The organism is Mycobacteriales bacterium, from assembly GCA_035550055.1.
Lineage (GTDB): Bacteria > Actinomycetota > Actinomycetes > JAFAQI01 > JAFAQI01 > DASZTV01.
This window is the reverse complement of the sequence record DASZRO010000120.1, coordinates 1-56,441: the sequence shown is the minus strand read 5'-3', so window position 1 is coordinate 56,441 and position 56,441 is coordinate 1. Positions and strand designations below refer to the sequence as shown.

Annotated in this window: 62 protein-coding genes and 2 tRNA genes (1 of these 64 running past the window's edge); 16 read left to right on the top strand and 48 right to left on the bottom strand. The window is 70.3% G+C overall.

The window, feature by feature from the left end:
• The 9 genes from lepB to VG899_17325 all read right to left on the bottom strand — a co-directional run.
• On the bottom strand, window positions 1–513 hold the 5' portion of the coding sequence (gene lepB / locus VG899_17365; GenBank protein HWA68134.1) for a signal peptidase I. The gene continues 351 nt to the left of window position 1, outside the view; only the first 513 of its 864 coding nucleotides appear in the window; it begins with the start codon at window positions 511–513; its stop codon lies off the left edge, out of view.
• Between the two features lie 11 nt (window positions 514–524).
• Window positions 525–884, bottom strand: a complete 360-nt coding sequence (gene rplS, locus VG899_17360; GenBank protein ID HWA68133.1) for a 50S ribosomal protein L19 — start codon at window positions 882–884, stop codon at window positions 525–527.
• Between the two features lie 114 nt (window positions 885–998).
• Complete coding sequence (gene trmD / locus VG899_17355) at window positions 999–1,709, bottom strand: tRNA (guanosine(37)-N1)-methyltransferase TrmD (GenBank protein ID HWA68132.1); 711 nt, start codon at window positions 1,707–1,709, stop codon at window positions 999–1,001.
• A complete protein-coding gene (gene rimM, locus VG899_17350) occupies window positions 1,709–2,218 on the bottom strand; it encodes a ribosome maturation factor RimM (protein HWA68131.1) in 510 nt (169 codons plus the stop codon). The genes trmD and rimM overlap by 1 nt, the downstream gene beginning before the upstream one ends.
• A 20-nt stretch (window positions 2,219–2,238) precedes the next feature.
• The gene (locus tag VG899_17345) at window positions 2,239–2,463 is read right to left on the bottom strand and encodes an RNA-binding protein (protein HWA68130.1); all 225 of its coding nucleotides are present in this window, start codon (window positions 2,461–2,463) and stop codon (window positions 2,239–2,241) included.
• Window positions 2,463–3,062: a 30S ribosomal protein S16 gene (rpsP, locus tag VG899_17340; protein ID HWA68129.1), complete on the bottom strand. Its 600-nt coding sequence runs from the start codon at window positions 3,060–3,062 to the stop codon at window positions 2,463–2,465. Before rpsP ends, VG899_17345 begins: the two co-directional genes overlap by 1 nt.
• An 89-nt stretch (window positions 3,063–3,151) precedes the next feature.
• Window positions 3,152–3,574 carry a hypothetical protein gene (locus tag VG899_17335; protein ID HWA68128.1) on the bottom strand — a complete coding sequence of 141 codons (423 nt, stop codon included), beginning with the start codon at window positions 3,572–3,574 and terminating at the stop codon, window positions 3,152–3,154.
• A gap of 32 nt (window positions 3,575–3,606) precedes the next feature.
• A complete protein-coding gene (gene ffh, locus VG899_17330; protein HWA68127.1) occupies window positions 3,607–5,094 on the bottom strand; it encodes a signal recognition particle protein in 1,488 nt (495 codons plus the stop codon).
• Window positions 5,095–5,106: 12 nt separating this feature from the next.
• Window positions 5,107–6,903 carry a long-chain fatty acid--CoA ligase gene (locus VG899_17325; protein HWA68126.1) on the bottom strand — a complete coding sequence of 599 codons (1,797 nt, stop codon included), beginning with the start codon at window positions 6,901–6,903 and terminating at the stop codon, window positions 5,107–5,109.
• A 30-nt stretch (window positions 6,904–6,933) separates the two neighbouring features.
• On the opposite strand from VG899_17325, the gene VG899_17320 reads away from it, so the two are divergent.
• Entirely contained in the window at window positions 6,934–7,485 is a 552-nt protein-coding gene (locus VG899_17320) for a hypothetical protein (protein HWA68125.1), read from the top strand.
• On the opposite strand, the gene VG899_17315 is transcribed toward VG899_17320, so the two are convergent.
• From VG899_17315 to recG, 17 genes are all read right to left on the bottom strand, one after another.
• A complete protein-coding gene (locus VG899_17315; protein ID HWA68124.1) occupies window positions 7,482–9,776 on the bottom strand; it encodes a [protein-PII] uridylyltransferase in 2,295 nt (764 codons plus the stop codon). The two genes, VG899_17320 and VG899_17315, sit on opposite strands and share 4 nt — an antisense overlap.
• Before the next feature lie 6 nt (window positions 9,777–9,782).
• On the bottom strand, window positions 9,783–11,045 hold the full coding sequence (locus tag VG899_17310) for an ammonium transporter (protein HWA68123.1): 1,263 nt from the start codon (window positions 11,043–11,045) through the stop codon (window positions 9,783–9,785).
• Window positions 11,046–11,094: 49 nt separating this feature from the next.
• Entirely contained in the window at window positions 11,095–11,433 is a 339-nt protein-coding gene (locus VG899_17305) for a P-II family nitrogen regulator (GenBank protein HWA68122.1), read from the bottom strand.
• Window positions 11,430–12,818, bottom strand: coding sequence for an ammonium transporter (locus VG899_17300; protein ID HWA68121.1), 1,389 nt, complete (start codon window positions 12,816–12,818; stop codon window positions 11,430–11,432). The genes VG899_17305 and VG899_17300 overlap by 4 nt, the downstream gene beginning before the upstream one ends.
• Window positions 12,819–12,979: 161 nt before the next feature.
• Entirely contained in the window at window positions 12,980–13,192 is a 213-nt protein-coding gene (locus tag VG899_17295; protein HWA68120.1) for a hypothetical protein, read from the bottom strand.
• Window positions 13,189–14,400, bottom strand: a complete 1,212-nt coding sequence (ftsY, locus tag VG899_17290) for a signal recognition particle-docking protein FtsY (protein ID HWA68119.1) — start codon at window positions 14,398–14,400, stop codon at window positions 13,189–13,191. Before ftsY ends, VG899_17295 begins: the two co-directional genes overlap by 4 nt.
• Entirely contained in the window at window positions 14,400–17,948 is a 3,549-nt protein-coding gene (gene smc / locus VG899_17285; GenBank protein HWA68118.1) for a chromosome segregation protein SMC, read from the bottom strand. Before smc ends, ftsY begins: the two co-directional genes overlap by 1 nt.
• Before the next feature lie 87 nt (window positions 17,949–18,035).
• Window positions 18,036–18,254: a hypothetical protein gene (locus tag VG899_17280; protein HWA68117.1), complete on the bottom strand. Its 219-nt coding sequence runs from the start codon at window positions 18,252–18,254 to the stop codon at window positions 18,036–18,038.
• Window positions 18,255–18,372: 118 nt separating this feature from the next.
• Window positions 18,373–19,251 (bottom strand): bifunctional DNA-formamidopyrimidine glycosylase/DNA-(apurinic or apyrimidinic site) lyase, encoded by an 879-nt coding sequence (mutM, locus tag VG899_17275; GenBank protein ID HWA68116.1) that lies wholly within the window; start codon window positions 19,249–19,251, stop codon window positions 18,373–18,375.
• Window positions 19,244–19,957: a ribonuclease III gene (rnc, locus tag VG899_17270; protein HWA68115.1), complete on the bottom strand. Its 714-nt coding sequence runs from the start codon at window positions 19,955–19,957 to the stop codon at window positions 19,244–19,246. The genes mutM and rnc overlap by 8 nt, the downstream gene beginning before the upstream one ends.
• Before the next feature lie 14 nt (window positions 19,958–19,971).
• Window positions 19,972–20,229, bottom strand: coding sequence for a phosphopantetheine-binding protein (locus VG899_17265; GenBank protein HWA68114.1), 258 nt, complete (start codon window positions 20,227–20,229; stop codon window positions 19,972–19,974).
• Window positions 20,230–20,234: 5 nt separating this feature from the next.
• Window positions 20,235–20,408 carry a 50S ribosomal protein L32 gene (gene rpmF / locus VG899_17260; protein ID HWA68113.1) on the bottom strand — a complete coding sequence of 58 codons (174 nt, stop codon included), beginning with the start codon at window positions 20,406–20,408 and terminating at the stop codon, window positions 20,235–20,237.
• 2 nt (window positions 20,409–20,410) lie between these two features.
• Window positions 20,411–20,962, bottom strand: a complete 552-nt coding sequence (locus VG899_17255) for a DUF177 domain-containing protein (GenBank protein ID HWA68112.1) — start codon at window positions 20,960–20,962, stop codon at window positions 20,411–20,413.
• Between the two features lie 22 nt (window positions 20,963–20,984).
• Entirely contained in the window at window positions 20,985–21,491 is a 507-nt protein-coding gene (locus VG899_17250; protein ID HWA68111.1) for a hypothetical protein, read from the bottom strand.
• 6 nt (window positions 21,492–21,497) lie between these two features.
• The gene (coaD, locus tag VG899_17245; protein HWA68110.1) at window positions 21,498–21,992 is read right to left on the bottom strand and encodes a pantetheine-phosphate adenylyltransferase; all 495 of its coding nucleotides are present in this window, start codon (window positions 21,990–21,992) and stop codon (window positions 21,498–21,500) included.
• Window positions 21,989–22,537, bottom strand: coding sequence for a 16S rRNA (guanine(966)-N(2))-methyltransferase RsmD (gene rsmD / locus VG899_17240; GenBank protein ID HWA68109.1), 549 nt, complete (start codon window positions 22,535–22,537; stop codon window positions 21,989–21,991). Before rsmD ends, coaD begins: the two co-directional genes overlap by 4 nt.
• The gene (recG, locus tag VG899_17235; GenBank protein HWA68108.1) at window positions 22,534–24,672 is read right to left on the bottom strand and encodes an ATP-dependent DNA helicase RecG; all 2,139 of its coding nucleotides are present in this window, start codon (window positions 24,670–24,672) and stop codon (window positions 22,534–22,536) included. Before recG ends, rsmD begins: the two co-directional genes overlap by 4 nt.
• A gap of 66 nt (window positions 24,673–24,738) precedes the next feature.
• Here recG and rpmB point away from each other — a divergent pair, with 66 nt between their 5' ends.
• Window positions 24,739–24,924 carry a 50S ribosomal protein L28 gene (gene rpmB / locus VG899_17230; protein ID HWA68107.1) on the top strand — a complete coding sequence of 62 codons (186 nt, stop codon included), beginning with the start codon at window positions 24,739–24,741 and terminating at the stop codon, window positions 24,922–24,924.
• Here rpmB and VG899_17225 read toward each other — a convergent pair.
• Genes VG899_17225 through VG899_17215 form a run of 3 tightly spaced genes read right to left on the bottom strand, consistent with a single transcriptional unit; the run spans window position 24,921 to window position 27,112 of the window.
• Window positions 24,921–25,379: a GNAT family N-acetyltransferase gene (locus VG899_17225; GenBank protein ID HWA68106.1), complete on the bottom strand. Its 459-nt coding sequence runs from the start codon at window positions 25,377–25,379 to the stop codon at window positions 24,921–24,923. The two genes, rpmB and VG899_17225, sit on opposite strands and share 4 nt — an antisense overlap.
• Window positions 25,376–26,173, bottom strand: coding sequence for a bifunctional hydroxymethylpyrimidine kinase/phosphomethylpyrimidine kinase (gene thiD, locus VG899_17220; protein HWA68105.1), 798 nt, complete (start codon window positions 26,171–26,173; stop codon window positions 25,376–25,378). The genes VG899_17225 and thiD overlap by 4 nt, the downstream gene beginning before the upstream one ends.
• Before the next feature lie 9 nt (window positions 26,174–26,182).
• Window positions 26,183–27,112, bottom strand: a complete 930-nt coding sequence (locus VG899_17215) for a thiamine-phosphate kinase (protein HWA68104.1) — start codon at window positions 27,110–27,112, stop codon at window positions 26,183–26,185.
• Window positions 27,113–27,177: 65 nt separating this feature from the next.
• Between VG899_17215 and VG899_17210 the strand changes: the two genes are divergently transcribed.
• Together VG899_17210 and VG899_17205 are read left to right on the top strand one after the other, a co-directional pair.
• On the top strand, window positions 27,178–27,414 hold the full coding sequence (locus VG899_17210) for an Lrp/AsnC ligand binding domain-containing protein (GenBank protein HWA68103.1): 237 nt from the start codon (window positions 27,178–27,180) through the stop codon (window positions 27,412–27,414).
• Window positions 27,415–27,453: 39 nt separating this feature from the next.
• Complete coding sequence (locus VG899_17205) at window positions 27,454–27,891, top strand: DUF3515 family protein (GenBank protein ID HWA68102.1); 438 nt, start codon at window positions 27,454–27,456, stop codon at window positions 27,889–27,891.
• 1 nt (window position 27,892) lies between these two features.
• On the opposite strand, the gene VG899_17200 is transcribed toward VG899_17205, so the two are convergent.
• Genes VG899_17200 through VG899_17180 form a run of 5 tightly spaced genes read right to left on the bottom strand, consistent with a single transcriptional unit; the run spans window position 27,893 to window position 33,185 of the window.
• Window positions 27,893–28,951 (bottom strand): D-alanine--D-alanine ligase family protein, encoded by a 1,059-nt coding sequence (locus tag VG899_17200; protein ID HWA68101.1) that lies wholly within the window; start codon window positions 28,949–28,951, stop codon window positions 27,893–27,895.
• Complete coding sequence (locus VG899_17195; protein HWA68100.1) at window positions 28,948–30,117, bottom strand: NlpC/P60 family protein; 1,170 nt, start codon at window positions 30,115–30,117, stop codon at window positions 28,948–28,950. Before VG899_17195 ends, VG899_17200 begins: the two co-directional genes overlap by 4 nt.
• A gap of 43 nt (window positions 30,118–30,160) precedes the next feature.
• Window positions 30,161–31,441, bottom strand: coding sequence for an aminotransferase class I/II-fold pyridoxal phosphate-dependent enzyme (locus VG899_17190; protein HWA68099.1), 1,281 nt, complete (start codon window positions 31,439–31,441; stop codon window positions 30,161–30,163).
• Window positions 31,442–31,449: 8 nt separating this feature from the next.
• Window positions 31,450–32,460, bottom strand: a complete 1,011-nt coding sequence (locus tag VG899_17185) for an NAD(P)H-dependent glycerol-3-phosphate dehydrogenase (protein ID HWA68098.1) — start codon at window positions 32,458–32,460, stop codon at window positions 31,450–31,452.
• Window positions 32,457–33,185, bottom strand: a complete 729-nt coding sequence (locus VG899_17180; protein ID HWA68097.1) for a lysophospholipid acyltransferase family protein — start codon at window positions 33,183–33,185, stop codon at window positions 32,457–32,459. Before VG899_17180 ends, VG899_17185 begins: the two co-directional genes overlap by 4 nt.
• Window positions 33,186–33,194: 9 nt before the next feature.
• Between VG899_17180 and cofC the strand changes: the two genes are divergently transcribed.
• Complete coding sequence (cofC, locus tag VG899_17175; GenBank protein ID HWA68096.1) at window positions 33,195–33,842, top strand: 2-phospho-L-lactate guanylyltransferase; 648 nt, start codon at window positions 33,195–33,197, stop codon at window positions 33,840–33,842.
• Entirely contained in the window at window positions 33,839–34,051 is a 213-nt protein-coding gene (locus tag VG899_17170) for a hypothetical protein (protein HWA68095.1), read from the top strand. The genes cofC and VG899_17170 overlap by 4 nt, the downstream gene beginning before the upstream one ends.
• A 20-nt stretch (window positions 34,052–34,071) precedes the next feature.
• Here VG899_17170 and VG899_17165 read toward each other — a convergent pair whose 3' ends face one another.
• From VG899_17165 to leuC, 3 genes are all read right to left on the bottom strand, one after another.
• On the bottom strand, window positions 34,072–34,545 hold the full coding sequence (locus VG899_17165) for an HU family DNA-binding protein (GenBank protein HWA68094.1): 474 nt from the start codon (window positions 34,543–34,545) through the stop codon (window positions 34,072–34,074).
• 167 nt (window positions 34,546–34,712) lie between these two features.
• Window positions 34,713–35,300 (bottom strand): 3-isopropylmalate dehydratase small subunit, encoded by a 588-nt coding sequence (gene leuD, locus VG899_17160; GenBank protein ID HWA68093.1) that lies wholly within the window; start codon window positions 35,298–35,300, stop codon window positions 34,713–34,715.
• A 17-nt stretch (window positions 35,301–35,317) separates the two neighbouring features.
• Window positions 35,318–36,688 carry a 3-isopropylmalate dehydratase large subunit gene (leuC, locus tag VG899_17155; protein HWA68092.1) on the bottom strand — a complete coding sequence of 457 codons (1,371 nt, stop codon included), beginning with the start codon at window positions 36,686–36,688 and terminating at the stop codon, window positions 35,318–35,320.
• A 48-nt stretch (window positions 36,689–36,736) separates the two neighbouring features.
• Between leuC and VG899_17150 the strand changes: the two genes are divergently transcribed.
• From VG899_17150 to VG899_17140, 3 genes are all read left to right on the top strand, one after another.
• Complete coding sequence (locus VG899_17150; GenBank protein HWA68091.1) at window positions 36,737–37,444, top strand: IclR family transcriptional regulator; 708 nt, start codon at window positions 36,737–36,739, stop codon at window positions 37,442–37,444.
• Between the two features lie 15 nt (window positions 37,445–37,459).
• Window positions 37,460–38,977 (top strand): adenylate/guanylate cyclase domain-containing protein, encoded by a 1,518-nt coding sequence (locus VG899_17145; protein ID HWA68090.1) that lies wholly within the window; start codon window positions 37,460–37,462, stop codon window positions 38,975–38,977.
• Window positions 38,978–39,144: 167 nt separating this feature from the next.
• Entirely contained in the window at window positions 39,145–39,696 is a 552-nt protein-coding gene (locus VG899_17140) for an HNH endonuclease (GenBank protein HWA68089.1), read from the top strand.
• Between the two features lie 43 nt (window positions 39,697–39,739).
• Here the strand turns inward: VG899_17140 and VG899_17135 are convergent.
• From VG899_17135 to VG899_17115, 5 genes are all read right to left on the bottom strand, one after another.
• Window positions 39,740–39,812 (bottom strand) — tRNA-Glu (locus VG899_17135).
• Between the two features lie 34 nt (window positions 39,813–39,846).
• Window positions 39,847–39,918: transfer RNA gene (locus tag VG899_17130), tRNA-Gln, on the bottom strand.
• A 30-nt stretch (window positions 39,919–39,948) separates the two neighbouring features.
• A complete protein-coding gene (gene gltX / locus VG899_17125) occupies window positions 39,949–41,385 on the bottom strand; it encodes a glutamate--tRNA ligase (protein ID HWA68088.1) in 1,437 nt (478 codons plus the stop codon).
• Window positions 41,382–42,140: a fumarylacetoacetate hydrolase family protein gene (locus VG899_17120; protein HWA68087.1), complete on the bottom strand. Its 759-nt coding sequence runs from the start codon at window positions 42,138–42,140 to the stop codon at window positions 41,382–41,384. The genes gltX and VG899_17120 overlap by 4 nt, the downstream gene beginning before the upstream one ends.
• Entirely contained in the window at window positions 42,141–43,064 is a 924-nt protein-coding gene (locus tag VG899_17115; protein ID HWA68086.1) for an aldo/keto reductase, read from the bottom strand.
• Window positions 43,065–43,156: 92 nt separating this feature from the next.
• Between VG899_17115 and VG899_17110 the strand changes: the two genes are divergently transcribed.
• Entirely contained in the window at window positions 43,157–43,783 is a 627-nt protein-coding gene (locus VG899_17110) for a hypothetical protein (protein HWA68085.1), read from the top strand.
• A gap of 16 nt (window positions 43,784–43,799) precedes the next feature.
• Here the strand turns inward: VG899_17110 and cimA are convergent, their stop codons facing one another.
• The 4 genes from cimA to VG899_17090 all read right to left on the bottom strand — a co-directional run bounded on the left by cimA (window position 43,800) and on the right by VG899_17090 (window position 48,874).
• Entirely contained in the window at window positions 43,800–45,380 is a 1,581-nt protein-coding gene (gene cimA / locus VG899_17105) for a citramalate synthase (GenBank protein HWA68084.1), read from the bottom strand.
• A 162-nt stretch (window positions 45,381–45,542) separates the two neighbouring features.
• Window positions 45,543–46,703, bottom strand: coding sequence for a formate-dependent phosphoribosylglycinamide formyltransferase (purT, locus tag VG899_17100; GenBank protein ID HWA68083.1), 1,161 nt, complete (start codon window positions 46,701–46,703; stop codon window positions 45,543–45,545).
• A 35-nt stretch (window positions 46,704–46,738) separates the two neighbouring features.
• A complete protein-coding gene (locus VG899_17095; GenBank protein ID HWA68082.1) occupies window positions 46,739–47,818 on the bottom strand; it encodes a branched-chain amino acid aminotransferase in 1,080 nt (359 codons plus the stop codon).
• Between the two features lie 9 nt (window positions 47,819–47,827).
• Window positions 47,828–48,874, bottom strand: coding sequence for a 3-isopropylmalate dehydrogenase (locus VG899_17090; protein ID HWA68081.1), 1,047 nt, complete (start codon window positions 48,872–48,874; stop codon window positions 47,828–47,830).
• A 23-nt stretch (window positions 48,875–48,897) separates the two neighbouring features.
• Between VG899_17090 and VG899_17085 the strand changes: the two genes are divergently transcribed.
• From VG899_17085 to VG899_17060, 6 genes are all read left to right on the top strand, one after another.
• Complete coding sequence (locus VG899_17085; protein HWA68080.1) at window positions 48,898–49,806, top strand: DMT family transporter; 909 nt, start codon at window positions 48,898–48,900, stop codon at window positions 49,804–49,806.
• 27 nt (window positions 49,807–49,833) lie between these two features.
• On the top strand, window positions 49,834–50,532 hold the full coding sequence (locus VG899_17080) for a response regulator transcription factor (GenBank protein HWA68079.1): 699 nt from the start codon (window positions 49,834–49,836) through the stop codon (window positions 50,530–50,532).
• A 180-nt stretch (window positions 50,533–50,712) separates the two neighbouring features.
• Entirely contained in the window at window positions 50,713–51,168 is a 456-nt protein-coding gene (locus tag VG899_17075; GenBank protein ID HWA68078.1) for a hypothetical protein, read from the top strand.
• Between the two features lie 28 nt (window positions 51,169–51,196).
• On the top strand, window positions 51,197–51,784 hold the full coding sequence (locus VG899_17070) for a hypothetical protein (protein ID HWA68077.1): 588 nt from the start codon (window positions 51,197–51,199) through the stop codon (window positions 51,782–51,784).
• A 7-nt stretch (window positions 51,785–51,791) separates the two neighbouring features.
• Window positions 51,792–52,265 carry a hypothetical protein gene (locus tag VG899_17065; GenBank protein ID HWA68076.1) on the top strand — a complete coding sequence of 158 codons (474 nt, stop codon included), beginning with the start codon at window positions 51,792–51,794 and terminating at the stop codon, window positions 52,263–52,265.
• Window positions 52,265–53,905: an Ig-like domain-containing protein gene (locus VG899_17060; protein ID HWA68075.1), complete on the top strand. Its 1,641-nt coding sequence runs from the start codon at window positions 52,265–52,267 to the stop codon at window positions 53,903–53,905. The genes VG899_17065 and VG899_17060 overlap by 1 nt, the downstream gene beginning before the upstream one ends.
• Before the next feature lie 7 nt (window positions 53,906–53,912).
• Here VG899_17060 and leuA read toward each other — a convergent pair whose 3' ends face one another.
• Entirely contained in the window at window positions 53,913–55,595 is a 1,683-nt protein-coding gene (leuA, locus tag VG899_17055) for a 2-isopropylmalate synthase (GenBank protein ID HWA68074.1), read from the bottom strand.
• 149 nt (window positions 55,596–55,744) lie between these two features.
• The coding region (locus VG899_17050) for a phosphatase PAP2 family protein (GenBank protein HWA68073.1) at window positions 55,745–56,441 on the bottom strand (697 nt) is incomplete at its 5' end.

Genomic DNA, 56,441 nt, shown 5'->3' with positions numbered 1-56,441 from the left:
CACGTGACCGTTGACCGAGAGCACGTCGTTCTCACAGGAGATCGTGTCGCCCCCGACGCCGATGACCCGCTTGATGAAGTCGCTGCCCCCGGAGGGCGCGATGCCGATCGCCGAGCCGATGTCGTGGAAGAAGTGCAGCACCGGGTTGCTAGGGGTCGTGAAGTTCGACTCGTTCGGCCAGCCGGGCGGCTTCTTGAACACCACGATCTCGCCACGACGCGGAGACCGGAAGTCGTAGACGAGCTTGTTGACCAGCACCCGGTCGTAGGGGTGCTTGCCGGTCGCCGCCGAGTTGGCGAAGTCACCGCCACCTTGCAGCGTGTTCTCCATCGACGCCGACGGGATGTAGAACGCCTGAACCAGGAAGGTCTTGATCAGCAGCGCGAGAACCAGCGCGATCAGTACGAGGAACGGCAGCTCACGCCAGAACGAGCCGTGTTCCGAGCCGGGCCGGTCGGAGCCCTCGTCGGTGGCGGGCTCGGGATGCGTTTCGGGGTTGTCGGGCTCGGTCACGAGGCCGGCGGTCAGCTCGCCGAAATGGCGTCGCGACGCTCCTTGATCTTGGCCTTCTTCCCGCGGAGGTCACGCAGGTAGTACAGCTTCGCGCGGCGGACGTCACCGCGGGTGACGACCTCGAGGTGATCGACGATCGGAGAGTGGACCGGGAAGGTCCGCTCGACGCCCACGCCGAAGCTCACCTTCCGCACCGTGAAGGTCTCCCGCACGCCACCGCCGTGGCGGCGGATGACGACACCCTGGAACACCTGGACGCGCGTCCGGTTGCCCTCGACGACCCGGACGTGGACCTTGACGGTGTCGCCGGGGCGGAAGGCCGGGATGTCGCTGCGCAGCGAAGCGGCGTCGATCGCGTCGAGCGTCTGCATGGTGGTCGATTCCTCGTTCGAAAGACACGCGCAAAACGGCGCGGTCGGGTCAGGCGGTCCATCCACTTTGCCACAGCGACCCTCCGAGGGGGTAATCCTCGGCCAGGAGTGCAGCTAGTTCAGCAGGTCGGGGCGGCGGCGCTCGGTGAGCTCGCGCGACTGCTCCTCACGCCACCGCGCGATGGCGGCGTGGTCGCCCGACCTCAGCACCTCCGGCACTTCCAGACCGCGCCAGACCGCGGGCCGGGTGTACGACGGCGCCTCGAGCGTGCGGTCACCGGCGAAGGAGTCGTCGAGCGCCGACGCCGGGTTGCCCATGAAGCCGGGAAGCAGCCGGACCACCGCCTCGACCATCACCAGCGCGGCGGCTTCGCCGCCGGCGAGCACGTAGTCGCCGATCGAGACCTCGGCGACGTCCATCCGGCTCGCGGCGTCGATCGCGACCCGCGCGTCGATCCCCTCGTAGCGGCCGCAGCCGATGATCAGCCAGGGCCGCTGGGTCCATTCCTGCGCCATGTGCTGCGTGAAGACCTCGCCGGCCGGGTTCGGCAGGACCAGCAGCGGTCGGGCCGGCGGCGAGGCGTCGGCAGGCAAGGCGTCTGCGAGCAAGGCGTCGAGCGTGCGTCCCCACGGTTCGGGGCGCATCAGCATGCCCGGGCCGCCGCCGTACGGGGTGTCGTCGACCGTGCGGTGGACGTCGTCGGTGTGCTCACGCAGGTCGTGGACGCGCAGGTCGACATCGCCCCGTTCGTGCGCCTTGCCGAGCAGCGACACCGACAGCGCGGCGAAGTAGTCCGGGAAGATCGTGACGAGGTCGATGCGCATCAGAGGTCGAGCAGGCCTTCTGGCGGGTCGATCAGCACCCGCCGGGCCACCAGGTCCACCGTGGGGACGAGCTCCCGGACGAACGGCACCAGGACCTCGCCTGCCTCCGGCCGTGCGATCACCAGGACCGGCGGGCCGGGCGGGTGGAGCACGTCGCAGACGTCGCCGAGCTCGAGGCCGGCAACGGTATGGGCACGAAGACCGACCAGGTCGTGGTCCCAGTAGTCGTCGGCGTCGTCGACGGCGAGACTGCTCTGCGAGTCCGCGACGAGCACGGTGCCGCGAAGCGCTTCGGCGAGGTTGCGGTCGGTCACGTCTCGCAACGTCACGAGCAGCCGGCCGGAATGCCATCGCGAGCGCACCACGACCAGCGGGCCGCGCTCGCTCGGGTCGGTGTCGAGCGACGAACCGGGCGCGAAACGATGCTCAGGGTCGTCCGTGCGAACCTCGACCGCCACCTCGCCGGCGATGCCGTGAGCCTTGACGATCCGGCCGACGACGAGCTGCATCCGCGCGGGGAACCCGTCGCCTAGTCGACGAGGTCGACGCGTACGCCCTTGCCGCCGAGGGCGCTCATGACCGCGCGCAACGCCTTCGCGGTGCGCCCGGCCCGGCCGATCACCTTGCCGAGATCGTCCGGATGCACCCGGACCTCCAGCACGCTGCCGCCCCTGCGCTCGCGAAGGTCGACGTGGACGTCGTCCGGGTGGTCGACGATCCCGCGGACCAGGTGGTCGAGCGCCTCGGTGAGCATTACTCCGCAGCCGGCGCTTCGTCGGCCGGCGCCTCGGGCTCAGCCGCAGGCGTCTCGGCCTCAGCCGCAGGCGCCTCGGGCTCGGCCGCAGGCGTCTCGGCCTCAGCCGCAGGCGTCTCCGGCTCAGTGGCGTGGTCGGCAGGCGTCTCGTCGGCCGCGGCCTGCGCCGCCGGCGCCTCGACGGGCGCGTCCGGCTCAGCCTCGGCCTTCTTGGCGGCCGCCTTCTTGGCTGGCGCCTTCTTGGCCGGCGCCTCGTCGTGGGTCTCCTTCGCGGCTGCCTCGAAGGCCGCCTTGCGGTCGGCCTTCGGCGAGGCGGTGCGGACGCCCTCGGTCGGAGCCGGCAGACCCTTGTGTGCCTGCCAGTCGCCGGTGAGCTTGAGGATGGCTGCTACCGGCTCGGTCGGCTGGGCGCCGACGGACAGCCAGTAGCGGGCGCGGTCGGAGTCAACCTCGATGAAGGAGGGGTCGGCCTTCGGGTGGTACTTGCCGATCGTCTCGATGACGCGTCCATCGCGCTTGGTACGCGAGTCGGCGACGACGATGCGGTAGTACGGCGCACGGATCTTGCCGAGCCGCATGAGCCTGATCTTGGTTGCCACGGGGTGATGCTCTCCAAAAGCTTGCGATTCAGCGACTTGGACGCCAAGCCGAGGTCTCGGGCACGTCACACGCGCCGCGCCGGTGGAGTCTACCCGGCCGGGAGCTGACCTGCCTTCCAGATGTCGCGCAGCGCCCACGGCATGATGATGAAGATCCAGATCCCGAGCCCGACGACGCACGGAATGATGCCGACCGCGGTGCCGACGATCATCGGGGCGAGCATCACGACGAGAAAGACGGTCCAGGCGACCCGGCCGACCGGGCCGAACGTCGTCGGGGTCTTGCGCCAGCGCGTCTTGACCATCGGCATCATCGGCCGCGACGCCGCCTGCCGGCGCTCGCCGGACATGATCGAGTAGCCGCTCTGGTCCCCGCCGTACGCCGGTGCCACCGCCCCTGGCACCACGCTTGCCGCCGCCGGGGCGTTGACGTGCCCCCGCACCGCGTAGCACTGGGTGCACCAGGTCGCGGCAGGCGCGAGCGTCGCGCCGCAGCTGCTGCACCGGTCCATGGCAGGGATATCGGCCTGGAAGCCCGGCCAGTTCACTCGGAGTTGGGCAGCTTCAGGTTCGACAGGTCCGGGGACAGGCCCGGCGGGAGCTTCAGCCCGGGCGGCAGGGCCAGGTTCGGCGGGAGTCCACCACCGCGCACCGACGTACGCCCACGCTTCGAGTTGCCCTTCTTGCCCTTCGCGCTCTTCCGGTTGGACGGCCGCCGCATGCCGGGCAGGCCTCCGGCCATCTGCTTCATCATCTTGCGGGCCTCGAAGAACCGCTCGACAAGCCGGTTGACCTCCGTGACGGTGGTGCCGGAGCCGCGGGCGATCCGCAGCCGGCGCGAGCCGTTGAGGATCTTCGGGTCCTGACGCTCCGCCGGGGTCATCGAGCGGATGATCGCCGTGATGCGGTCGAGGTCGCGGTCGTCGATCTGGGAGATCGCCTCTTTCATCTGCCCCATCCCGGGCAGCATGCCGAGCAGGTTGCCGATGGGACCCATCCGCCGCACCATCTGCATCTGCTCGAGGAAGTCCTCGAGGGTCAGCTCGCCCCCGCCGAGCATCTTCTCGGCCATGCGCTCGGCCTCGTCGGCCTCGAACGTGCGCTCGGCCTGCTCGATGAGGGTGAGCACGTCGCCCATGCCCAGGATGCGCGAGGCCATCCGCTCGGGATGGAAGACGTCGAAGTCGTCGAGCTTCTCGCCGGTCGAGGCGAACATGATCGGGCGACCGGTGACGTTGGCGACCGACAGCGCCGCGCCGCCCCGGGCGTCCCCGTCGAGCTTGGTGAGCACGACGCCGGTGAACCCGACGCCGTCTCGGAACGCCTCGGCCGTCGTCACCGCGTCCTGGCCGATCATCGCGTCGACGACGAACAGCGTCTCGTCCGGCTGCACCGCGTCGCGGATTGCCGCGGCCTGCGCCATCATCTCGACGTCGATGCCCAGCCGCCCGGCGGTGTCGACGACGACGATGTCGTGGCCCATGCGGCGGGCGTGCTCGACGGCGGCCGTCGCGACCGCGACCGGATCACCGATGCCGTTGCCCGGTTCCGGCGCGAAGACATCGACGCCGGCCTGGGTGCCGACGACCTTGAGCTGGTCGACGGCGTTCGGGCGCTGAAGGTCCGCGGCGACCAGCAACGGCGCGTGGCGCTGCTGCTTGAGCCAGCGGCCCAGCTTGCCGGCGAGGGTCGTCTTGCCGGCGCCCTGCAGACCGGCAAGCATCAGCACGGTCGGCGGGGTCTTGGCCAGGTTCAGCGTCCGGGTCTCGCCACCGAGGATCGCGACGAGCTCCTCGTTGACGATCTTGATGACCTGCTGCGCCGGGTTGAGCGCCTGGCTGACCGCCGCGCCGCGCGACCGTTCTTTGACGGCTGCGATGAACTCCTTGACGACGGGCAGCGCCACGTCGGCTTCGAGCAACGCGATCCGGATCTCGCGCGCGGTCTCGTCGATGTCGGCCTCGGAGAGCCGACCTTTGCCCCGCAGGGAGGTGAAGACCGACTCGAGCCGGTCGGAGAGGGTGTCGAACATCGCAGAGCCAGGCTACGTGGCGGTCGCGACCTCGGGGGCCGCGCTGATCTCGACGCCGCCACCGGCGTACAGCTCCTCGACGAGTGACCGGTAGCGGTTCATCACACCGCGTCGTTTGAGCTTCATGGTCGGCGTCAGCACGTCCGAGTCGGGCAGCCATTCCTCGGCGAGTACGGCGACCCGCCGAGGCCGCTCGACCCGGGACAGCCGTTCGTTTGCCACCGCGACCCCGTCGGCGATCTCTTGAAGCACCTCAGGGTCCGTGGCCAGGTCCGCAAGCGAGCGCCCCGGGAACCGCGCCGCGACGGCATCCGGGTCCAACGTGAGCAGCGCGACGAGATATGGCGCAGCGTCGCCGACCGCCATCGCCTGCCCGACCAGCGGGACCGTCTTCAGGACGGCCTCCACGTTGGCCGGCGAGACGTTCTTGCCGCCCGCCGTGATGATCAGCTCCTTCTTGCGATCGACAATCTTGAGATACCCGTCCTCGTCGAACTCGCCGATGTCCCCGGTGTGCAGCCACCCGTCGTCGTCGAGCGCCTCCGCCGTGCGTTCGGGGTCGTCCAGGTAGCCGCTGAAGACGATCGGGCCGCGACAGAGCACCTCGCCGTCGTCGGCGGTCACCACTTCGATCCCCGGGTACGCCCGGCCAACAGTTCCCGGCTTGACCAGAAACGGGTCCCAGGTCATGCCGCCGCAGTTCTCGCTCATGCCGTAGACCTCGCTCATCGGCAGCCCGATGTCGCGCAGGAAGTCGATCACCTCCACCGGTACCGGCGCCGCGCCCGAGAAGACGAACTCGACCTGGTCGAGGCCCACCGCCTCGCGAATCGGCGCGAACGCCATCGCGTCCACGAACTCCCAGGTCTCGGCGAGCTCGGCGGGCAGCGCCTCGCCGCGGGCTCGCAGCTGCTGCACCTCGCGGCCGATCCGCAACGCGTCGGCGAAGCTCGCCTGCGTCTGCGCGTCGCGAGCGGCCACCTGCGCCTTGATGCCGGCGACGAGCTTCTCCCACACCCGCGGCGGGCCGAACAGCGATCCGGGGTGCACCGCGACGAGGTAGGCCGGCAGCTGGTTGAGGTCGGCCATCGGCACGACCTCACCGCCGCGAAGGAGATGGGTGTAGTGCGACACCATGCGCTCGGCGATGTGCGCCATCGGCAGGTAGGAGATCAGCCGACGCCCGTCGTCGGTGTCGCGCCCGGTGAAGTGGCGCAGCACGCTTCCTGCGGCGATGACGTTGGTGTGGCTGAGCATCACGCCTTTCGGCGGACCCGTCGTACCCGAGGTGTAGATCACGGTGAGTAGCGAAGCCGGATCGATCCGCTCGGCGGCAGCCGGCAGGTCGATCGGGTCGCCTGCTGCGATCTGCGACCAGTCGATGGTCCCGCTCGGTGCGTCGCCGAGCACGACGACCGACTTCAGGGCAGGACACTCGCCGGCAGCGGCGAGCACCCGGTCGGCGAAGTCCCCGCTCTCCACCAACGCGACCCGCGCCTTCGAGTGGTTGACGAGGTAGCCGATCTGCTCGGGCGAGGAGGAGTTGTAGATCGAGATGGGAGTCGCCCCCGCGGCGACGACGGCGACGTCGGCCACGTGGAACTCGAGCCGGTTGTGCAACATCAGCACGACGCGGTCGCCCGGCTCGACGCCGAGCGCGGTCAGCCCTCCCGCAAAGTGCGCGACCCGGTCGGCGTACTCCGACCAGGTCATCTGCTCGCCGTGCAGCTCGCGAACCGCCACGGCCTCGGGCTGGCGGGCCGTCGTTGCGAGGAACGCGTCGAGCAGGTTACGAGGCGGGTTGCTCATGGGCCGAACCGTACGACGCACAATGCCGGTGTGACGAGTGAGGTCGGCGTCCCGGCGTGGCGGGCGCGCTACCCCGATCTGGCCGGTCGAGTCGCCGTCGTCAGCGGCGAGGGCGAGGTGGTGCCCGCGGTCGTCGCCGCGCTGGCCGCCAGCGGGATGGCGCTGGCTGTGGTCGGGGCGAGCCGCGCAACGGTCGACGACGCGGTGGCCTCCGCGGAAGCGAACGAGGTCGCCGTGTTCGGCGTCGTGGCGGATCCACACGCTGCCGAGGTGTGGGGGCGAGTCCTGCCCCACGCCGAGCAGCGACTCGGGCCGATCGACGTCCTCGTGGCGATCGGCGCGAGCGAGGACCGGCAGGCTGCCGTGCGCGCGGTGACTCCCGACATGGGTGCCAGACGCCGTGGGGTGGTGGTCGAGGTCGGCGATCACCACGCCCTGCTGAGCCTGCCGGATGCAGTGCGCCACCGGATCGTCAGCACTGTCGGGGAGGTGGAGCCGGACTCCGTCGGAGCTGCTGTCGCGTTCTGCGCGAGTGATGTCGTGATGCTGCCGCTGGTTGCCGTGGAGCTCGCCACCAGCTAGCAGACCGCGATGAGGGCCGCGTCGATCGCGGCTCGTCGTTCCTCGTCGTCGATGCTGCGGCCGGCCGAGTCGACGACATAGAACGCGTCGACGACCTCGGCCCCGAGAGTCTGGATCCGTGCGGAGCGGACGTCGAGGCCTTCGGCCGCGAGGGTCTTGGTCAGCCGATGCAGCAAGCCTTCCGAGTCATGGGTTCGCACTTCCACGATGGTCGAGTGATGAGACTCGTCGTCGAACCACAGCACCATCGGCGGCGCGGCCGGAACGGCATCGCTGGCATACGTCCGCTCCCGCTCCGCCAACCGGGCGTCCAGCGGCAGGGTGTCGTCGTAGGCCCGGCGGACGTCGGCCGCGAGCGCGTCGACGTCGGGGATGGCGCCGAACTTCGGGGCGACCTCGAGGGTCGTGATCGCCATCCGGCCGGCCGGAGTCGCGGCGAACGTGGCCGTCGCGGATCGCACCGTGAGGCGGTGCAACGCGACGACACCCGCCCAGCGAGCCATCAGGCCGGGGCGGTCGGGCGCGACGACGGTCAGGGCGGACCCGTGCAGCGAGACCGCCAGCTCACCGGCCTCCGCGAGTGCTCGCTGCTCGGCGGTGATCGTCTCGAACTCCGCGACGTGCTCTCCGGCGACGGCCGCCGCGGCACGCCGTACCAGCTCGCTGACCAGCCCTGCCTTCCAGTCGCTCCACGCGGCAGGCCCGGTGGCCGCGGCGTCAGCGACGGTGAGCGCGTGCAGCAGCTCGAGGGTCGCCACGTCCCCCACCGCCCGGGTGACGATGTCGATCGTGGCCGGGTCGGCGAGGTCACGCCGGGTCGCGGTGTCCGGCAGCAGCAGATGGTGGTGGACGAGCGCGGTCACGGTTGCGGCGTCGTCCTCGGAGAGCCCGATTCGCCGAGCGATCTCGGGCACGCGTGCCACGCCGGCGTCGGTGTGGTCCCCCGGGAAACCCTTTCCGATGTCGTGGAACAGCGCGCCGAGCAGCAGGAGATCAGGCCGGGCGACGCGACGGGTCAGCGCCGACGCCTCGACGGCGGTCTCGATCAGGTGGCGATCAACGGTGAAGCGGTGCACCGCGTTGTGCTGCGGCTTGCACCGCACCGCGTCCCACTCCGGGATCAGCCGCACGAGCATCCCGGTCTGATCGAGGGTCTCGAAGACCCCGACCGCCGGCCGGCCGGCACCGAGGATCGCAACGAAAGCGTCACGCGCCTGCGGCGGCCACGGCTGCGGTAGTGCCGCTGACTCGGCGGCCAGCCGGGATGCGACGCTCGCCGCGATCGGCAGGTTCGCCTGTGCCGCGGCAGCGGCGACCCGCAGCGCCAGCACCGGGTCACGGCTGAGGTCGGCATCGCGCGCCAGGTGGACTTCGCCTTCCTGCTCGACCACGCCGTCCGCCAACGGGCGGCGCGCCGGCGCCGAGCCGCGCCGGCTCCAGCGGCGCGCCGGCCGGCTTGCGACGTCGGCCCGCCGGCAGGCGTGGTCCAGGGCGTAGGCGATGGTCCGGCCTGCCTCGAACACCTGCCGCATGAGGTGATCCGGGTCGTCGACCCCGAGCGCCTTCGCCACCGGGATCCGCTCCTGGGCGACGAGCCGGTCGTTTCCCCTCGCCGACCGACGGTGCAGCTCACATCGGACGTCCTGGAGCCAGGCGTAGGCCTCGCGAACCGCGGGACCGGGCGCGTCGGCCACCCACGCGGAGGCGATCGCGGTGATCGCGTGCACGTCTCGGATGCCGCCCCGGCACTCCTTGAGGTCGGGCTCGAGAAGGAAGGCCAGCTCCCCCATGCGCGCGGCTCGTTCGGCAACCGCGTCGAGCAGCTCCGGTAGCCGCCGGCGGGACTCCTTGCGCCATGCGGCGTAGACCTGCTCGCGCACCGACGCCGTCAGCGTGGCGTCGCCGCTCACGTGTCGGGCGTCGAGCAGTCCCATCGCGGCCTTGAGGTCCTCGCGGGCCACGGACACCGCTTCACCGACGGTGCGCACGGAATGGTCCAGTCCGACGCCGGCATCCCAGATCGGGTACCACAGCGAGTTCGCGAGCTCGGCGACGTCGAGCCCGTCGGCATGCACCAGGACCACGTCGAGGTCACTGCCGGGCGCCAGCTCGCGCCGGCCGTACCCGCCGACCGCCACGACAGCCACACCGGCGGTGTCGGCGAGCCGCGCCGCGAACCAGGCGTCCGCCGCCGCGGTCAGCGCCTCCCGCAGCTGTGCCCCGGGCAGGCCGGCGACGGCGAGGACGGCGGCTCGCGCCTCGCGGAGCTCGCCAGCGGCGTCGTCGGGCATCTGCCGCTAGTGCCCGATCCGTACCGCGCGCGCGTTGCCGAACTCGTACGCCGACTCGGCGTGGATCGTGGTGTCGAGCCCTTCGAGCTCGTCGGACTCGCTCACCCGCAACCCGATGGTGCGCTGGACGAGCGTGGCGACGATGCCGGTCATCGTGAACGCCCAGGCGATCGTGACCAGGACCGCCAGCGACTGCACCCCGAGCAGGTGAGCGCTGCCGCCGTCGATGAGGCCGTCGTAGCGGATCGCGGGATTGACGACCCGACTGGCAAAGACACCCACGAGCACGGTGCCGACGACGCCCGCCGCGCCGTGGACGCCCACGACGTCGAGCGCGTCGTCGTAGCCGCCTCGATGCTTCAGGTTGACGGCGAACAGCGCGACGACACCACCCGCGGCGCCGATGACCAACGCCGCCATGCTGTTCACGTAGCCCGCCGCCGGCGTGATCGCGACCAGCCCGGCGACCGCCCCTGACGCTGCGCCGAGGGTCGTGGCGTGGCCGGTTCGCGCTTTCTCGAGCCCGCACCAGGCGAGCAGGCCCGCACAGGCGGCGAGCTGAGTGCCGACCAGCGCCTGCGAGGCGAGTGCGCCCGAGGACAGCGCCGAGCCCGCGTTGAACCCGAACCAGCCGAACCACAGGATTCCCGCACCCAGCATCGTCAACGGCAAAGAGTGCGGGGCGACCAGCTCCTTGGGCCACCCGTGGCGACGCCCGATGACGAGGGCGAGTGCCAGCGCGGAGGCGCCGGAGTCGATCTCGACGACGTTGCCGCCGGCGAAGTCGAGGACGCCGCGCTGCGCCAGCCAGCCGTGCGGCGAGAACACCCAGTGTGCGATCGGCGCGTAGACCACCACCACCCAGATCGCGGCGAAGACCATGAACCCGCCGAACTTCGCGCGCTCGGCGACCGTCCCGGTGAGCAACGCGGCGGTGATGACCGCGAACATCATCTGGAAGGCGGCGAACGCCAGCGGCGGGACCGTCAGGTGCAAGCCGGGCACCTGCTCGTTGGCGTGGCCGAGCCCGGCGAAATGAAGCGTTCCGAGGAATCCGCCTCCGGTGCTCGGTCCGAACGCCAGCGAGTAGGCGAGCACCGCCCACACGATGCTGACCACGGCGATGGTCGCGAAGTTGGCGACGAGCATGGCCAGGACGTTCTTCGAGCGGATCATCCCGCCGTAGAACAGCGCCAGACCCGGCGTCATGAACAGGACCAGCCCGGTGCTGCCGAGCACCCAGGCGGTGTCTCCCCCATCGATGTGCACGGCGGCGAGCCTATGGCCCACCGCCGTGCACATCCCATGACCCGGACGGCTAGAGCGCGTCGGCGCCCTTCTCGCCGGTGCGGACCCGCACGATCTGCTCGACCGGCGTGACCCACACCTTGCCGTCGCCGATCTCGCCGGTGGCCGCCGCCTTCACGACCACGCCCACGACGCCTTCGGCGTCGCCGTCGTCGACGACGACCTCGATGCGAATCTTCGGAACGAAGTCGACCCGGTACTCAGCACCGCGGTATACCTCGGTGTGGCCCTTCTGCCGGCCGAAGCCCTGCACCTCGCTGACCGTGAGGCCGGCGATGCCGAACGCCTCGAGCGCAGACTTCACGTCCTCGAGCTTGAACGGCTTGATGATCGCGGTGACGAGCTTCACGCCTTCACCTCCGTACGGTGACCGAAGATCGAGCCCTCCAAGGGGCTGGCCGATCCTGACGGTACGGCAGCACCCCAGTCGTACGCCGACTCGCCGTGCTCGTTCACGTCGATCCCCTCTACCTCCGCAGCAGACGTGACCCGCCAGCCGATCGTGTATTTGATCAGCAGCGCGAGAATCAACGTGACCACGCCGCACCAGACGACAGTGAACAGGACGCCGAGGAACTGGTGCCAGAGCAGGGTGGCGTTCCCTCCGTAGAACAGCCCACCGCCCCCGCTGGGGAACAGCCCGTCGATGCCCTGCGGCGACTTCACGGTGCCGAAGAACCCGATCAGCAGCGCACCGATGATGCCCCCGGTGAGGTGGACACCGACGACGTCGAGTGAGTCGTCCAGCCCGATCTTGTACTTGAGGTTGATCGCGAGCGCGCAGACGGCGCCGGCGATCGCCCCGACGGCAAGCGCGCCGAGGGTGTTGACCGAGCCGCACGACGGAGTGATCGCCACCAGCCCGGCGACCACCCCGGAAGCCGCCCCGAGCGAGGTCGCCTTGCCGCGGTGGATCCGCTCCACCAGCAGCCAGGCCAGCATCGCGGCCATCGTCGCGATGGTGGTGTTCATGAAGGTGACGCCGGTCTCGTGGGTGAACTGGGTGATGAACTGGCACGTCGTGTCGCCGCTGCAGCTGCCGATCTTGTCCCACGGGTTGCCGCTGCCACCGGCGTTGAACACGATCGATCCGACGTTGAACCCGTACCAGCCGAACCACAGCAGGCCGGCGCCGAGCATGGTCAGCGTGACGTTGTGGGGCTTGCCGGGGTTCTTCGGCCAGCCGACCCGCTTGCCCATGACGAGGGCGAGGACGCCGCCCGCGATGCCGGCGTTGATGTGAACGACGGTGCCACCGGCGTAGTCGAGGTTCGGGAAGTGCGAGTAGAACCAGCCGCCGCCCCAGACGTTGTGGGCGACGACGACGTACACGCACGTGACCCACAGCACCGAGAAGACGATCCAGGAGGAGATCTTCACCCGGTCTGCGATGGAACCGGAGATCAAGGCCACCGTGATGACCGCGAAGGTGAGCTGGAAGAGAACGAACACGAAGTTCGAGCTCGACACGTGCAGCAACCCGAACGTGTCCGCCGGGCTGGCGATCAGCTTGCCGTTGCCGTTGCCGATGCCGTCGCCGCCCCAGCCCATCGACCAGCCCCAGAGCACGAAGGCGATGCCGACCGCACCCATCGCGGTGAACGACATCATCATCATGTTGAGCGTGGACTTGGTGCGCGTCATCCCTCCGTAGAAGAACGCGAGCGCGGGAGTCGTCATCATGAGCACGAGCGCGGTGGCTACGATCATCCAGGCGTAGTAGCCGTCTTCCATCAACCCTCCATCGTTCGGCGACAGGTTGTCGGAGTGCGCGGCAGGATGACCCGACGCCCGACCCTTCGTCGACGAGCAGTCTGTGGCGGGCAGGTTTCAGCGAACGACGCAGACGATTTCGCGGATGTTACGAACGGCGTCGGGGCGACGACGGCTTCAGATCAAGCGGGTCGTACGACGATCCAGATTCGTTCGACCTTGTCCTTCGGCAGGTCGTAGCCGACGCGCTCCACGAGGTAGGGCACCCCGGCGATGCGCACGTTCTCCCCACAGCGGGGCAGGACGGACGTGCCCCAGCTCGTGACGATCTCGTTGTTGTCGGGATCGACGTAGGTCACGGCGACGGGTTCGCCGAACAGACCCGGCACCGTCAAGCGCCCAACATCGCGTCCACGAACACCGCCGGATCGAACGGCGCGAGGTCGTCGGGGCCCTCGCCGAGCCCGACGAGCTTCACCGGTACGCCGAGCTCGCGCTGGACGGCGATCACGATGCCGCCCTTCGCCGTGCCGTCGAGCTTGGTGAGCACGATGCCGGTGACGTCGACCACTTCGCCGAACACCCGGGCTTGCACGAGTCCGTTCTGGCCGGTCGTGGCGTCGAGCACCAGCAGGACCTCGTCGACCGGGCCCTGCCGTTCGACGACGCGCTTTACCTTGCCGAGCTCGTCCATCAGGCCGGCCTTGGTGTGCAGCCGGCCGGCCGTGTCGATCACGACCGTGTCGACACCGCGCTCCGCACCGTCGTGCACCGCGTCGAAGGCCACGCTCGCCGGGTCGGCGCCCTCGGGGCCGCGCACCACCGACGCGCCGACGCGTTCGGCCCAGGTCGACAGCTGATCGGCCGCCGCCGCGCGGAAGGTGTCCGCGGCGCCGAGCAGGACGCTGCCGCCGTCGCCGACGATGACGCGTGCCAGCTTGCCGCAGGTCGTGGTCTTGCCGGTTCCGTTCACGCCGACCACCAGTACGACGGCGGGACGACCGTCGTGTGCCGCCGTCCGGAGTGCACGGTCGGTGTCCGCACCGATGACCGCGAGCAGCACCTCCCGCAGCATGCCGCGGACGTCCTCGGCGGAACGGGTTCCCTGGATGCGCACCCGCTCCCGCAACGCGCCGACGATCTCGTTGGTGGCCGCGAGCCCGACGTCGGCGCTGAGCAGGGTGTCTTCGAGCTCTTCCCACACCTCGTCGTCGATCGCGTCGCGCGAGAGCAGGGCGAGCAGTCCCCGGCCGAGCGTGGTCTGCGAGCCGGAGAGCCGGCCCCGGAGTCTGACCAGCCGCCCGGCGGACGGCTCGGGGACCTCGACGGTGGGCGGCGGGGCCGCTGGCGGGGCCGCTGGCGGCGGCGCCTCGACGACCTGCTCGGCCGGCGGCGCCGTGGGCGGGGCTGGCGGCGAAGCCGGCGCGGGCGGCGCCGGCTGTGGTGGGACCGGCGCAGCCGGCGCAGGTGCGTCGATCGTGGCCGGCGGCACCGGCGGGAGCGAGGCGCCGCGGGCACGTCTGCGCGACGGTGCGAGGACAAGGCCGAGCACGGCACCGACGAGCAGGACCGCTACGACGATGCCGACGATCAGAAAAACCATCAGACGGGCTCCGGTTCGGGTTCACGCAGCCGCTGACTGATCACCTCGGTGATCCCGTCGCCGCGCATCGAGACGCCGTAGAGGGCGTTGGCAACCTCCATCGTGCGCTTCTGGTGCGTCACGACGATCAGCTGGGAGGTCGATTTCAGCTCGGTGAGCAGTCCGACGAGGCGCAGCAGGTTGCGGTCGTCGAGTGCCGCCTCGACCTCGTCGAGCACGTAGAACGGTGAGGGACGTGCCCGGAAGATCGCCACCAGCAGCGCGATCGCGGTGAGCGAACGCTCGCCGCCGGACAGCAGCGACAACCGCTTGACCTTCTTGCCCGGCGGGCGCGCCTCGACGTCGACTCCGGTCAGCAGCCAGTCGTTCGGGTCGGTCCGCACCAACCGCCCCGACCCGCCGGGGAACAAGGTGGCGAAGACGGTCTCGAACTCGCGAGCGACGTCTTCGTAGGCCTCTCGGAACACCTGCTCGACCCGGTCGTCGACCTCCTTGACGACCACGAGCAGGTCGCGTCGCGACGCCTTGAGGTCCTCGAGCTGGTCGGAGAGGAACTTGTGCCGCTCCTCGAGCGCCGCAAACTCCTCGAGCGCGAGCGGGTTGACCTTCCCGAGCAGCGCCAGCGCACGCTCGGCGGCCTTCCAGCGCTTCTCCTGCACCGCCCGGTCGTAAGGAATGGCAACTGCGCCCTCGGGAGCGTCTGCCGACGGCGGCACCGCGACGTCGGGCCCGTACTCGGCGAGCAGCGTCTCCGCTTCGACCGCGAACTCCTCGACGACCTTGGCCTCGAGCGCCTCGATGCGCATTCGCTGTTCGGCGCGCGCGACCTCGTCGCGGTGCACCGCGCCGGTCAGCGTCTCGAGATCGCCGGACAGGTCGCGCACCGTCGAGCGCACCGCCAACAGCTCGCCCTCGGTGACCGTTCGCTGCTGCTCGATGGCCGCGCGCTGTGCCGCTGCCGCGTCGAGGGATCGTTCCAGGGCGTCGAGCGCCTGCCGCGCGACGGCGGACACCGCGGCGGCGACGACGGCCTCCCGAGCCCGGCGGCGTACCAGCTCGGCCGCCCGCTCCCGGGCCGCACGCTCCGCCTCCGCGGCGGTCTCGAGGGCGACCACCCGCGCGGCGAGTGCCGATCGGCGTTCCTCGTCGGTGCGCACCGCGAGCCGGGCCTCGAGCTCGCGGGCGCGGGTCGCCACGACGAGCTCCGCGACGCGGTCGCGCTCGCCCTCGTCGGGCGTCGCCTCCTCCGGCGTCGCCTCGGCCGCGGCGAGCCGCTCCTCCAGCGCGCTCAACCCGGCCAGATCGCGGTCGCGGGCCTGCGACGCCTCCTCGACCGCCCGGGCGAGCCGCTCGCTCTCGCCCGCAGTGGCGCGGGCGGCGGCACCGAGCTGACCGAGCCGTTCGGCGACGGCGGCGAGCCTCGCGTCGGACTCGTGGAGGGCGTTCACCGCCACCTCGAGGTCGTCGCGGCGCGCCGCGACCTCCTCGATCGCGCCCGACAGCGCGAAACGCAGCTGGTCGCCGCGGCGCGAGAGCTCGCCGAGCAGCTGCTCGGCCTCGCTGTGGGCCGCTCGGACCTCCAGCAGGGAGGGCGCGGAGCTCGAGCCGCCGGCGGACCACCCCGCGCCGAAGACGTCGCCGTCGCGGGTGACCGCGCGCAGCCGCGGTTGTGCGCCGACCACCCGCTGCGCCTCTGCCGCGTCGGCGACCACGACCGTGTCGGCGAGCAGCCGGGCGAGCGCGCCCAGCAAGGTGACGTCGGCGTGGACGACGTCCAGCGCGGCGCGGGCCCCGTCGGGGACGTCCACGGTGATGTCGGTGTCCGCGTCGAGGCCGCCGACGAGCATCCCGGCGCGCCCGCCGTCCTCGCCCTTGAGGAATGCGATCGCCGCCGCAGCGTCGGCGATGCTTCGCACCGCGACCGCGTCCGCCGCCGCGCCGAGCGCGGCCGCCACGGCGACCTCGTAGCCCGCCGCCACCCGAACCAGGTCGGCCACCGTGCCGAGTACGCCATGGAGGCGATCCTTGGCCGCGACGAGCGCACCCGCGCCGTCCTTGCGGTCCAGCCCGAGGGCGAGCGCGTCGCGCCGCGCCGCGGCGGCGCTTCGCTGCCGCTCGACCTCACGCTCCTCTTCCTGAAGCGCCGCGAGGCTCTCCTCGGCGCTGGCGAGCGCCGCGGCGGCCGCCTCGTGGGCCGCGTCGAGGTCCACCTCGCCCGCGTCGAGACCTGCCACTTCGCTCTCGAGCGCCGCGAACTCCGCGGCCGCCTTCGCGGCACGCTCCTGCGCGGCCTCCCACGACGCCGAGAGCCGCCCGATCTCGTCTTCGGCGGCCTGCGCCCGGGTGCGCAGCGCGGTCACCTCGCCCTGTAGCCGGACCCGGCCCTCGCGACGGTCGGCCAGTGCCTGCCGCGCCGCGGCGAGCGCCTGCTCCTGGGCGCTGAGCGAGGCTTCGAGCTGCATGCGCTCGGCCTCGACGGCAGCGAGCCGTTCGCGGTCGGCCGCGAGCGCCTCCTCGACCTCGTTGCCCTCGGCCTTCAGCTGGTCGATCTCCGCCTGCCACGCCATCGGGTCCCTGCCACCCGTGCCGAGATCGACCGCGATGGCGCTGTTGCGCTGACGCTCCGCAGCCAGCGAGGCCGTGCCGCGCATCCGTTCCCGCAGGCTGGACAGCCGATACCACGTCTCCTGAGCCCGAGCCAGCTGCGGCGTCTGCTCGGCCAGGGTCGCGTCCAGCTGCTGCTCGCGCACCGACGCGTCGGCGAGCGCGGCCTCCGCCGCGGCTCGCCGGGCGAGCAGCGCTGCCTCGTCGGCGACCTCGGCCTCGAAGGCGCCGCGCATCGTCGACAGGTCGTCGGCGAGCAGCCGCAGCCGGGCGTCTCGCAGGTCGGCTTGGATCACCGAAGCGCGTCGCGCGACATCGGCCTGCTGGCCGAGCGGCTTGAGCTGGCGGCGCAGCTCGGCGGTGAGATCGGTCAGCCGGTTGAGGTTGACCTGCATCGCGTCGAGCTTGCGAAGCGCCTTCTCCTTGCGCTTGCGATGCTTGAGGACGCCCGCCGCTTCCTCGATGAAGCCGCGCCGCTCCTCGGGGGTGGCCGACAGGACGGCGTCGAGCTGGCCCTGCCCGACGATGACGTGCATCTCGCGACCGATGCCCGAGTCGGAGAGCAGCTCTTGGATGTCGAGGAGCCGGCACGGGGAGCCGTTGATCGCGTACTCGGAGCCGCCGTTGCGGAACATGATCCGCGACAGCGTCACCTCGGTGAAGTCGATCGGCAGCGCGCCGTCGGTGTTGTCGATCGTCAGCAAGACCTCGGCGCGGCCGAGCGCCGGCCGGCCCGCCGTACCGGCGAAGATGACGTCTTCCATCTTCCCGCCGCGCAGCGACTTCGCCCCTTGCTCGCCGAGCACCCAAGCGATCGCGTCGACGACGTTGGACTTGCCGGAGCCGTTCGGACCGACGATGGCCGTGACGCCGGGTTCGAACCGCAGCGTGGTCGAGGACGCGAAGGACTTGAACCCGCGGAGGGTCAAGCTCGCAAGATGCACCCGTGAGACTCCCGGGTCGAGGCGGTCAGTCGGGGAAGACCGCTGGCAACGCTAGCCCAAGTCGAGGGCAAACAACCGCAAGCTGAACTAGGTGAGCGCGGGCTCGTGGTCGCGGGCCTGCTCGCCCACGGTGAGCCGCATGATCTCCTCGTCGACCCGAGCGATCGTGGACAGCTCGGCGTTCTCGGCACGCAGCCGAATCACCTCGTGCTCGAGGTCGCGAACCCGGTCCCGAAGTCGCTTCAGCTCAGAAGCCATACGGACGTCGAGACCCGTCCCGACGTGACCCATGAGGGCTTTTGCCATCCTTGCCGATCCTCCACGGTGAGGACATGTCGGACTCGCCAGCCGGGCAGGACCGAACCCGCGCCGGATCCCCGACAACGTTGCTGAGTAGGCCGCGTCCATATCTCGGCGCGACATATCAAGTGTGACGCTCCCCGCTGCGCCGGTCAAGCGGCGGCCGCTGGCATCGCGGGCAGAAGTACGACGAACGGTTGGTGAAGCTCACCCGCACGATCGGCGTGCCGCAGCGCGAGCAGGGCCGGCCGTCCCGGCCGTAGGCCTCCAGCGAGCGGTCGAACCAGCCACTTTCCCCGTTGACCGCCACGTAGAGCGCGTCGAAGGAGGTGCCACCCGCGGCGATCGCCGCCCGCAGCACCTCCTCGACCGCGTCGAGCAACCGGCCGACGTCGGCCGGCCGCAGCCGGTTCGTCGGCCGTTCGAAGTGCAGCCGGGCCCGCCACAGGGCTTCGTCGGCGTAGATGTTGCCGATGCCCGAGATCAGCGTCTGGTCGAGCAGGGCCCGCTTGATCCCGGTGTGGCGGCGGCGCAGCCTGGCACTGAACCGGGCCGCGTCGAAGGCCGGCTCGAGCGGGTCGGGCGCGACGTGCGCGAGCACGGCCGGGACGCCGTCAGGCGTGAGGCGTTCGTCGGCCAGCGCGAGGCCCCCGAACGTGCGCTGGTCGCAGAACCGCAGCTCGGCGCCGCCGTCGTCGAACCGCCACCGGGCACGCAGGTGGCGGTTGGGCGGTTCCTGCGGCGCCACCGAGAGGAACTGACCGGACATCCCGAGGTGGGCGAGCAGGTTGGTGGCGTCGTCCAACGGCAACCACAGGTACTTCCCGCGGCGACGTGCGGCGATCACCCGGCGTCCGGTCAGCCGGGCGACGAAGTCGTGCTCGCCGGCAACGTGGCGGCGCAGGGTGCGCTCGCCGAAGACCTCGACCTCGGCAATCCGTCGCCCGACGACCCATTTCTCCAGACCACGTCGAACGGTTTCGACCTCGGGCAGCTCAGGCACTGGTGTCGGAGCCGGAGTCGGCGGCGCTGAGCGCGGTCCAGGCCTGCTCGGCGGCGCGCTGCTCGGCTTCCTTCTTGCTGTTGCCGACGCCCTCGCCGGCCGGCTCGCCGGCGAGCAGCACCGTTGCCCGGAAGGACTTCGCGTGGTCCGGGCCGCTCTCCTCGACGGCGTACTCCGGCGCCCCGATGCCGCGCTCGGCGCCGAGCTCCTGCAGCGAGGTCTTCCAGTCCAGTCCCGCGCCGAGCCCCGCGGCGTCCTCGAGCGCCGAGGCGAACAACCCCAGCACGAGCGCACGCGAGGCCTCGAGGCCCCGGTCGAGGTAATAGGCACCTATCACCGCTTCGAGGGCGTCGGCGAGGATCGAGGACTTGTCCCGGCCGCCGGTCGTCTCCTCACCGCGGCCGAGCTTGAGGTAGGCGCCGAGGCCGATCGCCCGGCCGACCCCGGCCAGCGCGCGGGCGTTGACGACCGCGGCGCGCAGCTTGGCCAGCTGGCCTTCGGGCAGATCGGGAAACCGGCGGTAGAGCTCCTCGGTCACGACGATGCCGAGCACCGAGTCCCCGAGGAACTCGAGTCGCTCGTTGGTCGGGAGGCCGCCGTTCTCGTAGGCGTAGGAGCGGTGGGTCACCGACAGCTCGACCAGGTCGGCGTCCACGTCGCCGCCGAGCGCCTCGATCAGGCCGTCGACGCTGTCGCCCTCAGGCATCGCCGCGGTGACCTTCAGGCACTGCGATGGTCGGCGAGATAGGCGTCGAGCTCGCCGAGGGTCATCACCCGGCCGAGCGTCGCGTCGTCGATGTGGACGACGATCCCGTCACGGGCCAGCTCGGCCTCGACGACGTCGGCGATGCCCACGCGCACGAGGGAGTCGGCGTCGAGCTGCGCCAGCGTGGTCTGGGCGTCCAAGGACGCCGGGTCCACGCTGCAGACCAGCGCGACGGCCGAGCGCACCGTGGCGGACAACCGAGGCGAGGTCACCTCGGTCAGACGGCGACGACCTGACGGTCGTTGTAGGTGCCGCACACCGAGCAGGCGGTGTGCGGCAGCTTCGGCTGACGGCAGCGCGAGCAGCTCACGAGGGACGGCGCGCTGGCCTTCCACTGCGAGCGACGCGAGCGCGTGTTGCTGCGCGACATACGGCGCTTGGGAACGGCCACGATCAGGTCTCCTCGTTGATTCTTCTCGTGCCGGCCTCGTCGTCCGGCTCCTTCAAGAGTGCAAGGGCTGCCCATCTCGGGTCAACTTCGTCGTGCGAGTGCCCCGGCGCCACCTCGGCCATCCGCGCCCCACAGGTCGGGCACAGCCCTTCACAGTCCGGATCGCAGAGCGGGTTCATCGGCAGCTCGAGGACGACGGCATCGCGCACGACCGGCTCCAGGTCAAGGATGTCTCCGTCGAGCGTGAGGGCCTCGTCGTCGTCGGGATCCGGCTGGTAGGCGTACAGCTCCTGGACGGGGACGGCCAGCCGCAGCTCGACCGGGTCGAGGCAGCGTCCGCACTCAGCGGCGACCGGCAGCTCCACGGTCGCCGTGACGAGAACCCCGTCCATGACGGCTTCGAACCTGGCGTCGATGACGATCGGCGTACCGGCGGCCACACTGACCAGGTCGAGCCCCCACCCGGCCGGCGCGAGCGCCTCGATCCGCTCCTCCCGCATCGAGCCGGCCCGGCGGCCGAGCTGGCGAGTGTCGTAGCGGAACGCACTCTTCACGCCTGAAAAGGCTACCCAGCGCTCAGGCGCCCGGGAGCGGCTCCAGGTCCTCGTCGTCGTCGGTGTCCGCGAGCGCTTCGAGCTCGTGACGCCCGTTGATCTTGTTGCGACCGTGCTCGACGGCGTGCAGCGTGCGGTTGAGCACGATTTCGAAGTTCGCCAGCTTGCCGTCGACGTAGTCGTCGACCTCGCGCCGCATGCGGTCGGACTCGGCGTTGGCGGCGGCCACGAGCCGCTCCGCCTCGCGCGTCGCCTCCTTGACGACCTCGGTGCGCGACACCAGCCGTGCCCGCTCCGACTCGGCCTCCGCGAGGATCACGCTCGCCTCGGCGCGACCCTCCTCGATCACCGCGGCGCGGTCGCGCAGCAGGCTGCGGGCCTTGCGCAGCTCCTCGGGCAGCGCCTTGCGGAGCTCCTCGACCGCTTCGAGCATCTCGTTGCGGTTGACGATGCACGACGCGGACATCGGCATGGCACGAGCGTTCTCGACCATCGCCACGAACTCGTCGAGCTTCTCGGAGATGCCCACGCTGAGTTATGCCTCGCTCTCTGGCCGTACGGCGAGCCGCTGCTCGAGCCGGCGCAGGACGGGTTCCGGCACCAGCTTCGATACGTCCCCGCCATATGTCGCAACCTCTTTCACGAGGCTCGACGAAAGAAAACTGTAATGCGGGTCGGCAGGCATGAACAACGTGTCGACCTTGGCCAGCGAATGGTTCATCTGGCCCATCTGGAGCTCGTAGTCGAAGTCGCTGACCGCACGCAGGCCTTTGACGATCACCTTGACGTCGTGCGCGACGCAGAAGTCGACGAGCAGGCCCCGGAAGGTGTCGACCGTGACGTTGGGCAGGTGCGCGGTCGCGGCCCGGATCAGCTCGAGTCGCTCGTCGGGCTCGAACAGCCGGTTCTTCGACACGTTGACGCCGACCACGACGATGATCTCGTCGAACAGCGCACTCGCCCGGGCGATCACATCGAGGTGGCCGTTGGTGATGGGATCGAAGGAGCCCGGACATACCGCCCGTCTCATGAGGCGCGACCGTAGCAGAGGGTCGTGTCGCCGTACCTGCGCGACCGGAGCGCGTCCAGGCCGTCGGGCCAGGTCACGCCCGCCTCGCGCGTGGCCCGTTCGACGCAGACCAGGGCGCCTTCGGACAGCCACCCGCCACCGGCCAATGCGGCCAGCGTCGCGTCGACCGGGTCGGCGTACGGCGGATCCAGGAAGACGATGTCGTACGGGCTCGGCGGCCCGGCCAGGAACTTGGTCACCGCCGCCCCGACGACCGTCACGCCGCTCACCTGTAGTCCCTCGGCGTTGGACCGGATGACCTTCAGCGCGGACGGGTCACGTTCGACCATGACCACCCGCGTCGCGCCGCGGCTCGCGGCCTCCAGGCCGACCGCCCCGGAGCCGGCGTACAGGTCGAGGAACGCCGCGCCCGCCAGGCCGCCACGCAGCGCTTCGAGGGCGGAGAACAGGCCCTCCCGCACTCGATCCGACGTCGGCCGGGTGCCGCGGCCCGTGGGGGTGGCCAGCCGCCGTCCCCCGGCGGCGCCGGCGATCAGCCGCGTCACGTCTTGCCCAGGTAGTCGGCACGCTCGTCGGCGGCGAGCGCCTCGACCTCGGCGCGCAGTGCCGGGTGGCGCTCGAGGGCCGGATCGTGAGCCACCACCCCGCCGGCGTCGACCCGGGCGGTGTCGATCACGCCCTCGTCGCGCAACAACCGCAGCAGCTTGAGCTTCGAGCGGCGGCCCGACTGCGACTGCCCGAGCACGTCACCCTCCCGCCGTTGCTCGAGGTCGAGTCGGGCCAGCTCGAAGCCGTCGACGGTCGCCGCGACGCCATCCAGACGCTCACGCGACGGCGCATCGGCCGGCGCTGCTGTCACGAGCAGGCACACTCCGGCGTGACCGCCGCGGCCGATCCGGCCGCGGAGCTGGTGGAGCTGGGAGATCCCGAACCGGTCGGCGTCGAGGACGACCATCAGGGTCGCGTTGGGGACGTCGACACCGACCTCGATGACCGTGGTCGCGACCAGTACGTCGACCCGGCCGGCGGCGAACCGGCGCATGACGTCGTCTTTGGCCTCCGCCGGCATCCGCCCGTGCAGGATGTCGATGCCGACTCCCGCGAGTGGTCCGGCAGCCAGGCTCGCCGCCACCTCCACGACGGTCGCCGTGGCCCCCCAGCCCTCATCGGTGTCGGCGACCGCCTCGTCGTCGGCGTCGATGCGCGGACACACGACGTAGACCTGCCGGCCGGCGTCGATCTCCTCACGCGCCCGCTGCCACACGCGTTCGATCCAGCCCGGCTTGTCCGCGGTCGGCACCACGGTGGTCGAGATCGGCTGGCGACCCGCGGGCAGCTCGGTGAGGGTCGAGGTCGCCAGATCGCCGTACACCGTCATCGCGACCGTCCGCGGGATCGGCGTCGCCGTCATCACGAGCACGTGCGGAGGGGTGTCCGCCTTGCTGCGCAGCGCGTCGCGCTGCTCGACACCGAATCGATGCTGCTCGTCGACGACGACCAGGCCGAGATCGAAGAACTGCACCGTGTTCTCGAGCAGCGCGTGGGTGCCGATGACGATCCCGGCGTCGCCGACGCCGATGTCGAGCAGCGTGCTGCGTCGCGCGGCCGCACTCATCGACCCGGTGACCAGCGCCACCTTCGTCGCGCCGTCGGCGGCGTCGAGCTGACCGCCGCGGCCCAGAGGTCCGAGCAGAGCGTCGATCGAACGGGCGTGCTGCTGGGCGAGAACCTCGGTCGGCGCGAGCAGCGCGGCCTGCCCGCCCGAGTCGACCACGGCAAGCATCGCGCGCAAGGCGACCACGGTCTTGCCGGAGCCGACCTCACCTTGCAGCAGGCGATGCATCGGCACTTCGCTGGACAAGTCGGCGAGCAGCTGCTCCCCCACGTCGCGTTGCCCGGCGGTCAGCGTGAACGGCAGCGACGCGTCGAAGGCCTCCAACAGGCCGCCCGGCCGTGGGGTTCGGGGCTTCGCGGGCTCGAGGGCGGCCAGCACCCGTCGCTGCGCGAGCACGACCTGCATGACGAACGCCTCGTCGTAGCGCAGCCGGTCCTTCGCCTTCGCGAGCTCGGCGAAGTCGGCCGGCGAGTGGATCGCTCGCACCGCCTCGGCGCGTCCCATGAGCCGGCGCTGCGCGCGTAGCTCGTCAGGCAGGGTCTCGGGGATCTCGATCATGTCGAGGGCGTTGCGGATCGCGCGGCGCAGGAACCAGGTCGGCAGGGCCTTGGTCGCCGGGTAGATCGGCAGCAGCTTGCCGGCCGCCTCGACCATGCCTTCCGCGTCCGGGTTCATGTCGGGCTGCTTGAGCTGGAGCTTGCCGTGGAAGGTCTCGATCTCGCCGGCGACGACGATCTCGTCGCCTTCGGTCAGCGTTTTCTTCAGGTACGCGCGGTTGAAGAACGTCACGACCAGCCGCCCGGTGCCGTCGGTGACCGTGATGTCGGTCTTGTGCAGCTTGGGCCGGATCTGGCGGCCGTCGACCTTCACCACGCGAACCTTCAGCGTCGCCTGCTCGCCTGGACGCAGCTGCGAGAGGTCGGTCAGCTCACCCTGCTCGAAGTAGCGGCGAGGGTAGTGACGGAGCAGGTCGCCGACGGTGCGGATCTCGAACGCCTTCTCCAGCAGTGCCGCGATCTTCTCGCTGGTGACGACATCGCGGACGTGCGACGACTCGCCGATCACGTAGCGAGGTTAAGCGCCCGATGCGACGCATTGAGTCAGGCTGTCGAGTCGGGCTAACCTGTTCGCGTGGCTTCCGTCTGTGATGTGTGCGGCAAGGGTCCCGGGTTCGGCATGAACGTGTCGCACTCGCACCGGCGTACCCGTCGTCGTTTCAACCCCAACATCCAGTCGGTGCGCGCCATGGTCTCCGGCTCGCGCAAGCGCATGAACGTGTGCACCAGCTGCCTCAAGGCCGGCAAGGTCGCGCGCTAGAGGTCCTTGGCGAAGCTGTACGACTCGGGCGCGCATGCGTAGTGCCCGAAACCGGGGATCCGCTCGTACCCCGACGACTCGTACAGGCTGACTGCCTCCGGCTGCCGATCGCCGGTCTCGAGCACGATTCGACGTGCGCCGGCCAGTCGCGCCCGGTCCTCGAGGGCGGCCAGCATCACCCGCGACAGCCCCTTGCCGCGAGCCTCGGGCACGACGTACATCCGCTTGAGCTCGACCGCCGTCGGCGCGTGCCGGCGGAAACCGCCGGTCGCCACGGGTACGCCGTCGAGGTAGCCGACGAGGAACAGCCCCTGCGGAGCGGCGAACTCCCCCGGTTCGACCGGCGTCTCGTCCGGGCCGCCGTAGCGCGCGACGTACTCGGCCTGCACGGCAGCGACGAGCTGCGCCGCGACCGCCGAGTCGTAGGCGACCTCACGCAGCTCGAGCTCGCTCATCGATGCCGCCAGCCGTGGTCGACGGGGCCGATCCCGCTACCGAGGGGGAACCCCGCGGCGATGGCCCCGGTCACGTAGTCCTTCGCGGCCGTCACTGCCGCGGGGACGTCGTCGCCAAGGGCGAGCCGGGACGCGATCGCCGAGGCGAGGGTGCAGCCGGTGCCGTGGGTGTGGACCGTGTCCAGGCGCTGCGCCGCCAGCTCGAGGGTGGTCTGCCCGTCGGTGAGCAGGTCCACCGCGTCGCCGTGTGGGAGATGGCCGCCCTTGACCAGCACCCACGTCGCACCCAACGCCAGGACCGCCTCCGCCGCCCTGCGTTGCCCGTCGCGGTCGTCGACGGCAAGCCCGGTCAACCGCTCGACCTCGGGCAGGTTCGGCGTGACGACGGTCGCGATCGGAAGCAGCTCGGTGACGATCGCCGAGACCGCCGACTCGACGAGCAGCGGGTCGCCGTGCTTGGAGACGCAGACCGGATCCACCACGATCGGAACGGCGACGTCGGCCAGCCGCTGCGCCGTCGCCTCGACGAGGGCGGGAGAGGCGAGCATCCCGGTCTTGACCGCGTCGACGCCGATGTCGTCGATCACGGCGTCCAGCTGCGCCCGAACGGCCTCGACGGGCAGCTCCCAGTAGCCGTGAACGCCGGTGGAGTCCTGGGCGGTCACCGCGGTCACCACCGACATGCCGTGTACGCCGAGCGCAAGCATCGTCTTCAAGTCGGCCTGGATCCCCGCCCCACCCCCGGAGTCGGACCCGGCGACGGTGAGCACCCGTGGCGGTGGCGATGTAGGCACCCGCCGAGGCTAGGAGAAGTGCTCGTGTCCGCCGCGGACCGGCGTCGCTCGATCGACGAAGCTCACTCCTGGCGGTCCCGCCACGACCCGGCCGATCTCGACGGCCCCGTCCGGCACCGCCCCCCGCGCCGACCCCACGAACGCGTGGTCGTCACCCCCGGTGGTGACCCAGTCGAGCGGGTCCACACCGAGGGAGGCGGCGGCGGCGGCGACCGCAGGGGCGACCGGAAGCGATGCCGCCGCCAGCTCGATGTGGGCCTGCGACGCCGCCGCGAGATGGCCCAGGTCGGCGACCAGTCCGTCGGAGACGTCGATCAGCGACGCGAGCAGCCCCGAGCGTGCCGCGGCGAGTGCCTCGTCGTAGGCGGGACGGGGACGCCGGTGCGCGTCGGCCAGCGGATGGCTCGGCCGGCCCGCCTCGAGCAGCGCGAGGCCGGCCGCCGCCCAACCGAGCCGGCCGAACAGCACCACTCGCTCGCCCGGCGCGGCGCCGGAGCGGGTCAGCGGGTCTCGGCCCTCGAGGTCGCCGAGCGCGGTCACCGCGACTGACACGGCGGCCGCCGAGCTGACGTCGCCGCCCACGACCGACGCGCCGACCCGGTCTGCCTCGTCGCGCAGCCCGTCGGCGAGCGCCTCCGCCCACGCGGCGTCGAGGTCGGGCGGCGCGCAGAGCGCGACCACCAGTGCGGTGGGGCGCGCTCCCATCGCGACGACGTCAGCAAGGCTTGCCGCGGCCGCGCGGCAGCCCACGTCGTACCCGCTCGACCAGTCCCGCCGGAAGTGGCGGTCTTCGACGAGAACGTCGACCGTGGTCACCACGCGGCCGTCCGGCGCGGTGACGACGGCGGCGTCGTCGCCTGGCCCGACGAGGACCTGCTGACCTTGCCGCAGCCGCGACACGACGCGGGCGATCAGCGCGAACTCGCCGGTACGCCCGATCGACCCCTCCGGGGAGCCAGAAACCGAGATGACGACGCTCCCTTCAGTTCGGGTACGGTCGTCGCGTGACCGTCCAGGCGTACATCCTCATCCAGACCGAGGTCGGCAAGGCCGCCGCGGTGGCCGCCGAGATCTCGACGATCAAGGGCGTCACCCAAGCCGAAGACGTCACCGGCCCCTACGACGTCATCGTTCGCAGCGAGGCCAGCGACATGGACGAGCTCGGCAAGCTCGTGGTGGCGAAGGTGCAGTCGGTGGCGGGCATCACCCGCACCCTCACCTGCCCGGTCGTCCACCTGTAAGGCCGTGCGCTGAGGCTGACGCTGCTCGCGGCGAGCGCCGTGACCGTGCTCGCCGCGGCTGCGTGCAGCTCTTCCGCGACGTCCGTCACGCTCCCGCCGCCGCATCCGGCCGGCCAGGACGCGCAGCGCTGCGACCGGCTCGGGGCTGCACTTCCCGGCACGCTCGCCGGCCTTTCCGCCCGGCAGACCGAGCCGCGATCGTCCCTGACCCACGCGTGGGGTTCACCGCCCGTCACGCTGGTCTGCGGGGTGCCGGCGCCTGCCGGCTACCGGCCGGCCTCGACCTCGACCCTGTCGGTCGACGACGTGCAGTGGTACGAGCAGGTCGGTGCGGATGCGGTCACCTGGACCGCGATCCGTCCGGACCCGCTGTCGCGTCATCGCGTCTACGTCGCGCTGACGGTGCCCAAGCACTACAGCCAGGACGCGGCGTTTTTGACCGCCCTCGCGCGTCCGCTGAAGAGCGCGCTTTCCTGACTCAGCGCAGCCCGGTGCCGCGACGGACCGCGTCGTCGATCAGCCGGCTCACCAGCTGCGGGTAGCTCACTCCGCTCGCGGCCCACATCTGGGGGAACATCGAGACCGGGGTGAAGCCGGGCATGGTGTTGACCTCGTTGACCAACAGCCGGCCGTCGTCGACGAGGAAGAAGTCGACCCGGGCCAAGCCTTCGCAGTCGAGCGCCTCGAACGCCGCGACTGCGGCCTGCTGGATCTGCGCGACCAGCTCCGCCGACAGCTTCGGCGGGATGTCGAAGGCAGTCCCCGAGTCCGGCATGTACTTCGCGTCGAAGTCGTAGAAGTCGCTGCCGTCGGCCAGCCGGATCTCCGCCGGCAGCGACGCCTCCGGCGGGCCGCCGTCGGCACCGGCCAGGACACCGCACTCGATCTCCCGCCCGACGACCCCGGACTCGATCAGCGCCTTCGGGTCGTGGCGGAAGGCCTCAGCCAGCGCCGGCGCCAGACCGGCCTGTTCGCTCACCCGCGAGATGCCGATGCTCGACCCGCCGCGCGCCGGCTTCACGAACACCGGCCAGTCCAGATCGGCCACCTCCGCCGGGACGGAACGGCCTTCACGCGCGATGACGTAGCCGGGGACCGGCAGCCCGGCCGCACTCAGGAACCGCTTCATGTGGGCCTTGTCCATCGCGGCCGCTGAGGCGAACACCCCGGAGCCGACGTACGGGATGCCGGCGAGCTCGAGCAGCCCCTGCAGCGTGCCGTCCTCGCCGTACGGACCGTGCAGCAGCGGGAAGGCGACGTCGATCTGGCCGCCAAGGGCGTCGGGCAGTGCGGTCGGATCACCCGGGATCGCCACCGACAACCCCTCGGCGGCGACCGTCGGCAGCTCGCGGCCGCGCATCTCCAGCGCCGACGTGTCGGCGATCACCCAGCGTCCGCCGGGCGTGATGCCGACCGGTACGACGTCGTAGCGCTGCGGATCCAGGGCTGCCAACACGCTTCCGGCCGTGACGCACGAGACGGCGTGCTCGCTGCTACGCCCTCCGAAGATGACCGCGACCCGCAGTCGAGGCGTCACTGCTGGTAGGGCCGGATCGCGCCGATGAAGTCCGGCCGGGCGTCGCTGGTGATCTCGACGTTCTCGCCGGTTTCTGGCGCTTGAACCATCTCGCCGTTGCCGATGTACATGCCCACATGATGGATGGTGTCGGGGTCCGACGTGTTGTAGGCGAAGAACAGCAGGTCGCCGGGCCGCAGATCCGACACGGCGACGTGCGCGCCTTCTTCCCACTGGAAGCCGGTCCAGTGCTGGAGGTGGACCCCGACCTGGTCGTAGGACCACATCACCAGGCCCGAGCAGTCGAAGGAGTCCGGACCGGCGCCACCCCACACGTAGGGCTTGCCGATCTGGGACTCCGCCGCCTGCACGGCCGCCTCGCCCGTGGCGGCCGAGATGGTGTCGCTGAGGTCGCCGGTCTCCCCGGCGTAGGGGCTCGACCCGCTCGACGGCGGCGCCGCGCTCACGGCCGGCGGTGCTGCCAGCGCGGCAAGCCGCTCCCGCTCGAGCCTCGACGCGGTTGTCTGGGCGTCGGCGAGCAGTGCGGCAAGGTGGGCCTTCTTGCGGTGCAACGAGGTCAGCAACCGCTGCTGGTCCGCCACCGCTGCCTCGGCCTGCGACTTCGCCTTCGCGGCGACGTCCGCCGCCTGGCGAGCCTTGCCGGCGACGCTTTCCGCCTGCTTCGCGACGACGCCTTGATAGATCGAGGCGGCGTCGAGCCTGGCCAGCGTCCGGTGCTGACTGACCGAGATCGCATCGATCGCAGCGACCCGACCCACCAGGGCTCGGGTGCCACCGGGTGCGAGAACCGCGTCGATCGAGGACAACCCACCCGACTCGTACGCGGCGCGGGCGAAGTGGGACACCGAGCGCTGGCTCTTCGCGACCTGGGCGTTGGCGACCGCGAGCACGCTTTCCGCGGTGTTGGCATCGCGCTCGGCGGCGGCGAGCTTCACCTGGGCCTCGTCATAGGCCTCGACGATTCCCTCCGCCGCGTCGCTGAGCTTCTGGAACTTCGCCTGCGCCCGCGCCAGCGCAGCCGCCGCGTGCGCCACCTGCTGCTCGCGCTCAGCGACCGTCGCCTTGCTCTGCGCGACCTGGCCGGCCGACGGCGCCGGCCCGTGCGAGGCGTACGCCGGTGCCGCGGCGCCGCTGGCGCACAGCGCGGCGACCAGCGCAGCAGCCACTGTGGCACCACGAGTCACAGGAGCAACTGTAGAGTCGACCGGGTCAGAAGTCCTGGCTTTGAGCGTGCTCCAGCGCGTGGCGGATGTCGGCGACGAGGTCGTGCGGGTCTTCCAGCCCGATCGAGAACCGGACTGCGCCGGGCAGGATGCCGGCGGTCAGCAACGCGGCGTCGTCGAGCTGGCGGTGGGTGGTCGACGCGACGTGGCTGACCAGCGAATGGACGCCGCCGAGGCTCGTCGCGATCAACGCCACCCGCAGTGCGTCGGCGAAGGCGAAGCCGGCTGCCCGGCCGCCCTTCGGCGTGATCGTCACGACCGCGCCGTACCTCGTGCCCTCCGCCCCCGCTTCGAACAGCTTCGTGGCCAGCGCGTGCTGCGGATGGCCGGCCAACCCCGGGTAGTCCACCCGCTCGACGGCGGGGTGGTCGGCGATCGCCGACGCGACCGCGGCAGCAGTCGCACAGTGCCGCGCGACCCGCAGCGGAAGTGTTGACAGACCACGCTGCAACAGGAAGGCCTCGTCGGGCGCGAGGCTGCCGCCCAGGTCCACGCGTGCCTTGCGCACCGCGGTCAGGAGGTCGACGTCCCCGACGACCACTCCGCCGGTGACGTCGCCGTGGCCGCCGATGTACTTCGTCGCCGAGTGCACGACGAGATCGGCGCCCCAGGCCAGCGGCCGGCAGACCGGGGGCGGGGCGAAGGTCGAGTCGACGCAGAGCGGGATCGCTGCGTCGCGACAGATCGCGGCGAGGGCCGGCAGGTCTGCCACGGCGGTGGTCGGGTTGGCGATCGTCTCGGCCCACACCAGCGCCGTGCGGTCCTGGATGGCGTCGCGCACCGCCGACACGTCGGTCATGTCGACGAACGTCGCGGTGACCCCGAAGCGGCGAAGCACATGCTCGATGACGCCGTAGGTTCCGCCGTACACCGCCGCCGGGGCGACGACGTGCGAGCCGGTTTCGCACAGCGCCAGCAGCACGGTCGAGATCGCCGCCATGCCGGAGGCGAACGGCTGCGCCGCGACAGCGCGGTCGATCCCGTGGGCCTCGAGCGAGGCGAACCCGAGGGCGAAGGCGTCGGCGGTGGGGTTGTCGATGCGGCTGTAGGTGTAGCCGGCAGCCCTGTCACCGAGGACGTCGGCGTAGTCCTGCGCCGTGTCGAAGGCGAACGTGCTGGTCCGGTACGTCGGCAGGCCGACCGCACGGACGCGGCTGAAGTCCGGTCGCGGCGCGTGGACCGCGCGGGTGCCCTCACCGCCGCCCGCGTCGGCCGGCTCGAGGATCGGCAGGTTGTGGCCGGCGGGTGTGGCCTCGGGGTCGGACATGTGGTGGGTCAGACGTCCGCGTCTTGCTCGTGCTTGGGATCGCTCGACAGCAGGGACGTCAACATGTCCTGCACCGTCATGCCGTCGACGACCACCTTCACGACGTGCTCGGTGATCGGCGCCGCGACGTTGTGCAGGCGGGCGACGTCGAGGATCGAGCGACACGACTTCACGCCTTCGGCGGTCTGCTTGGTCTTGGCGACGACCTGCTCGACGGTGAACCCGCGACCCAGGTCCTCCCCGAAGGTCCGGTTGCGTGACAGCGGCGACGAGCAGGTGGCGACCAGGTCGCCCATGCCGGCCAAGCCGGCGAAGGTGAGTGGCTCGGCGCCGAGCGCCACCCCGATCCGCGCCGTCTCCGCCAGGCCACGGGTGATTAGCGAGGCGCGCGCGTTGTCGCCGAGGCCGAGGCCGGCTGCCATCCCGACCGCGAGGGCGATCACGTTCTTGACCGCTCCGCCGAACTCGCAGCCGATCACGTCGTGGTTGCGATAGGGCCGGAAGTAGCCGGCGTTGCACGCGAGCTGCACCACGCCGGCGACCTCGAGGTCAGTGCACGCGACGACGGCGGCGGCCGGCTCGCGGCGAGCGATCTCCTTCGCGAGATTCGGTCCGGTCACGGCGGCGACCCGGTCCTCCGGCACGCCGACGACCTCGCGGATCACCTCGGTCATCCGCTTGTCGGTCCCGAGCTCCACGCCCTTCATCAAGCTGACGAACGTCGCGTCGCGAGGCAGCCGGTCGACCAGGTCGACGAGGTTCGCGCGCAGCGTCTGCGACGGCACCGCGAGGACGACGATCTCTGCGCCGGCCAGTGCTTCGTCGGGGTTCGCGGTCGCGCGCAGACCGGAGGACAGCGCGATTCCCGGCAGGTAGTCCGGGTTCTCGTGCCGGTCGTTGATCGCGTCCGCGAGCTCGGGCCGGCGTCCGCAGATGACGGTGTCGGTGCCGGCGTCGACAAGCACCTGCGCGAAGGCGGTCCCCCAGGAGCCGGCTCCGATCACCGCCGCACGCGTCACGCCGCAGCCTCCGGGTTGCTCGATGCCTTCGGGTCGAAGGTCTGTGCCGGCGGGGTGCCGCCGCGAAGCTCGACGAGCAGCTCGGTGATCTTCGCCATGACCAGCTCCGTCACCTCTCGGAGCAGCTCGGCGTCGACGGGTCGTCCGCGGTAGGCCGACAGATCGACCGGCTCGCCGGCCAGCAGCTGCATGCGCTTGCGCGGCGGTGCCAGGTTCGGAAGCTTCGCCTTGTAACGCCACAGCTTCTGCGGGCCCCACTGGGCGATGGGGATCACGGGTGCGCCGGTCTCGAGCGCGAGCCGCGCGACACCGGTACGCGCCTTCATCGGCCAGCAGTCCGGGTCACGGGTGGCGCTGCCCTCCGGGTAGATGAGCAGGCACTCGCCCGCGTTGACCGCGTCGATGGCGGCCGACAGCGCGTTGGCGGCGTCCGCCGTACCTCGATAGACCGGGATCTGGTTGGCACCGATGAAGATGCGCCGCGTCAGCGGATGCTCGAACAGCGACGACTTCGCCAGGAACTTCGGGGTGCGCCCGGCCTCGAGCACATACAAACCGAGGGCGAACGGATCGATGTAGCTGACGTGGTTCGCGGCGAGAATCACGCCGCCCGACTTGGGCACCCGCTCGGCACCACGCCAGTCGCGAGTGGTGGTGAGCCGAAGGAACGGACTCACTACCACGACGACCAGGCGGTACCAGAATCCGAGGCGCCCATACCGCATCCTGCGAGGATGCCAGACATGTCCCAGCAAGCGGACCGCTGGTCGCTGATCGTGCCGGTCAAGCGGGTGGAGATCGCGAAGACCCGGCTTGCGGTCGACGTCGCGGCCCGCACGACGCTGGCCGTGACGATGGCAGTCGACACCGTCACCGCGGCCCTCGGCTGCGAGCGGGTGGCGATGGTCGTCGTCGTCACCGATGACGGCCGGGCACGAGAGGCGCTGCGAGAACTCGACGTGACGATCGTCGCCGACGTACCCGACGCCGGCCTCAACGCGGCGTTGAGCCACGGCGCGCGAAGTGCCGCCACTGCGCGAGTGGCGGCGTTGTCCTCCGATCTGCCCGCGTTGCGCCCGGCGGACCTCTCGGTCGTGCTCGAACAGGCACAACGCCACGCCCGCGCCGTGGTCGCCGACCAGCAAGGCACCGGTACGACGCTGTTGTGTGCGGAGTCGGTCGCGAGCTTCACGCCACAGTTCGGCGTCTCGTCTCTCGCGGCTCATGTCGCCGCGGGGGCCTACGACCTCACCCCGCTCGCACCGGAGTCACTTCGTCGCGACGTCGACACCGTCGAGGACCTGCGGGCAGCCGTCCGCCTCGGCATCGGGGCGAGCAGCGCCGCGGCGCTGCGGTCGCTTCCGGCGGTGTGGAACGAATGACGGTGCAGGCGACGGTACGCCGCTTCGACGAGGCGACACGAAGCGGGGACGTGCTGCTCGACTCCGGCGCCGCCGTGGAGTTCGACGCGGGCGCGTTCGACCGGTCGGGGCTGCGGCTGCTGCGCACCGGGCAGCGAGTGCGACTCGATCTCGACGAGGCGGGCCGGGTCAGGTCGCTGACGATCGCGACCTTCCCCGACCCGGCCTGACTCCTCGAGCGGGCTGGCGGCTAGCGCTTCTTGGCGGGGGCCTTCTTGGCGGGGGCCTTCTTCGCCGGCGCCTTCGCGGCCTTCTTGGCGGCGGTCTTCGCCGCTGCCGCGGCCTTGCGGGGACCGGCGGAAGCCGTCTTCGCGGCGCTGCGCGCGGTGGAGGCGGTGGACTTGGCCGCCGCCTTGGTCGCGGCGTCGGTCACCTTGCCGAGCTTCACCGCGCCGCTGACGACGCCCTTGAACTGGGTGCCGGGCCGGAACTTCGGCACCGCGGTCGCCTTGACCTTCACCGTTGCGCCGGTGCGCGGGTTGCGGCCGGTACGAGCAGCGCGCTCGACCTTCTCGAACACCCCGAAGCCGGTGATCGCCACTCGCTCACCCGCGGCGACCGCTCGCTGGATGGTGTCGAGCACCGCGTCTACCGCGTCCTCGGCCGTCCGCTTGTCCGCGCCCAGCCGGTCGCGAATGGCGTCGATCAGTTCGGCCCTGTTCACGTGCATCCTCCGCAGTCGACGTCGAGGACTGACTGCCCTCGACCTGACGCGGACGCTAGGCCTTAAACGCGACGCGCACAACGATCGCGACCCGCATTTTTTGTTGTGTCGCAGCGCATTCGTGCCCGACGTCGGCCCGACTAGGCCGTGTGGGTTACTTCGACACGTCAGGCGGTGACCGGCAGCCACGACGGACGCTTCGCCTCGAAGGCGTCGATGTCCGCGGTGTGGCGCAGGGTGAGGCCGATGTCGTCGAGCCCTTCCATCAGCCGCCAGCGGGTGTAGTCGTCGATCTCGAAGCCGGCCGAGATCGCGCCCGCCCGCACCTCGCGAGCCTCGAGATCGACCGTGACCGGAGTCGACGGGTCGGCCTCCACGAGGTCCTGCAAGGCCCCGACGACGTCTTCGGGGAGCTGGACGGTGAGCAGTCCGCCTTTGAACGAGTTGCCCCGGAAGATGTCGGCGAACCGCGAGGAGACCACCGCGCGGAAGCCGTAGTCCTGCAGCGCCCAGACCGCGTGCTCGCGCGAGGAACCGGTCCCGAAGTCCGGTCCCGCGACGAGGATCGTCGCGCCGTCGTACCGGTCGTCGTTCAGCACGAACGACGGGTCCTGACGCCACGCACCGAACAATCCGTCCTCGAAGCCGGTGCGCGTCACACGCTTGAGGTACTCGGCCGGGATGATCTGGTCGGTGTCGACGTTGCTACGACGCAGCGGCACTGCGCGACCGGTGTGGGTCGTGAACTTCTCCATGGCGAGGTCCCTTCGCTCTACAGGTCGGCCGGGGCAGCCAGGTGGCCGGCAACCGCCGTCGCGGCAGCCACCGCCGGCGACACCAGATGGGTCCGGCCGCCGGGGCCTTGGCGGCCCTCGAAGTTGCGGTTGGACGTGGACGCGCTTCGCTCGCCGGGGGCGAGCTTGTCGGGGTTCATGGCGAGACACATCGAGCACCCGGCGCCGCGCCATTCGGCGCCGGCAGCCGCGAAGATCTCGTGCAGACCTTCGGACTCGGCGGCGTCCTTGACCACGACCGACCCGGGAACGACAAGCATCCGTACGCCGTCGGCGACCTTGCGGCCGCGCAGCACCTCGGCGACCGCGCGCAAGTCCTCGAGCCGCCCGTTGGTGCAGGAGCCGACGAACACCGTGTCGACCTTCACCTCGCGCAGCGGCGTACCGGCGGTCAGGCCCATGTATTCGAGCGCACGCTCGTCGGCGGCGTCACGGGGCTGCGGGATGTCGGAGGACAACGCGGCGCCCTGGCCCGGGTTGGTTCCCCAGGTGACCCACGGCGAGAGCTTGGTCGCGTCGACTTTCACGACCTTGTCGAAGACGGCTCCCTCGTCGGTCGCCAGCTCACGCCAGGCAGCAACCGCCGCGTCCCAGTCCGCGCCCGTTGGTGCGTTGGGCCGACCCTTCAGGTAGGCGAACGTGGTGTCGTCCGGCGCGATCATGCCCGCGCGGGCGCCGGCCTCGATCGACATGTTGCAGACCGTCATCCGGCCTTCCATCGACAGGTCGCGAACCGCCTCGCCCCGGAACTCGATGACGTGGCCCTGGCCGCCGCCAGTGGTGATCTGGGTGATGATGCCGAGGACCAGGTCCTTGGCGCTCACCCCTGGCGGGAGTGCGCCTTCCACCTCGACCGCCATCGTCTTGGGCCGTTGCAGCGGCAGCGTCTGCGTGGCGAGGACGTGCTCGACCTCGCTCGTGCCGATGCCGAACGCCAGCGCGCCGAACGCTCCGTGGGTGCTGGTGTGGCTGTCTCCGCAGACCACGGTCATCCCAGGCTGGGTCAGACCGAGCTGCGGACCGATGACGTGCACGATCCCCTGGCCGGCGTCACCCATCGGATGCAACCGGATGCCGAACTCCTCGCAGTTGCGCCGCAGCGCCTCGACCTGCGCGAGGCTGACCGGGTCGACGATCGGGCCGGACGTGGTCGGCACGTTGTGGTCCTCGGTGGCGATCGTGAGGTCGGGACGACGGACCTGACGTCCCGACGCCCGCAGCCCGTCGAAGGCCTGCGGGCTGGTGACCTCGTGCACGAGGTGGAGGTCGATGTAGAGCAGGTCCGGCTCGCCTTCGGTGCGGCGGACGACGTGGTTGTCCCACACCTTCTCGGCCATTGTGCGAGCCATGGGCGCTCCTTAGTTGCGTCTCATATCTTGATACAGCAGTATTGCTATATGGCACAGCGTAGCAGCGGCGTAGGGGTGCTCGACAAGTCGGTTCACGTCCTCGAGTGTCTGCGGCCCGGGCCGGCCTCTTTGGCCGAGCTGGTCGAGCGGGCCGGACTGTCGCGGGCCACCACGTACCGCCTCGCGGTCGCCCTCGAGGTGCACGGGCTCGTCGAGCGCGATGCCGATGGGCGCTTCACGCTGGGGCCGGCGCTGCTCGACCTCGCCGCGAACGGCCGGCCTGATCCGTTGCTGCGCGCTGCCGGCGACGTACTGGAACGGCTTTCCGCGCGAACACAGGAAAGTGCGCAGCTGTATCGGCGGGTCGGCGACGTACGCCGTTGTGTCGCGGCGGCCGAACGGTCCAGCGGGTTGCGCGACACCGTTCCGGTGGGGGCGGATCTCCCGATGTCCGCGGGCTCGGCGGCCCAGGTTCTGCTGGCGTGGTCGACCGCGGGTGAGGCTCCGCCAGAAGGCGCCCGGTTCTCCCCCGCCACGCTCGCCGCGGTGCGCCGGCGAGGCTGGGCGGCAAGCGTCGGTGAACGCGAGGCGGGCGTGGCCTCGGTGTCCGCACCCGTTTTCGACGGCGACGGCAGAGTCGTCGCGGCCGTCTCGGTGTCAGGACCGATCGACCGGCTGACCCGAACGCCGGGAAGGCTCCACGCCGCAGCGGTCGTCGCCGCCGCCCGAGAGCTCAGCGAGTCGGTCGGCGGCTGAGTAGGGTTCCGTCTCGTGGTCTCCCCGGAGACGAGCTACCTCGATCGAGACGGGACGTCGCTCGCCTTCCAGGTGATCGGCGATGGCCCAGCCGACGTTCTGCTGTTCATGGAGGTGAACAGCCACCTCGACCTGATCTGGTCCGATCCGCATCTGCACGAGGCGCTCGAGGGCGCAGCGCCGTACATCAGGCTCGCGATGCTTCAGATGCGAGGGATCGGACTGTCCGAAACGACGGCATACATCCCGACACTCGAGCAGCAGGCGTCGGACCTGCTGGCCGTGATGGACGCGGTGGGGATGGAACGCGTCGTGATCGCCTCGATGTTCGGGCTGTGCGGCGCGGCCGCAATGGTGGCCGCACGCGAGCCATCCCGCGTCAAGGAACTCGTCCTCATCAACCCATTCGCGCAAGGTCTCGCGAGCGCAGCGCGGCCTGTCGGGTGGACCGCCGACGAAATGGCGGCGTTCGAGTTGGGGTATCGAGAGGCTTTCGATCGCTGGGGAACCGGGGCGACCGTCGACATGTGGGACTACGTGCTGGCGACGCCATACAACCGACGGCTGTTCGCCCTCAACGAGAGGTGCTCAGCGAGCCCGGCCAAGGCCATGGCGTATTGGGACTGGCTGATGCACACGGACCTCACCGAGATCTGCCGCGCGGTGCAGGTCCCCACTCGCGTGCTACGCAAACCGTCAAGCCCGATCCCGATCGCCGTGACCCGACACTTCGTCGACCTCATCCCCAACGCGACACTCCACGTCATGGCGCCGACGCTGCCCGGCGCTTCATTCGGCGAGTCCTACGCCCCGATGATCGACGAGATCATGGAGGCGACAACCGGATCGGTCATGCCGACTGATGCAAACCGGCTGCTCCGCACCGTGTTGTTCACAGATGTCGTGTCCTCGACGGACCTGCTCGCTGAGCTGGGAGACAAAAGGTACGGCGAGCTTCGCGCGGCGCACGAGCGACTCGTCCGGCTGCACGTCGAGGCTGAGTGCGGCGAGCTGGTCAACGTCATCGGAGATGGAACCTTCAGCGTCTTCGATGGCCCGGTCCAGGCACTGCGAGCCGCATGCAGGATTCGAGACTCCGCCAGCGAGCTTGGGTTGGACGTGCGCGCGGGGTCCCACGCGGGGGAGATCGAGCGCAGCGGTATCGACTTCCACGGCATGACGGTCCACATCGGCGCGAGGGTGTCCAGCAAGGCAGGAGCCGGCGAGATCCTGGTGACGCAGACCGTCCGGGATCTCGTGGCGGGGTCGGGCCTGCGCTTCTCCCCCTGCGGCAGCCACGCGCTCAAGGGGGTCCCGGGAGCGTGGGAGCTGTTCCGGTTGGACGTCGCAGCCGACCAGGACGGAACGGTGCCGATTCAACGAACTGAAGCGACGATCCTCGATCGGTTCACGCTGCAGGCGGCCCGGCGGTTGCCGAAGGTCAACCGAGCGATCGTGCGAATCGGGAACGCACGTGAACGCCGCAAGTCGACGCCGCCCGAGAGCTCAGCGAGTCGGTCGGCGGCTGAGTAGCGTTCCGTCTCGCGCAACGGCCGATTGCGCGAGCCGGCAATGCGGGTGAACGCCGCAAGGCGGGCGCACCCACATGACTCGTCACCACTTCACCTAGGCGTCCACCCGTCCACAGGCTCGACGCCAGTAAGGCAAGTCCTGTCAGGGCCGGTGGGGACGATCGAGAGATGATCAAGAAGTGCTCCGTCGATGGCTGCGAACGTGACGCGAAAGAACGCGGCTGGTGCCACGGCCACTACCAGCGGTGGAAACGGCTCGGACATGTTCAAGCCGAGCGTCCGCTGGGGCGGAAGACACAAGGCACCTGCAAGATCGGCACCTGTGAGCGAACGATCTACGCCCGCGGACTGTGCGCTCCGCACTACCGTCGCCAGATGGCGGGCGGCGACGTGCGCGCGGAGCAGCCCATCCGCCCGCCCGCCGGCGACCGCCACATCAGCCATGGGTACTACGTCGTCAATGTTCCCCCCGAGATGCGCTATCTGACTGGTGGCGACAGCCAAGCCCTCGAACATCGGTTCGTGATGGCCCAACTTCTCAATAGGCCACTGTGGCCTGACGAGAGCGTCCACCACCGCTCGGGCGACCGCCTCGACAATCGTCCGGAGAATCTCGAGCTGTGGAGCCGGTGGCAACCCCGTGGACAGCGGGTTGCAGACAAGATCGCGTTCGCGGTCGAGCTGCTTCGCCGGTACGCCCCAGATCTACTTTCAAAATGATGGGGGCCCGACCGGAAGGCCGGGCCTCTCAACTTGGTAAACGTACCCTCGAGCGGGTTCGAACCGCCGTTACCGCCTTGAGAGGGCGGCGTCCTAGGCCACTAGACGACGAGGGCGAGCGGACCGATTGTCGCTCAGTCCGGTACATCGCTGGGGTACCAGGACTCGAACCTAGACTAGCTGAACCAGAATCAGCCGGGCTGCCAATTACCCCATACCCCAAGGGCCCGCTCTCGCGGGCCGCCGACCACTCTAGCCCAGGCGCACCTGGTTCAACGCCGCGTCGAGACGCACCAAGGTCCGGTCCTTGCCGATCAGCTCGATCGACTCGAACAGCGGCGGCGAGACCGTCTTGCCGGTGACGGCGACACGCACCGGACCAAAGGCGTTCTTGGGCTTCAGACCGAGCCCGTCGACGAGCGCGCCACGTAGCGCGGTCTCGATCTCCGCGGTGGTGAACGACGAGACCGCCTCGAGCGCGGAGTGGGCGGCCTCGAGCGCCGGCTTGGACTCCGGCCCCAGCTGCTTGGCCGCCGCATCCGGATCGACGACGAAGCGTTCGTCGAGCAGGAAGCCGACCATCTCGGCCGCCTCCAACAACGTCGAGACCCGCTCCTGCACCAGCGGCGTCGCCTTGGTCACGATGGCGGCCGCATCGCCGTCGATACCCATGAATGACACCAGGCGGGCAGCAGCGTCCTCGGCGGACAGCTCCCGCATGTAGTGACCGGACAGCCATCGCAGCTTGTCGACGTCGAACACCGGACCGACCGGGTTCACCCGCCCCCAGTCGAAGGTCGCGACCATCTCTTCGAAGGTGAAGATCTCGCGGTCCTCGCCGAGCGAGTAGCCCATCAGCGCCAGGAAGTTGCGCAGCGCTTCCGGCAGGAAGCCCTGCTCGACGAACCAGGTGAGCCGCGCAGCCGGGTTCTTGCGCTTGGAGATCTTCGACTTGTCGGTGTTGCGCAGCAACGGCATGTGGGCGAAGCGAGGCTGCTCCCAGCCGAGCCACTGGTAGAGAAGGACGTGCTTGGGGGTCGAGGCGATCCACTCCTCGCCGCGTACGACATGGGTGATGCCCATCTCGTGGTCGTCAACGACGTTGGCGAGGTGGTAGGTGGGAAACCCGTCGGTCTTCATCAAGACCTGGTCGTCCGGGCGCGGAGCAGTCACCTCACCGCGGATCAGGTCGGTGAAGGTCAGCGGCACGTCGTCGGGAACGAGCATCCGTATGACCGGCGTCTCGGAGAACCCGGGCAGCGCGGCCCGCTCGTCACGGGTCTTCCCGAGACACAGCCGGTCGTAGCCCGTGGGCTGCTTCGCCTTCTGCTGTGCCTCCCGCATTTCGGCCAGCCGTTGCGACGAGCACCAGCAGTGATAGGCGTGACCGCTGGCGAGCAAGGTCTCGACCACCGGCTGGTAGGAAGCCAGCCGCTCGGACTGGCGGTACGGCGCGAACGGCCCCCCGATGTCAGGACCCTCGTCCCAACCGAGCCCCAGCCAGTGCAACGTGTCGTACACCTGCTGCTCGCTGGTCGCGTCGAACCGCGCCCGGTCGGTGTCCTCGATCCGCAGGATGAACGCCCCGCCCTGCTGCCGGGCGAACGCCAGGTTGAACAGCGACATGTACGCCGTACCGACGTGCGGGTCACCGGTCGGTGAGGGCGCAACCCGGAGCCGGACGCTCACCGAGCGACCACGCGGTTGGTGAGCGCGCCGATCGACTCGATCTCCACCTCGACGCTGTCGCCGATCTGCATCGGGCCGATCCCGTCCGGCGTGCCGGTCAGGATCACGTCGCCCGGCAGCAAGGTCATGCATGCGGTGATGTAGGCGATCAGCTGCGGGATCTTGTGCACGATCATCGAGGTGCGCGCGTCTTGCTTGACCTCACCGTTGAGCCGGGTGGTGATCCGAAGGTCCGCGGGGTCGAGGTCGGTCTCGATCCAGGGACCGAGCGGGCAGAACGTGTCGTAGCCCTTGGCCCGCGACCACTGTCCGTCTGTCTTCTGGTGGTCACGAGCGGTCACGTCGTTGGCGCAGGTGTAGCCGAGCACGACGTCCATCGCCCGTTCGACCGGCACGTCACGACACAGCCGCCCCACCACGACTGCGAGCTCGCCTTCGTAGTCGACGCGCTCCGACGACGGTGGGGAGGCGATCTCGTCCCCGCCGGCGATCACGGAGGTCGACGGCTTGAGGAAGATCAACGGCTGCTCGGGGACCTCGCCGCCCATCTCAGCGGCGTGCGAGGCGTAGTTCTTGCCGATGGCGACGACCTTGCTCGGCAGCACCGGCGCCAGCAGCTTCACCGCCGACAGCGGCGCGCGGCCGCCGGTGAACTCGATCGCGCCGAAGGGATGGGCGCTGATCTGCGCGACCGTGTCGCCTTCGATCACGCCGAACGAGACGGCACCGTCGTGGGAGAACCGGGCGATCTGCACTCAGTGCAGTTTATTGAGCGCGGTCAGATCGTCGGCGCTCGGCACCCACTGCCCGGCCGCAACGTTGGCCCTGATCTGCTCCGGCTTGGTCGCTCCCGCGATGACGGAGGCCACCGTCGGCTGCGCTGCGAGGCCGCCGATCGCCACGTCGAGCAACGAGATGCCGCGCTCGTCGGCGTACGCCGACAGCGCCTCGACCTGGTCGAAGCGGGCTTCGGTCAGCCAGTCCGCTCGGCTGGCCAGCCGCGTACCCTCCGGCGCCTGCTCGCCGCGGCGGTACTTGCCGGACAACAGGCCGTTGGCCAGCGGGTAGAACGGCAGCACCCCGACCCCGTACTGGCGGCAGGCCGGAACCAGCTCCGCCTCGACGCCGCGCTCGATCAGGCTGTAGTGGTTCTGCGCGCTGACGAAGCGTTCCAGGCCCGCGGTCCGCGCCGTCCACTCGGCCTCGACCAGCTGCCAGCCGCTGAAGTTGGAGCACCCGATGTAGCGCACCTTGCCCTCGTCGACCAGCTCGTCGAGCGCCGCCAACGTCTCCGCGATCGGCGTCGCCGGATCGGGAGCGTGCATCTGATACAGGTCGATCCAGTCGGTACGCAGCCGCCGCAGCGAGGACTCGACGGCCTTGCGGATGTAGCGCCGTGAGCCGCGCGCCCCCCAGTCGGGGCCGAGCTTCCCACCCATGTCCATGCCGAACTTCGTGGCCAGCACGATGTCGGCCCGCGCGGCGCCGAGCACCTCCCCCAGGAAGTCCTCGGACTCGCCGTAGATGTCTGCCGTGTCGAACAACGTGACACCCGCATCGAGAGCGGCGTGCACCACCTCGCGAGTGGCAGCGAGGTCGATTCGGCGTCCGAAGTTGTTGCAGCCGATCCCGACGACCGAGACGGTCAACCCGGAGCGGCCGAGCCGGCGAAACCGCATCTCACTCACCCGCCCACCCTACGAGCGCGCCGCGGGAGCAGGTAAACCGAGATGATCATCACCGCGTCTCATGGGCGACAAAGGAGGCCACCATGGCCACACGCAAGACGTCCCGCCACCTGCTCCTTCCCTGCGCCGCCCTGACCACACTGCTCGGCGCGATTCCCGCCGCGGCAAGCGGCTCGAACGCGTTCCCGTCGACGATCCACGCAACGCGCATCAACGTGAAGCTCGCCAACGCGGGAGGCGGTCTCCACCGCGGCAGTCCGATCGCCGCGACCGCCGTCTCGCAGCGGGTCAGCCTCGGCGGGCAGGTGCGAGCCGGCCTCGCCGAAGGTCCGGCGACCGCGGGCGCGGTCTATCCCGCGCTGTCGACCGACGCCGGCACGCACTGGCGCATCGACGGCCCGATGTTCTACCGACCAGCCGCCGACGCGCCGGACGTCACCAGCCGCCTGGCCGCACTCGGCGACCACACGCTGATGGCCTGGGGCCAGGGCGGCAACTTCGTGAAGACGACGACCGACCGCGGCGCCAAGTGGTTCGCATCCGACTTCCCGGCCGGCGTGCAGAGCGCCGCGGTCAGCAACGGCGAACTGACCGTGCGGGCGCTCGGCGATCCGGATCGGTCGGGAACGTTCCCGACCCGGCGCTACGTGTCGAGTGACGGCGGCCTGACCTGGCAGCGCGGTCCGCGACTCGGCGCCGTGCGGTACTGAGCCCGCACGCCGCTCGTCACCCCTTGTCGAGCAGGCCGAACGCGTACGCGTCGTCGAGGGCCTGCCACGACGCCGCGATCACGTTCTCGTCGACGCCGACCGTGTCCCAGGAGCGCTCCCCGTCCGAGGTGCGCACGAGCACCCGGGTGACCGCGCCTGTGCCGTGCGCACCTTCGAGGATCCGCACCTTGTAGTCGACCAGCTCGAGCTTGCCCAGCTGCGGGTAGAAGCGCTCCAACGCCTTGCGCAGCGCCATGTCCAGGGCGTTGACCGGGCCGTTGCCCTCGCCGACCGCCACGACCCGCTCCTCGCCGACGTGCAGCTTCACGGTCGCCTCGGAGGACTCGTTGCCCTCGCCTCGCCCGTCGCTGATCACCCGATACGACTCAAGCTTGAACGGACGCGATCGGGCGCCGTCGACCTCTTCGCGCAGCATCAGCTCGAAGGACGCCTCCGCCGCTTCGAAGGAGTACCCCGCGGCCTCCATCGACTTCACCCGCTCGATCACCCTGCCGACCACCTCGCGATCGACCTCGATGTCGAGCTCGCGGGCCTTGAGCTCGACGCTCGCGCGACCGGCCAGCTCGGACACGAGGATCCGCATGTCGTTGCCGACGGCGGCCGGGTCGATGTGCTGGTAGAGGTCCGGGTCAACCTTGAGCGCCGACGCGTGCAGACCCGCCTTGTGAGCGAATGCACTCGCGCCAACCCACGGTTGGTGGTCATCAGGCGCGATGTTGGCAAGCTCCGCGATTGCGTGGCTGACCCGGACCAGCTCGGTGATCGCCCCTTCGGGCAGGACCGGCAGGTCGAGCTTGAGCTCGAGGCCGGCGACGATGGAGAACAGGTCGGCGTTGCCCGCGCGCTCGCCGTACCCGTTTGCGGTTCCCTGCACATGGGTGGCACCGGCTTGTACGGCGGCCAGCGAGTTGGCCACCGCACATGAGGTGTCGTCGTGCGCGTGAATCCCGACGCGCGTCTGCGGGTGGCCGAGCCAGCCGACCACCTCGTTCACGACCTCGGCGAGCCGGGTCGGCAACATGCCGCCGTTGGTGTCGCACAGCGCGACGACCTCCGCGCCGGACTCCGCCGCCGTCGCGAGCACCTCGAGGGCGTAGTCGCGGTCGAGGTGGTAGCCGTCGAAGAAGTGCTCGGCGTCGAGAAACACCCGGCGGCCCTCACCGCGCAGGAAGGTGACCGTGTCGCGGATCATCTCGAGGTTCTCCGCGAGCGTCGTGCGAAGCGCCCGCTCGACGTGACCGGTGTGGGACTTCGCGACGAGCGTCACGACCGGCGTCTGCGCGTCGACCAGCGCACGGACCTGCGGGTCGTCCGCCGCGACCAGACCCGTCTTGCGGGTGGCACCGAACGCCGCGAGCGTCGCGTTGCGCAGCACGAGCTCGCCGGCCGCGGCGCGCCGGAAGAACGCCTCGTCCTTGGGGTTGGCGCCGGGCCAGCCGCCCTCGATGTAGCCGACGCCGAGCGCGTCCAGGTGCGCGGCCACCGCGAGCTTGTCGTCCACGGACAGCGACAGGCTCTCGCGCTGCGACCCGTCGCGAAGCGTGGTGTCGTAGACGTGCAGGTCGGTGAGTGTCACCGGCTCGTCCCTTCGAGGAAGCGTTGGTCCAACAAAAAACCCCCCGACCCGACAAGGGCAGCGGAGGGTTGCGCGTCGGCTGGTGTGGTTAGCCGACGCGCCCAGAAATAATCGTGGCGAACTGCGTCACGCCTTCAGTCTTCGCCACGTCGAGGCCAAAGGTCAAGCCTTGACGACCGACATGCGCCCGGCAGCAGCACGCGCCCGCGCCCGGGCGTCGTCGATGTCGCTGCCACCCGCCACGGCGACGGCCATGCGCCGGCCCGGGTGGGCGGACGGCTTGCCGAACACCCGCACCTTGGTGAGCGCACCGGCGAGGGCGGCATCGACCCCGGAGATCGCCGGGGCCTCGATGTCGGCGTCGGCGAGCACGACCGCGCTCGCGAACGCTCCGCGGCTGGCGACATCGTCGGCGCGCACCGGAAGTCCGAGGATCGCGCGCACGTGCAGCCCGAACTCGCTGGTGCCCTGGCTCAGCAGCGTCACCAGCCCGGTGTCGTGCGGTCGTGGACTGACCTCGCTGAAGAGGACCTCGTCGTCGGCGGTGACGAACAGCTCGACGCCGAAGATGCCGCGGCCGCCGAGCCCGTCGGTGATCGCGACCGCGATCTGTGTCGCTCGCGCCAGGGCAAGCTCCGACATCGGCTGCGGCTGCCACGACTCGCGGTAGTCGCCCGCCTCCTGGCGATGACCGATGGGCGGGCAACAGGTCGTGCCCGCGGCATGCCGGACGGTCAGCATCGTGATCTCGTAGGCGAACTCGACGAAGCCCTCGATGATGACCGGCTGGCCGGTGACGCGGCCGGACGAGCGGGCGTAGCGCCACGCGGCCATCGGGTCGTCGTCCACCCCGACCACCGACTGGCCCTTGCCGGACGAGCTCATCACCGGCTTGACCACACAAGGACGTCCCAGCGCCTCGACCGCCGCGACGTACTCGGCCTCGGACGCCGCGAACCGGTACGGCGACGTCGGCAGGCCCAACGTCTCGGCGGCAAGCCGCCGGATGCCCTCCCGATCCATCGTCAGGCGGGCCGCACGCGCGGTCGGGACAACCACCCAGCCTTCACTTTCCAGCCGGACCAGGGCGTCGGTGGCGATCGCCTCGACCTCGGGTACGACGAAGTCCGGCTTGGTCTCCTCGACCAGTGCGCGCACGGCATCAGGGTCGAGCAGGTCGACCACGCGGCGATGCGGGGTGACCTGCATCGCGGGCGCGTCGTCGTACCGGTCGGCCGCCACGACCTCGACGCCGAGCGCCGCGGCCTCCAGCGTGATCTCCTTGCCGAGCTCGCCGGAACCGAGCAGCAGCAGTCGCACCACGTCGCGCAGGGTACGACGAAGCGCAGGGGTACGCGCTAGCAGACCTTGTGCATCCAGTGGTGAGGATCGGGCTTGCGGCCGTACTGGAGGTCGACGAGGGCACTGCGCAACGCGGTCGCCACCGGCGTCTCGGTCGGCAGGGTCACCTCGCCGCCGTGCCACTTCAGCGTGCCGACCGAGGCGATCACCGCGGCGGTCCCGCAGGCGAACACCTCGGTGATGCGACCGGCGTCGACGCCCTTGCGCCATTCGTCGATGTCGACGCGACGCTCCTCGATCTCGTGGCCGAGCTCGGCCGCGAGCACCTTCAGCGCATCCCGGGTGCCGCCCTCGAGGATCGTGCCGGTGAGCTCGGGGGTCAGCATCGTGCCGTCGTCCTGCACGAACCACAGGTTCATCCCGCCGAGCTCCTCGACCCAACGCCGTTCGACGGCGTCGAGGAAGAGCACCTGCTCGCACCCGTTGGCGATGCCTTCCTGCTGCGCGACCAGACTCGCGGCGTAGTTCCCGCCGCACTTCGCCGCGCCGGTCCCGCCGGGGGCGGCACGGGTGTAGTCCTCGGACAGCCAGATCGTGACCTGCTTGGCCCCGGACGCGAAGTACGGGCCGGCGGGCGAGGCGATCACGAGGAAGGTGACGTGGGAGGACGGCTTCACGCCGAGACCGACCTCGGTCGCCATCATGAAGGGCCGCAGATAAAGGCTGGCGTCGTCGCTTCGCGGCACCCAGTCGGCGTCCTGCGCGACGAGCACGTCAGACGCCGCGACGAAGTCCTCAACCGCCAGCTCCGGGAGCGCGAGGCGCTGCGCCGAGCGGTTGAACCGCTCCCCGTTGAACTCCGGCCGGAAGGTGGCGATGGCGCCGTCGGGCTGCCGGTAAGCCTTGAATCCCTCGAAGATCGCCTGGCCGTAGTGGAAGACGTGACTTGCCGGGTCCATGGGCAGCGGCCCGTACGGGCGTACCCGCGCATCGTGCCAGCCCGCGTCGGGCGTCCACTCGACCGTCACCATGTGGTCGGTGAACACCTTGCCGAACCCCGGCGCGGCGAGGATCTCCGCGAGTCGCTCGGGCGTGGTTGGCTGCTGCGTCGGCTCGACGCTGAACTCGAGACCCATGGGTCGAGGTTAGGTCAGCCTCGCCGCAATCGCATCACCGATTTCGGCGGTACGCCGCTGGGCGCCCCCTCGCTCAGCGAGGTCTGCCGCGGCGGCCGCCTCGACGCGCTTCGCGGCATCGCCCAAACCGAGCGAGTCGAGCAGCATCGCGACGGACAGCACGGTGGCGGTCGGATCCGCGATGCCCTGCCCGGCGATGTCGGGTGCGCTGCCGTGCACCGGCTCGAACATCGACGGTGCCGTCCCGTCGACGTTGAGGTTGCCACTCGCCGCCAGCCCGATGCCACCGGCGATCGCCGCGCCCAGGTCGGTGACGATGTCGCCGAACAGGTTGTCGGTGACGACCACGTCGAACCGCTCGGGTTGGGTGACCATGTAGAGGCAGGCCGCGTCGACGTGGGCATAGTCGACGGTGACGTCCGGGAAGTCCGGCGCGACCGCGTCAACCGTGCGCTGCCAAAGGTTGCCGGCGTGGACCAGCACGTTGGTCTTGTGCACCAGCGTCAGCTTCTTGCGTGGGCGGGCCGCGGCGCGCCGGAACGCGTCCCGGACGACGCGCTCGACGCCGTAGCGCGTGTTGACGCTCTCTTCGGTAGCGACCTCTTGGGGGGTGCCCTGGCGCATCGATCCGCCGACCCCGACGTACGGACCTTCGGTGCCTTCCCGGACGACCACCATGTCGATCTCGGCGGGGCCCGATCCGGCGAGCGGCGTGCTGACGCCCGGGTAGAGCTTCACCGGCCGCAGGTTGACCGCGTGCTCGAACGCGAACCGGATCTTGAGCAGCAGGCCGCGCTCCAGCACGCCCGGCGGCACCGTCGGGTCGCCGACCGCGCCGAGCAGGATGGCGTCGTACTGGCGAAGCTCCTCGAGCACGCTGTCCGGCAACGTCTCGCCGGTGCGGTGGTAGCGAGCTGCGCCGAGGTCGTAGTCGGTGGTCTCGACCTTGACCCCTTCGGGCTCCACCGCGGCGTGCAGCACCTTGAGGCCCTCCGCGACGACCTCGAGGCCGATCCCGTCACCGGGCACGACAGCAATACGCGCGCTCTTCGTCACCCTCGAATCGTAATGTTGGCCCCGTGACGCGACGTGGCGCGGTGCTGTTCGCGGCCATGTGCGTGATCTGGGGCCTGCCCTACCTGCTGATCCGGATCGCGGTGCGCGACCTCAGCCCGGCTGACCTCGTGTTCGCCAGGACCGCGATCGGGGCGTTGCTGCTCGTACCAGTCGCGGCAGGTCGCGGCGCGTTCGGCGGGCTGCGCGGCCATTGGCGGTGGGTGCTGGTCTACACGGCGGTCGAGCTCACGATCCCCTGGTTGCTGCTGAGCAGCGCCGAGGAGCACCTCACCAGCTCACTCGCCGGGCTGCTGGTGGCCGCGGTGCCGCTGGTCGGGATCGCGATCACCCGGCTGCTCGGCCTCGCCGAGGAGATGACGACGCAACGGTGGGCCGGCCTGCTCGTGGGGATCGCCGGGGTGGCCTCGCTCGTCGGGCTGCAGGTCGGCAAGGTCGACATGGCGGCGGTCGGGGAGATCGGGCTGGTGTCCGTCGGCTACGCGCTCGGCCCCCTGGTGCTCACGCACCGGCTCGGCGACGCACCGGGCCTCGGCGTCGTCGCCGCCTCACTGGGCATCACCGCGGTCGTCTATGCGCCGGTCGCCATCGCTCGCCCACCCCATCACCTCACCGAAGAGGTCATCTGGTCCGTGATCGGGTTGGCGCTGATCTGCACCGCCCTGGCGTTCGTGGTGTTCTTCTGGCTGATCGCCGAGATCGGTCCCACGCGAGCGACGGTGATCACCTACGTCAACCCCGCAGTGGCGATCGCGCTCGGCGTGGCCGTGCTCGGCGAGCACGTGACGACCGGCATGATCGTCGGCTTCCCGCTCGTGCTCGCCGGCTCTTACTTCGCGACCGCGAGACGTGTGGCCGGCGAGTCCGAGCCGCTCGACCCGATCGTCGACGAGCCGCTCGTCAGCCCCGGCTGAGTCCGCCGCCGTTCGTACCATGGCATGGTGCGTACGAGGCGGCAGCTGCACGTCCTCGTGGTCGACGACGACGCACCGACTCGCGATCTCGTCGAGGCGCTGCTCACTGACGAGGGTTTCGCCGTGGAGTGTGTGGCGGATGCCCGCGGCGCGCTGACCGCGATCAGCGAACGCCGGCCGGACGTCGTACTGCTCGACATCATGATGCCGGAGATCAGCGGCTTCGATCTGATGACCGAGATCCGCCGCCGGGACAACATCCCGATCATCTTCCTGTCCGCGCGAGGCGGTGAGACCGACCGAGTCCTCGGCCTGCGCATGGGAGCGGACGACTACGTCGTGAAGCCGTTCAGCGGCGCGGAGCTGGTGGCCCGGATCTACGCCGTGATGCGCCGCCAGGAAGGCGCCTCGCCGGCGCCGAGCAAGCGGCTGCGCTACGGCGCACTGACCATCGACATCGCCGCGCGCGAGGTCGTTGTCGACGGCGAGGTGGTCGAGACCACGGCGAAGGAGTTCGACCTGCTGGCCCTGCTCGCCGGGTCCCCGCGACGGGTCTTCACCCGCGAGCAGCTGCTCGACCAGGTGTGGGGCTCTTCCACGAGGTGGCAGGACCCGTCTACCGTCACCGAGCACATCCGCCGGTTGCGCACGAAGATCGAAGCGGACCCGAGGCGGCCGCACTACCTGCAGACGGTTCGCGGAGTCGGCTACCGCTTCGAAGGCTGACCCGACGCGTCGCCCGGCCACCGGAGCGCGGCGTACGAACCGGGACAAATCCGGTCCAGGACTGCGGAACCGGAAGTTGTCCAAGTGTTGTGAATCCGTCGCGTAACTGTTGCGCCGAGGCCGTCACCTTTGACGTCGGTGCCCCGCTTTGGGGGGCTCACAACGCGAGCGGAGCAGACAATGCGAAAGATCAACAACAAGAAGAAGGCAGCCGCCATCCTCGGCGGTGGCGCTCTTGCCCTGACCAGCGGCGGCATCGCCCTCGCTTACTGGACCTCCACCGGCAGCGGGTCGGGAACCGCGGCTACCGGCAGCGTCCAGAACGTCGCGGTCGTGCAGACCAGCACCTCCTCGGGCCTGTACCCGGGCGGCAGCGTCACGCTGTCCGGCGACTTCAACAACACGAACTCCGGCAAGGTGTACGTCGGGACCGTCACGGCCACCCTCGGCACGCTGCCTGAAGGTTGCGTGGCGGGCGACTTCACGATCACCGGCACCGCCCCGGTCAACGCCGAGATCGCCCCAGGCAGCGGCGTCGGCGCTTGGACCGGCATCACCCTGACGATGAACGACACCAGCAGCAACCAGGACGCCTGCAAGTCGCAGACCATCCCGGTGACCTACAGCGTCAGCTGACCTCTCGTGCCGGCCGAGGAGGACGGCGATGACGGACCACGCGATCCAACGCAGACGACCTGAGCAAGACGACGTACGTCGCCCAGGGCTGCTGTGGCTGTGGTTGGCCGTCCTCGCCGTCCTCCTTGCCGGTCTGGTCACGGCCGTCCTGCGGCTGAACGGCTGCGGCAACAGCTGCGGCGCGACCGCGAACCCTCCGGCGGGAGAGCGCAACCCGATGCCCGGCAACTCGCAGACGGCGCGGTCGACGAGCCGGCACAGCGCGCCATCGGCGCCGGTGGCGATCACCGTGACCGGCCGCGAGAAAGGCGCTCTGTCACCCGGAGTGAGCCGACCCGTCGTCGTGTCGATCGTGAACCTCGGCTCCCGGCCCGCGCGCATCACCTCCGCCGGCGTCACCGTCGGTGATGCGACGAAGGCCTGCCGCGCGGCCACGAGCATCCGGGTCACCGGATACCGCTCCTCGGCGCCAGGCGCCACGCGTTACGAGCTCGCGCCCGGCGCGGCGGCCCGGATCCCGTTGCGGATCTCGATGCTCGACCTCCCCACCAACCAGAACGCGTGCAAGGACGCGTCGTTCCCCCTCACTTTCCACGCCACCGCACGGCAAGGCTGACCGACCGATGTCGCACTCCCGGATCTCATCGCGCGCGAAGCGCGGGACCGCGGTCGCGCTCGCCCTCGTCGCCATCGGTGCGGCGGGCGCGGGCACTGCCAACGCCTACTGGTCCGGTCGGGCAGCGGGCACCGGGGGGTCCTCCACCGGGACGGTCACCCTCGCAGTCACCACCGCACCACTCGCGGGGCTCTACCCCGGCGGCAACGTTGCGGTCAGCGTGACGCTGAAGAACACCACCTCGGGAAACCTCACGGTCACCTCCCTGACGCAGTCGGGCACCGCGACGATCCAGACCACCGGCAAGGGCAGCTGCAACCCCGCGGTCGTCACCTTCGCGGTGGGCGCCCTCCCATCAGGTGCGCTGACCCCCGGCCAGTCAGGAACGGCGACCGGAACGGTCTCCATGACCACCGCGGCGGCTGACGGCTGCCAGGGAACGACGTTCGTCGTCCCGCTGACCGGCACGGCGCACCTGTGATGAGGCGCCGCTTCTACTCCGTCCTCGCCGTCACTGCGGCACTCGCCGTGGCCGGCGCAGCCTCCGCCCTCGCCTTCTTCACGGCGACGGGTACGGCGAGCCAGCTCGCCACGTCGACGACGCTCGGCGCGCCGATCGCGGCCTCCGCGACCGCGGCGAGCGCCACCAGCATCACGATCTCCGTCACCAGCGGCCCTTCGGCGCCCGCCGCCACCGGCTACGTCGCCTACCCCCACGGCACGACCTCCACTGCGGCCTGCACCATCAGCGGTGCAACCGGGAGCTGCTCGGTGACCGGCGTCACGCCCGGCACGACCCCGTCGTACGACGTGTACAGCACGCTGTCGAGCTGGATCTCCGCCGCCACCGCGATCGTCAGCGCGACGACCCCGCCGGCCGCCCCGACTGCCGTCACCGTCGTCGGCGGCGGCACCGGGCAGGCGTACATCGACGCTGCGAACGCCTCGAGCGTCGAGATCGACGTCACCCTGCCGGCGACCTCGACCGCCGCCGACATGGTCCATCTGACCGTGAGCGACGGCACGACGACCGTCACGCCGAGCGCCAAGACAGCGCCGAGCGGCGCCGGCACGACCGCCTTCACCGCGCTGAACCTGTCTTCGCTGCACGACGGTCACCTCACCGTCACCGCATGGTCGACCAACGCCGGTGGCAGCTCCACGACGTTGGCCGTCACTGCGGTCAAGGACACCGCCGCACCCGCGCCGACCGTCACCGCGCCGAGCAACGGCGCATACCTGGCATCGACGACGCCCACGATCTCCGGCGCCGCCGGCACGCAGGTCGCCGACGCCGGCCACAGCGCGGATGCAGCCACCGTGACCGTGACGATCTACTCAGGTGGCACGGCAACCGGCCCCCCGGTGCAGACCATCAGCGGCAACGTGACCTCGGGCAGCTGGTCGGTCACGCCCTCACCTGCTCTCGCCGGCAACGCGCAGTACACGGCGCAGGTCAGTCAGAGTGACGCCGCGGGAAACGCCGCGACGGCGACCACGACGTTCGTCATCGACAGCCGGGCGCCCTCGGTCACCGTGACGGCACCAACCGCCGGGTCGATCACGACCTCGCTGACGCCGACCTTCACCGGCACCGCAGGCAACCAGGCGGCCGGGACGACGCAGAGTGCGGACTCCTCGACGGTCACCGTCAAGATCTACGCCGGGCCCAATGCGACGGGTACCCCGGTCCAGACCCGCACCACGACCGAGACGTCGGGCTCCTGGTCGGTGGCCGCGAGCAGCGCCCTGACCGCCGGCAGTCAGTACACGGTGCAGGCGACGCAGTCCGACGCGGTCGGCAACACCGGGACGAGCTCGGCGGTGACGTTCACCGCCGGACCGCTTCCACCGGTCGCCCTGGCGTTCGTCAACCTCTCCGGGTTGCCGCCGGTCCTGTCGACGGGCAACGTCGAGATGATCAACGCGCTCGGCCAGCCGGTGGTGAACACGACCGGAAGCGCGATCAGCGTGAGCGTCTCAGGCGGGCTGCTCGGCCCGGTCAACGTCTCGATCGCCAACGGGCAGACGGTGTCGACGCAGTTCAGTGCGCTGCTCACACTGAGCTCCTTCTCCGCCACCGCGACCGTCAACGGCCAGACGCTGACCGGGCACAGCTAGCCCGGGCTCACGCCCGGTTGATCGCGCTCACCAACGCGAGCAGGGACGCGGTCGTGATGCTCGAGTGGACACCGCATCCCCAGAACACCTGACCGCCGACCGCAACCTCGAGGTACGCGGCGGCCTGCGCCTCCTCACCGGCACTGCGCGCGTGCTCGTGGTAGTCCAGCACCCGCGCGTCTGCGATGCCGTTGCGTTCGAGGGCATGCACGAGCGCGGCGATCGGGCCGTTGCCGGATCCGCTGACCTCACGCACCACGCCGTCGACGCTGACCCGGGCGGTGATGACGTCGACCTCACCGGACTCGATCGTGTAGCTGTCGATCCGCAGCGGGGTCTCGCGGTCGAGGTAGGTCTCCTGGAACAGCTGCCAGATCTTGTCGGGAGCGACTTCCCCGCCCTCGTTGTCACAGATCGTCTGGACGATCCGCGAGAACTCGATCTGCATCCTGCGCGGCACGTCGAAGTGGTGGTCGTACTTCATGACGTAGGCGACGCCGCCCTTGCCGGACTGCGAGTTGACCCGGATCACCGCTTCGTAGCTGCGACCGACGTCCATCGGGTCGATCGGCAGGTACGGCACGCCCCACGTGAAGTCGGTGACGGGCACCCCGGCCTCCGCCGCGTCGCGCTCCAGGGCCTCGAAGCCCTTCTTGATGGCGTCCTGATGGGAGCCGCTGAACGCCGTGTAGACCAGGTCGCCGCCGTACGGGTGCCGCGGGTGAACCGGCAGCTGGTTGCAGTACTCGACGGTGCGCCGGATCTCGTCGATGTCCGAGAAGTCGATACCGGGGTCCATGCCCTGGCTGAAGATGTTCAGCCCGAGCGTGACCAGACAGACGTTGCCGGTCCGCTCGCCGTTCCCGAACAGACAACCCTCGACCCGGTCGGCGCCTGCCTGGACGCCGAGCTCGGCGGCCGCCACCGCCGTACCGCGGTCGTTGTGCGGGTGCAGGCTGAGGACGACGCTGTCCCGCCGGGCGACGTTGCGGCCGAACCACTCGATCGAGTCGGCGTACACGTTCGGCGTCGCCATCTCGACCGTTGCCGGCAGGTTGAGCACGACCTTGCGGTCGGGACTGGGCTCCCAGACGTCCATGACGGCTTCGCAGACCTCGACGGCGTAGTCGAGCTCGGTGCCGGTGAACGACTCGGGTGAGTACTGCCAGCGGACGTTGGTGGCACCCAGCAGGGACTCGGCGTACTTCTGGCACCACTGCGCGCCGCGTACCGCGATGTCCTTGATGCCGTCCTTGTCCAGCCCGAAGACGACGCGCCGCTGGAGTGTCGACGTCGAGTTGTAGAGGTGGATCAGCGCAGTGCCCTTGAATCCGACCAGCGACTCGCAGGTGCGCTCGATCAGCTCTTCGCGGGCCTGTGTCAGCACCTGGATCGTCACGTGGTCGGGGACGACGTCGTCCTCGACCAGGCTGCGGATGAAGTCGAAGTCCGTCTGGCTCGCGGCCGGGAAGCCGACCTCGATCTCGTCGTAGCCGATGTCGACGAGCAGGTCGAACATCCGGCGCTTGCGCTCGGAGTCCATCGGGTCGATGAGCGCCTGGTTGCCGTCACGGAGATCGACGCTGCACCACTGCGGCGGTGCGGTGATCACGTTGCTCGGCCAGGTGCGGTCGGGCAGGTCGATGGGCGCGAACGGGGTGTAGCGGGTGTGCTTGGCCATGCCAGTCATTGGGTTTGCTCCAGTCGATTCGGATCGGATGGCAAACCGGCGCTTCAGGCCTCGAGTGGTTTGCGACCACGGCCGACTCCCGCAGCGGGGGGCCGGTGGTCGACCCCGCTACGGGCGGGTAAGGAGCAGGAGCGCGCGCATCTCGTTGATCACGGTACCAAACTCTCGTCGAGTCGGCGCATCCCGAAATAGACGACGGCCAAAAGCAGCACTGCGCCGACCCCGTCCAGCCAGTAGTGGTTGGCCGTCACGACGATCACGTACGTCGTGAGAACCGGGTAGAGCAGCGCCAGCCAGCGCCACCTCGTGCGCAGCACGCAGACGATCCCTGCCGCGACGAGAACGGCCCAGCCGACGTGGACCGACGGCATCGCCGAGAGCTGGTCGGTGATGCCGTGGCCGAGGCCGTCGTACACCGACTGGTGGTAGCGCGCAGCGAGGTCGACCATGCCGAATGACGGGATCAACCGCGGCGGCGCGACCGGTAGGAAGCCGATGAGCAGTGAGATGCCGGTGAAGGCGAAGACCAGGTTTCGCCACTTCGGGTAGACGTCGCGATGCCAGATCATCAACCAGAGCAGCACCGCCGCGAAGACCGCGATGTGCGCCCACGCGTAGTAGCCGTTGAGGATCCGGTCCCAGGTCGCGTGCCCCAGGATCTGCCGCTGGAGCGTCGCCTCGCTGGGCAGATGCGACACCCGTTCGGCGTGCCACAGCCAGCGGCCTCGACCGAAGGCGCCGGCTCGATGGAACAGCGAGACGTGGCCGACGATCCGCCACAGGATGAACAGCACGTTGAGCAGGACGAACTCGCGCAGCAGCCAACCCCATCGCGCGAAGTCATGG

Coding starts and splice junctions, on each gene's coding strand:
- rplS (HWA68133.1), bottom strand. CDS start 884: ATGCAGACGCTCGACGCGATCGACGCCGCTTCGCTGCGCAGCGACATC.
- trmD (HWA68132.1), bottom strand. CDS start 1,709: ATGCGCATCGACCTCGTCACGATCTTCCCGGACTACTTCGCCGCGCTG.
- rimM (HWA68131.1), bottom strand. CDS start 2,218: ATGCAGCTCGTCGTCGGCCGGATCGTCAAGGCTCACGGCATCGCCGGC.
- VG899_17345 (HWA68130.1), bottom strand. CDS start 2,463: ATGCTCACCGAGGCGCTCGACCACCTGGTCCGCGGGATCGTCGACCAC.
- VG899_17335 (HWA68128.1), bottom strand. CDS start 3,574: ATGGACCGGTGCAGCAGCTGCGGCGCGACGCTCGCGCCTGCCGCGACC.
- ffh (HWA68127.1), bottom strand. CDS start 5,094: ATGTTCGACACCCTCTCCGACCGGCTCGAGTCGGTCTTCACCTCCCTG.
- VG899_17325 (HWA68126.1), bottom strand. CDS start 6,903: ATGAGCAACCCGCCTCGTAACCTGCTCGACGCGTTCCTCGCAACGACG.
- VG899_17315 (HWA68124.1), bottom strand. CDS start 9,776: ATGCCCGACGACGCCGCTGGCGAGCTCCGCGAGGCGCGAGCCGCCGTC.
- VG899_17300 (HWA68121.1), bottom strand. CDS start 12,818: ATGGAAGACGGCTACTACGCCTGGATGATCGTAGCCACCGCGCTCGTG.
- ftsY (HWA68119.1), bottom strand. CDS start 14,400: ATGGTTTTTCTGATCGTCGGCATCGTCGTAGCGGTCCTGCTCGTCGGT.
- VG899_17280 (HWA68117.1), bottom strand. CDS start 18,254: ATGGCAAAAGCCCTCATGGGTCACGTCGGGACGGGTCTCGACGTCCGT.
- rnc (HWA68115.1), bottom strand. CDS start 19,957: ATGCCTGAGGGCGACAGCGTCGACGGCCTGATCGAGGCGCTCGGCGGC.
- coaD (HWA68110.1), bottom strand. CDS start 21,992: ATGAGACGGGCGGTATGTCCGGGCTCCTTCGATCCCATCACCAACGGC.
- VG899_17225 (HWA68106.1), bottom strand. CDS start 25,379: ATGAGCGAGCTCGAGCTGCGTGAGGTCGCCTACGACTCGGCGGTCGCG.
- VG899_17190 (HWA68099.1), bottom strand. CDS start 31,441: ATGTCCGACCCCGAGGCCACACCCGCCGGCCACAACCTGCCGATCCTC.
- VG899_17180 (HWA68097.1), bottom strand. CDS start 33,185: ATGCGGTATGGGCGCCTCGGATTCTGGTACCGCCTGGTCGTCGTGGTA.
- cofC (HWA68096.1), top strand. CDS start 33,195: ATGCCAGACATGTCCCAGCAAGCGGACCGCTGGTCGCTGATCGTGCCG.
- VG899_17170 (HWA68095.1), top strand. CDS start 33,839: ATGACGGTGCAGGCGACGGTACGCCGCTTCGACGAGGCGACACGAAGC.
- leuD (HWA68093.1), bottom strand. CDS start 35,300: ATGGAGAAGTTCACGACCCACACCGGTCGCGCAGTGCCGCTGCGTCGT.
- leuC (HWA68092.1), bottom strand. CDS start 36,688: ATGGCTCGCACAATGGCCGAGAAGGTGTGGGACAACCACGTCGTCCGC.
- VG899_17150 (HWA68091.1), top strand. CDS start 36,737: ATGGCACAGCGTAGCAGCGGCGTAGGGGTGCTCGACAAGTCGGTTCAC.
- VG899_17140 (HWA68089.1), top strand. CDS start 39,145: ATGATCAAGAAGTGCTCCGTCGATGGCTGCGAACGTGACGCGAAAGAA.
- VG899_17115 (HWA68086.1), bottom strand. CDS start 43,064: ATGCGGTTTCGCCGGCTCGGCCGCTCCGGGTTGACCGTCTCGGTCGTC.
- VG899_17110 (HWA68085.1), top strand. CDS start 43,157: ATGGCCACACGCAAGACGTCCCGCCACCTGCTCCTTCCCTGCGCCGCC.
- VG899_17095 (HWA68082.1), bottom strand. CDS start 47,818: ATGGGTCTCGAGTTCAGCGTCGAGCCGACGCAGCAGCCAACCACGCCC.
- VG899_17075 (HWA68078.1), top strand. CDS start 50,713: ATGCGAAAGATCAACAACAAGAAGAAGGCAGCCGCCATCCTCGGCGGT.
- VG899_17070 (HWA68077.1), top strand. CDS start 51,197: ATGACGGACCACGCGATCCAACGCAGACGACCTGAGCAAGACGACGTA.
- VG899_17065 (HWA68076.1), top strand. CDS start 51,792: ATGTCGCACTCCCGGATCTCATCGCGCGCGAAGCGCGGGACCGCGGTC.
- VG899_17060 (HWA68075.1), top strand. CDS start 52,265: ATGAGGCGCCGCTTCTACTCCGTCCTCGCCGTCACTGCGGCACTCGCC.
- leuA (HWA68074.1), bottom strand. CDS start 55,595: ATGACTGGCATGGCCAAGCACACCCGCTACACCCCGTTCGCGCCCATC.